The organism is Kribbella soli (assembly GCF_004331345.1).
In the GTDB taxonomy this organism is placed as follows: domain Bacteria; phylum Actinomycetota; class Actinomycetes; order Propionibacteriales; family Kribbellaceae; genus Kribbella; species Kribbella soli.
The window spans coordinates 908,424-966,094 of sequence record NZ_SJJZ01000002.1; the positions used below are offsets into that span (position 1 = coordinate 908,424).

Sequence of the window (57,671 nt, forward strand, 5' to 3'; positions counted from 1 at the left end):
AGAACCGAGCAGTTCGCCGCCGCGGCAGACGGTCGGCTGCCGCTGGTGATCCATGAGCAGTTGCCGCTGGACGACGCCGTACTGGCGCATCAGAAGATGGAGGACGGCGAGGTCTTCGGGCGGATCGTCCTGACGCCGGCCTAGTCCTCGGGTTCGTCGACGGTGGCCAAGGCGATCAGGTTCTCGGCGACCTGCGCGCAGCGCTCCTCGGCGCGGCCGCGTGCGGTGCCGGTGTAGCGCAGGCGGGCGGTGGCGGTGAGTGGTTCGGAGCGGACCTCGATCAACGAACCGCCGGGGCGCGGTTGCACCTTGACCGCCACCTGGACCCAACCGCCCAGCCCACTGCGCAGACGCACGACCAGCTCGCTGTCGGGCCGCCAACGCTCGACGACCGCGACGAGCAGCTGGCGGTTGTAGGCGTGCCGTGCGCGCGGCTCGCGGCCGTCGTCGCGCAGGATGACGCTTCCCACCTGTGGCCAGTTCGGGCCGGCGCGAAGTTCCGGCGGTACGGCGACCATCCAGTCCGCGAAGGTTGCCGCGTCACGGAGTACCGACATGACGGCATCGACGTCAACGGCACCGAACCGCCACGCCATCACCATCGAATCCGCTTCCCTGTCGGCGACACGTACTCACGCCCGTGTCTACCAGGAAGCACGGCCGACCGAGCCCTCCAGGCGCTGTCGCGGACGTCACATCGCCCTTACATTTCGGGCCGGCCAACCGGTAGGCAGGTACGCCGACAGCCGTCACGACCACATGCATGAACATCAGGCCCGCGACCGCGGTGCCCGATGTGTCCGGGATGAACTTGGTGGCCAGGAGCAACAGGTCCGGGATCATCGACAGCACGAGGACGGCGGGAACCAGGACGCGGAGAACGACTGCGGGGCGCGTGCGGCCGGAAGGACTCGTCCGCGCCGCGAGAACTTTCGGCTTCGACGTACGCCCCTTGCCGTCCCCCGGTCAGCCCCAACCTCAGCCCCGGATCCGGCCGGGATTTTGCTCCAACACGACCGGCAACTTTTCGGCGGCGGCCGGATTCCAATGCGGTACGACGGAGGCTGGGGTGCCTCCGCGTACAGGGGAGGACGATCCAGATGTTTCGTAAGACCGTAGGTCTGGCCTCGGCAGGCGTGCTCGCGTTGGGCCTCGGGGCGGCCATGGTGCCGTCGGCCCAGGCCAAGTCGACCGCACAGTCCGCGTCGGGCAGCACGACGGCAACCACCGCGGCGTGCGCGCTGCGGCTCGGGTCGGTGACGTCGACCGGCGCGTTCACCAGCCGGATGGTCAACGCCACCGCACCGATCACCATCGGCGGGGTCCGGGGGACGGCCGGGGTGTTCCCGGCGAACCAGGTCCAGCACATCAGCACGTTCACCGGCACGCCGCTCGGCAGCGGCGAGTCGCGGTCCGGTCTCACCGTCATGGGCGGCGCGCTGTACTCCAGCTCGTTCGTCGTCGACAGCCAGAGCCAGCTCGATCCGCACTACCCGCACAACAACCTCCGGATCGGCAGCGGCTGGTCCAACTACCGCTGGATCGAGCAGTCGGTCCTGCGCCCGGCGAACGCCGGGGATCCGTCCCGCACACTGCTGTACGGCCAGCGCACCGACGGTGTCACCCAGCGCTGGATCTCCGACGGCAGCGGCTGGCGCATCACCTCCGGTGTCGGCGGTCTGAGCACGGTCAAGGGGATCGCGCTGATCGGCCGCACCGCGACCTCGGAGACATTCCTCGCCAACACCAGGTCCGGCGCGCTGGTCACCGTCACCTGGCCGACGAAGTACCTGGCCGCACCGACCAGCAAGGTGGTCCGCGGCACGACCTGGCAGGGCTTCGAGCAGCTGATCGCGACCAAGTGCGGCGCGAGCGGCACGCTGTTGCTCGGCATCGACAAGGAAACCAAGTCCGGTTACCTGTACGCCGTTGGTCACGCCAACGGCACGAGCACCGTGATCAAGAGTCTGGGCAAGGTCCCGCTGACCTTCTCCGACCCGCAGTACTTCCGCATCGCCCCGAAGTACGACGTCCTGAACGGCGGCTAGCCAACTAGGCTAGGCAACCACCTGTACGTCGTTGGTCACGCCCTTGACCGCTTCCAACCGGGTCACCACGGCCTCGGCGCGGTCGCACTGATCGTGCGTCGCGGTGCCTCTCAACGTGACCCACCCGTCCACGACGTTCGCGTCGACGGACTCCGGTACGCCGTCCTCCAGCGCCAGCGCCTGGAGGACGGCGCCCCGCAGATCGGCGTCGTCCCGGGTCGCCGCGTCCAGCGCCGTCACCACCAGCTCGTTGTGGACGGCGGTGACGCCGTCGACCCGCAGTACGTCGTGCTCGGTCTGCTCCTTCTCCCGGTCGCTCCCGACCGTCCCGCGCAACGTCACGACACCGCCGTCGACCTCGGCCACGATCGCGACGCTGTCGACCGTCCGATCGAAGAAGATCGCCGTGTTGACCGCGCCCTGCAACTGCTCGTCACTCATCATCAGCCTCCGAGTGGTCACCTGCCTGGTCGTCGGCACGCTATTCCCGGCGTGACGGGCCCGGCCGTGGACGACCACAAAGTCTGTCGGCGCGAACAGATCGGCTTGTCCGCGCCGCCAGACCACGCTCGCGCGGATGCCACCAGGTCAGCGGAGAGTGTGTTGAGATGAGGCACCGAGGGAGGTTTCCTATGAGTGGCACCGAGTTGGCAGACCTTGCCGCGTGGGCGGAAGACCGGCTGCCTGAGCTGACCGAGGACGCCTGCGGCGCGATCCTCGCGCGGATCCCGTTCTACCGGGACGCCCAGGTCGTCCCGGTGGCCGAACTGCGCCGCTCCGTCGGGCACAACCTGCGGTTCCTGCTCGCCGCTCTGCGCGATCCGCACGCTCCGCTGGACCTGCGCGCTCCCAAGGACACCGGCAGGCGACGGGCGCAGCAGTCGGCGCCGCTGCCCGAGGTGCTGCAGGCGTACCGGGTCTGCTGGGCGACCGTCTGGGACGCACTCGTCGCACACTCACGGAGCAACCGGCAGCCGACCGCGGCCGACGCGCTGCTGTCCGGGGCGAGCCTGATCTGGCAACTCACCGACGAGCACGCGATAGCTGTCACCGAGTCGTACCGGGCAGCGACGGCCGAGATCCTGCTGGCCCGGCAGCAACGCCGTTCGGCGCTCGTGGAAGCCCTGTTGACCGGGCATCCGGGTCCGGAGGGCGGCCCGTGGGAGGCTGCCTCGCTGCTCGGCTTCCCACCCGACAGCCAATTGGTCGTGGTCGCCGCCGAGACCCGTGGCCTGGCCGAGGAGAGCCTGCCCGGTATCGAGAAGCAGCTTGCCGGCCGCGGCGTCGTCTCCGGCTGGCGGCTGACTCCGGCGCTGCAGCTCGGTCTGATCTCGCTGCCGGCCGAATCCGACGGCTCGGTCATGACGCTCCTGCAGAAATCGGCGACGGCGCGGACCGGCGTGAGTCCGCCGTACCGCTCGCTGTCCGAGACGCCGCGGGCGCTGCAGCTCGCCCGGACGGCGCTGGTCACGGTGCCGGCCGGACGCACCGAGGTACAGGTGTTCGACTCGAGTCCGCTCGCCGGGATGATGGCGATGGATCCGCGCGAGGGCCGCCGGATCGCGCATCAGGTGCTCGGCCCGGTGCTCGCACTGCCCGGCGACGATCGCGCCGTAGTGCTCGACACCTTGGACGCCGACCTCGACCACGGCGGTTCGGCCGAACAAGCCGGCGAGGTCCTGCACTGTCATCCGAACACGGTCCGCTATCGCCTGCGCCGCCTGCAGGAGCTGACCGGGCGATCGTTGTCAGACCCGCGGCAGGCCTCCGAGCTCGCAGCCGCGGCGTACGCCGTCCGGCTGTTGCCGCTCACGACACCCGCTGTCGGCGCCGACAACGTGACCGCCAGAACCGACCGGCAGGCGCAGACTCGTTCCTAGGATGCGACTCCAGGCGGAGGGAGCAGCACAGCATGAGCGAGACGGTGAACCCCGGCGGCGACGGACCGGAGACCGAGGCCGAGTGGTCGCAGAAGGACTATCACCACCCGTCCGCGGGCTGGGGCGCGGCGATGTCCGTGGCGCGGGTCCTCGGCACGGAGCACGCGGTGGTGTCCGGGCCGCGCGCGATGCTGAAGATGAACCACGAGAACGGCGGGTTCGACTGTCCCGGATGTGCCTGGCCGGACGCGGTCGACGGTCTGAAACTCGACCTGTGCGAGAACGGCGTCAAGCACGTCGTCTGGGAGATGACCCCGAAGCGCGCCGGCCGTGAGTTCTTCGCGCAGCACACCGTCACCGAGCTGGAGAGCTGGACCGACTTCGCGCTGGAGGACGTCGGCCGGCTGACCGAGCCGATGGTGTACGACGCCGCGACGGACCGCTACGTACCGCTCACCTGGCAGGCCGCCTTCGACCTGATCGCAGACCAGCTGCGCGCGCTCGACTCCCCCAACCAGGCGTCCTTCTACACATCCGGCCGCCTGAGCAACGAGGCGACGTTCCTGTACCAGCTGTTCGCACGCGAGTACGGGACCAACAACCTGCCGGACTGCTCGAACATGTGCCACGAGGCGTCCGGCCGCGCACTCCAGGCCGCCCTCGGAACCGGCAAGGGTACGGCGGACCTTCGCGACTGGGACAACGCCGAGGCGATCTTCGTCCTCGGGGTGAACGCCGCGTCGAACGCGCCCCGGATGCTGACCGCGCTGTCGGACGCGTACCGGCGCGGCGCGCAGATCGTGCACATCAACCCGCTCGTCGAGGCCGCGGCCGGGCGCACGATCGTGCCGCACGAGTTCGTCGACATGGCGCTGTTCAGGTCCACGCCGACGAGCACCCTGAACCTGCAGGTCCGGGTCGGCGGCGATCTCGCACTGCTGCGGGGCATCGCGAAAGCGGTCCTCGAGGAGGCGCGGACCGATCGCAAGGCCCTCGACGAGGTGTTCCTCGAGCGGTACACCGACGGGTTCGCGGCGTACCGGAAGATCTGCGAGGACACCGACTGGGCCGACCTCGAACGGCAGTCCGGCCTGACGGAGGCGGACATCCGCCGGGCCGCGACGATCTACTCGCAATCCCGGCGTACGTTGATCAGTTGGTGTCTCGGCGTGACGCAGCACGAGCACGGTGTGGACACCGTCCGCGAGCTCGTCAACCTGCTGCTGTTGCGCGGCAACATCGGCCGGGAAGGCGCGGGCCCGTCGCCGGTCCGCGGTCACAGCAACGTGCAGGGCAACCGCACCTGCGGTATCGACCACCGGCCGAGCGCGACGTTCCTCGATCGGCTCGCCACCGCCTGCGGGATCGATCCGCCGCGCGAACCCGGCCTCGACACGGTCCGCACGATCGCCGCGATGCGGGACGGATCGGTCAAGGTGTTCGTCGGAATGGGCGGCAACTTCGCGCTCGCCGCGCCCGACACGGCCGCGACCGGTGATGCCCTGCGCTCGTGCGAGCTCACCGTTCAGGTCAGTACGAAACTGAATCGCAGCCACCTCGTGCACGGCCGCCAGGCGCTCATCCTGCCGTGCCTCGGGCGGACCGAGCTCGACGTACAGGCCGCCGGCCCGCAGTCGGTGTCGGTCGAGGACTCGATGAGCATGGTCCATCTGTCGATCGGCCGCAAACGTCCCGCCTCGCCGGCACTGCTCTCCGAGCCCGCGATCATCGCCGGCATCGCCCAGGCGACACTGCCCGCGACACGGACGCCCTGGTCGGAGTACGTCGAGGACTACGACCGGATCCGCGACATCATGTCCAAGGCGCTCGACGGCTTCGAGGACTTCAACCGGCGGGTCCGCAACCGTCTCGGGTTCCGGCTGCGGCAACCCGCGCGCGAGCTCGTCTTCCTGACGCCCAGCGGTCGCGCCGAGTTCTCGACCGCCGATCTGCCGGACGTGGTGCCCACCGACGACGATGTCCTGATCCTGCAGACGATGCGCTCGCACGACCAGTGGAACACCACGATCTACTCCGACAACGACCGGTACCGCGGCGTCAAGAACCTCCGCACGCTGATCCTGATGAACGCCGCCGACATGAGTGCCCGCGGCATCGGGCAGGGCGATCTCGTCGACATCACCGCGACCGCCCGGGACGGCTCGACCCGGGTGCTCCGCGAGTACCGCGCCCTGCGGTACGACATGCCCCGCGGCAACGCCGCGGGGTACATGCCGGAGATGAACGTGCTCGTCGCCGCCACCGACTACAGCACCCAGAGCGACCAGCCCCTGATGAAGAACATCAGGGTCCGGGTCGCTCCGTCTCGTCAGGGATAGCGGGTCAGGGACCCGCACCGATCAATTGGTGTTCGTCCGTGCATCAGGCGTTGGTCACCGAACTCCCCTACCCTGAGATCGCTCCGTTCCGCCCACGGAAGGTCTTCGCATGCGCCTGGTGGCCCTAGGTCTCGCAGTTGCTCTGCTGGCTCCCGCCGCTCCCGCCCAAGCTGCTCCCGTCACTCCCGACCAGGCCACGTTCGATCCGGCGGGGTACGTCGACCCGTTGATCGGATCGGCCCGGGACGGGACGACCTGGCCGGGAGCGGTGCGGCCGTTCGGGATGATCTCGTGGAGCCCGACCAGCACCCGCGGCGACCAGACCAGCACCGGCGCCGCGAACGGTTACCAGTACGACGTCACGCGCGTACGCGGGTTCAGCCTGACCCACCTCAGCGGTGCCGGCTGCAACCCGGGCGCCGCAGGCGACATCCCGATCATGCCGTACGCCGGCACGGTCGACTCCTCGCCGACCGCCGACACGACCGACGCCAAGTACGCGACCAATTTCCGGCACGAGAACGAGAGAGCGCTCCCCGGCCGTTACACGGTGACGCTCGACTCCGGCGTGAAGACCGACCTCGCCGTGACCACCCGCGCGGGCGTCGGTGAGTTCACCTTCCCGGCCGATCAGGCCGCGAACCTGCTGTTCCGTACGTCGAACTCGCTCAACGGCAGCGAAGACGCCGAGATCACCATCGACCCGAACCACCGCAAGGTCACCGGGTCGGTGCTGACCGGCGCGTTCTGTGGGCGTCGCGCGAACGGTGGCGTGAACAACCGCAAGACGTACTACCGGCTGTACTTCACCGCGTCCTTCGACCAGCCGATCGTTGCCAACGGCACCTGGAAGGACAGCACGCTGGCTGCGGGCAGCACGCACACGACCGGCGGCGAGGGGTACGCCACCGGAGCGGACCGGGCCGGGCGCGGCTCCGGCGGGTACGTCACGTTCGCGCCGGGCTCCGAAGTACGGATGCGGCTCGGCATCTCCTACGTCAGCCTGGCCGGCGCCGAGCAGAACCTGCGCGCCGAGCTGAGGCCGAACGCCGCCACCGACAAGATCGCAGCCGACGGGTACGCCGACTGGCGACGCGAACTGAACGCGATCCGCGTCACCGGCGGGACCGACGCGCAACGAACCACGTTCTACACCGCGCTCTACCACACGCTCCTGCAGCCGAACATCTTCAACGACATCGATGGCCGTTATCTCGGTTCGGACCTGAAGATCCACCGGCTCGCGCGCGGCCAGAGAGCGCAGTACGGAACGTTCTCCGGCTGGGATCAGTACCGGGCTCACATCCAGTTGCTCGCGTTGCTCAAGCCCGACGTCGCGGGTGACTACGCGCAGTCCATGTACCAGTTCGCCCAGCAGAACAAGGGGATCTGGGACCGCTGGCTGCACAACAACGGCGCCACGCATGTGATGACCGGCGATCCTGCCGCGCCGACGCTCGCGACGTTCGTCGCGATGGGAGCCACGAACTTCGACGTCCGCGGCGCCTTCGACTCGCTGGTGCACCAGGCCCGGGTCCAGAACGCGGACGCGGAGAACGACGGTGGCTGCCCAGGGCAGTGCACCGGACAGCGGCCGGCGCTGAACACGTACCTCGCCAAGCACTACGCGCCGCAGGACGCCTGCCATTGCTGGGGCGGTGCTGCGGAAACGCTGGAGAACGCTCTTGCGGATTTCTCGCTCGCTCAGTGGGGCGCCCGGCTCGGCGCGGATGTGGCGGATCTGAAGGACCGGGGCAGTTGGTGGAAGAACACCTTCGACCCGGCCGTCGGGTACCAGCGGGCGCGGAAGGCGGACGGCACCTGGCAGGACGGGTTCAGCCCGTCGACGGATGTCGGATTCGCGCAAGGTACGACGTCGACGTACACCTGGATGGTGCCGCAGGACGTGTCCGGTCTCGCCACCTCGATGGGCGGACCGACGACCGCGGTGCAGCGGCTCGATGCGTTCTTCCACGACGCCGACGGCAACTGGGCGGTGAAAGGCGGCAGCCCGGTGCGGTACGACCCGACGAACGAGCCGGGTCTGCACACGCCGTGGCTCTACAACGGTCTCGGTGCGCCGTCGAAGACGCAGGCGACCACGCGGGAGATCGTCGACACCGTCTACGGCACCGGTCCGTCCGGGCTGCCGGGAAACGATGATCTCGGCACGCTCTCCGCGTGGTACATCTTCGCCGCGATCGGGCTCTTCCCGCAGACGCAGGGCCGGGCCGAGTTGCTGGTCGGTAGCCCGCTGTTTCCCAAGGTCGAGCTACACCGGAGCAACGGCGTACGGCTGACGGTCGAAGCACCGGAAACGTCGGACACGAACCAGTACGTCCAAGGGTTGTCGCTGAACGGCCGGGCGCGGGGCGAGTCCTGGCTGCCCGAGTCGTTCGTCACGCGCGGCGGGCGGATCACCGTCCAGATGGGTGCCGCGCCCTCGGAGTGGGGGACGCCGCCTGTGGACCACTGAAACGGCCGCCGACGGCGACAGTTATCCTGACCGGAGTGAACCCTTTGCCCAGAGGGCCGGTTGACTCTGACGTCGACCTGCGGGTCGACGGCCGGGCCCAGCGTGCATACGACCCGGTCATCCTCGGGGCCATCGCCGCCGGCGGTGCGATCGGCGCCGCCGCGAGGTACCTGGTCGGGCTCGGCTGGCCCACCCCGCCGGGCGGTTTCCCGGTGAGCACGCTGGTCATCAACGTGGTCGGCTGCGGACTGATCGGGATCCTGATGGTGCTGGTCACCGACGTCCTCACCCGGCAACGGCTCCTCCGCCCGTTTCTCGGCACCGGCGTGCTCGGTGGGTTCACCACGTTCTCGACGTACGCCGTCGACATCCAGCAGCTCGTCACTGGACGGCACGCCGGGATTGCGTTGCTCTACCTCGCCACGACCGTTCTCGGCGCGCTGCTCGCGGTCCGGGCCACGGTGAGCGCGACGCGCGCGCTGATCACCTGGAGGACCCGATGACGCGGCTGCTGCTCGTGATCGCGGGCGGCCTGATCGGAGCGCCGCTGCGGTACATCGCCGACCGCGCCGTTCAGGCCCGGCACGACTCGCTGTTTCCGTGGGGAACGTTCAGTGTGAACGTCGTGGGATCGCTGATCCTGGGTTTCCTGGTCGGCGCGTCCTCCGCTCTCCCGCACGACGTCCAGCTCCTCGTCGGCACCGGTTTCTGCGGGGCGCTCACGACGTACTCGACGTTCTCGTACGAGACGATCCGCCTCTACGAGGACCGCGCTCGTTTCCTCGCGGTCGCGAACGTCACCGCGAGCATCGTGGCGGGCCTCGGCAGCGTGTTCCTCGGCGCGGCCGTCAGCCAGGCGATCTGGAGCTGACCCAGATCAGCGATCGCGGACCGCGATCCCCGGATAGTCCAGCACCAGACCCGAAGCGTCGAACGTCAGCTCACACTCGAAGTCGAACGTCGCGGACTCGTAGTGGAACACGTGCCCTCGCTCGTCGGAGCTCGTGAGCGTGTAGCGCTGCTCGAGACGCACGACGGCCAGATCGTCGGCCTGTACGAAGGCAGCCGGCACGTCGAGCGTCGTACCGGGAACGAACGCGAGCCGGTGCACCGGGAGCGTGTTCGTGACCGCCGAGGACTCGAAGTCCACGTCCCGGCAGCCGTCGAGATCCGGCCGAGCTACACCGTTCACGGTCCAGCGATCGCCCGGGAAACGTGTCAACGCAACCTCATGATCACCGGAGATCGTCGCGTTCACCGCCTCCACGGACTCGGTCGACCAGTCCGCGCCGACGGTGATCTCGTACCCGACGTACCAGATCGAGTCGTCCTCGCGGGCCGACGTACGACCACGCAACCGGCCCGCGTCGGCGAACAGCACCTCGAATCCGACCCGAGCCCCGCTGTGCGTCCACGACGCAGCGGCAGGCAGCGCGCACAGTTCCATGTCCCGACCCTAACCAGCCGTGGAGAACTGTTCGAGGGGTGACACGGGGCGGTCGAATTCTTCGGGTGCGCCTATCGTTGGCCGGTAGGCGTTTCCGTGGAGGGGTGGATGCTGGACCGGTCGGAGTCCGCGCTGGGCATTGTGCTCCGGTCGCAGTTCTACCGTTCGGCGTTCCTGTCGTTGCTCATCGCCGGGGTCGGTCTCTCGGCAGCGACCCCGCAGCTCACGCTGTTCCTGGTGCGGGAACTCCACACCCCACTGCCTGTCGCCGGCCTGTACTACGTGACGAATCTGGCCGCGCCGATCGCCGGGTTCCTGGTCGGGCGATGGTCGGACCGGACCCAGGACCGGCTCCTGTGGTTCCGGATCTGCTCGGTCGTCGGCGCGGCCGGCTGGCTCGCGATGGCGGCGGCGACCGAGGTCTGGATGCCGTTCGTGATCAGCGCGCTGGCGTTGAGCGTGGCCGGCGGTTCGATGGCGCAGCTGTTCGCGGCCTGCCGTGACGAGTTGAGTCGGCATCCGACCCGGGCCGAGAACCGGGTCGTCGCGACCGTCCGGATGGCGTTCACCACCGGCTGGATCCTGGGCCCGGTGTTCGGCAGCTGGTTCGGCGGCGCCTTCGGGCTCCGTCCGTTGCTGGTGGCAACAGCGGCGTGCGTGTTCGCCGCGATGATTCCGCTCGGCCGGCAACGCGTCGAGCGGTACGACGATCCGCAGGGTGGCCCGCCCTCCGAGCGGCGCCGGATCGACCACATGATGCCGTTGCTGGTCTTCACCGCGGTCTGTGTTCTGGCGATGACCGGCGACACGATCAAGTTCGGTTACCTCCCGATCTACATGGCCGAGCAGTTGCACGTGTCGGACTCGATGCGTGGTGTCGTCATCGGCATCCAGCCGCTCCTCGAGTTGCTGCTGCTCCCGGTGGTCGCGCGACTGGCCGACCGGTTCGGCGCGATCCGCGCGATGACAGCAGGCGCCGTTCTCGGCCTGGCCGGCAACCTCGCCTACGCACTCAGTACGTCGGTCGTCGGCCTGTTCGTCGGCCAAGCGCTGACCGCCGGGTTGTGGGCGTGCGTCGGCGCGCTCGGCGTCTCGATCGCCCAACGGCTCTACCCCGAAGGCGTCGGGACCGCGTCCGGCATCTTCCTGAGCGCGATCCCGGTCGGCTCGGCGATCGGCGGCACCATCGGCGGTATCGGCGTCGCCGCGATCGGCCTGCCGCACGTCTTCTTCATCCCGGCGTGCCTGACCGCGCTGGCGATCGTCGCCTTCGTCGTATTCGGCAATCGTGAGAACAGCTAGCCGGCCGGCGATTCACACCAGATAGCGGTCCCCCGGGCGCACGATCCGCAGCCAGCAGCAGCCGTACGGCGCAAGGTCGAGCGAGATCGCTCCGTCGTCGACGGTCGCCGTGCCTTCGGCGAGCAGGTTCACCGCACGGTCTGCGGAGCCGGCACCTGACAGGGACAAGGTGACGGCGGCCGGCTCGGCCGCGAAGTTGTGCACGGCAACGATCGTGCCGCCTTCGTGATCGGAGCGGTGCGCGAACACCGACGGTGCGCCGGTCTCGAGGATCGTGCACGAGCCCCAGGACAGCTCGGGACACTCGCGGTACCGCCGGACCAGCAGCTTCATCCAGTTGAACAGCGAGTCGGGGTCACGTCGCTGGGCGGCGACATTCACCTTCTCCGGACCGAACTCTCCTTCGGCCAGTGGACTCGGCAGCCGGGACGGATCCGCCGTCGAGAAGCCCCCGTTGACGTCCGCGGTCCATTGCATCGGCGTTCGGACCGCATGCCGGTCCTCGGCGGCGAGGTTCTCCCCCAGGCCGATCTCCTCGCCGTAGAACAGCACCGGCGTACCCGGCAGCGAGAACAACAGGCTGTAGACCATCCGGAGCCGTGCCGGGTCGTTGCCCAGCATCGGCGGCAGCCGTCGCCGCAGTCCGCGACCGTAGAGCTGCATGTTCTTGTCCGGCCCGAACGCGTCGAACACTTCCTGCCGCTCGGCGTCGGACAGCTTGTCCAGCGTCAGCTCGTCGTGGTTGCGGACGAAGGTTCCCCACTGTCCCTCTTCGGGCGGATCCGGCCGCTCGCGCAACGCCTTCACCAGCTCGGCCGGCTCGTTGCGGGCCAGCGACAGGTAGAGCCGTTGCATCCCGATGAAGTCGAAACACATCGTCAGCTCGTCGCCGTCCTCGTCGCCGAAGAAGCGCCGTACGTCGGGATAGGGCAGATTGACCTCGCCGAGCAGGATCGACTGCCCGTGCCGACGCTCCAGGAACGCCCGGAGGTCCCGGAGGTAGTCGTGCGGATCCGGCAGGCGACCCGCGTCCTCGGCGCCGGAGGTGTCGAGCAGGAACGGCACCGCGTCCACCCGGAACCCGGACAGGCCCAGCTCCGACCAGAAGCCGACCACCCGCTCGATCTCCTCGCGGACCTCCGGGTTCGCGATGTCGAGATCCGGCTGGAACTTACGGAACCGGTGCAGGTAGTACTGACCCGCCTGCTCGTCGTACTGCCACAGGCTCGTCTCCTGGCCCGGGAAGACGATGCCCTTGTCCGCATCCGGCGGCGGCTCGTCCCGCCAGACGTACCAACCGCGGTACGGCGACTCGCGGGACGCCCGCGCGCTCCGGAACCACGGGTGCTGGTCCGAGGTGTGGTTGACGACGAGATCGGCGATCACCCGGATGCCGCGATCCCGGGCCAGCGTGATGAGCTCGACCAGGTCACCATGGGTCCCGAGCCGGCTGTCGACGCCGTAGAAGTCGGTGATGTCGTAGCCGTCGTCACGGTCCGGCGTCGGGTAGAACGGCATCAGCCACAGGCACGTCACCCCCAGCTCGGCCAGGTGATCGATCCGCTGGCACACGCCACGCAGGTCTCCGCACCCGTCGCCGTCGGTGTCGAAGAACGTCTCGACGTCCAAGCAGTAGATGACCGCGTTCTTCCACCAGACGTCCGCTGTTTCGGTCAGGCGCATGCTCCGGTCCTTTCCCGCGCGCCCGGCCGGTACCCGCCGATTTGCGCTCCTACACGCGGACCGACAGCGCAGCGACGAGCACCGACACGGCCACGCCGCCAAGGATGATCAAGGCAACGACCAGCAGCGTGCTCTCGGCGGATGGTTTGCCAGGGTCGGCGGCGTCGAGTTGGTCGAAGCGGTCGAGATGCGGGCCCCAGCCGAAGGAGCCCGACTGTGACTCACGGTCGGCGGTTCCTGGCAACGGGTGACCGCCGTATGTCGGCATCGATCCGTCGGGCAGTGCGGGCGGCGGAGGCTGGAGCCCCGCCTGTTCCTCATCAGGCACGTGTCCTCCACGACATCGGCCGTTCCTCACGGTCTCCCCACCGCGGCAGATGTCCGTTCCTACTGTAGTCATCTGACGTATAGGCGGAAGTGGTGATTTTCTGCCATCCTCGGTGTCGTTCCTTTCCGCCCTGAATTAAGTTTCGAAGGAGCGATCCCATGCCGGACCCCATGCCGGACTCTGGCCCGTCCAGACGTCCGTTCCGCCGGACCCTCGGCGTCGTGCTCGGAACCGCCGCCCTGATGATCACCTCGGCCGCGATGGCGTACGCCGCTCCGCCGCCGAGCCTGCCGCAGAACGCCGGAGGGTACGAGCAGTCGTTCTCGCCGGCGTACGACTACGACACCGACGGCTGCTACGCCACCCCCGCCATCGGAGCCGACGGCACGCTCAACCCCGGTCTCAACCCGACCGGCGACGTGAACGGCAACTGCCGTGACCAGTCCGACCTCGACAACTCCCAGACCTACTCCCGCGAGAAGTGCAACAACGGCTGGTGCGCGATCGTGTACGCCAGCTACTTCGAGAAGGACCAGGCGTTGCCGGGCAGCAGCCTCGGCGGCCACCGGCACGACTGGGAGCACGTCATTTCCTGGGTGAACCAGTCGACCAACCAGGTCGATTACGTGACCACGACGCAGCATTCGAGCCAGGTCACGTACACACGTTCACAGGTCCGGTTCGACGGGTCGCACCCGAAGGTCGTCTACCACAAGGACGGCGCGAGCACGCACTTCTTCCGGCTTGCCAACAGCAACGACGAACCGCCGGAGAACCACTACCACAACTGGCGCTACCCGCCGCTCGTCGGCTGGAACGGCTACCCCAGTACGTCGCTGCGCGACACCCTGATGACCGCGGACTTCGGGTCCGCGACGATCAAGATCACCGACAAGGACGACCGGTTCCGCAACCTGCTGAACGCGTCCAGGCCGTCCGGCATCCCCTTCGACCCCTGGGCCTGACGCTCTAGATCACGGAGGCGTGCGCGTTCAGTCCTGGGCGCGCACGCCGTCCGTCAGCGACTCCGCGATCAGGTCGATCATCGCGGCATGCCGATGGGTGGCAGTCTCGGCCTGCCCGAGCGCGACGGTGTCGAGGAACACCCGGCTGACCACAAGCTCCGCGGCCGCCTGCACCCGGTCCCGATCGGCCACCACGTCCTCGGCACCGGCCAGCACGCAGGCCACGGTCTCGGTCGCCTCCGCGAACAACTCGGCTGCCCGGGACGCGATCTCCGGTCTCCCCTGCGCCTCCCGGAACACGATGATCCGGGCCGCGCGGTCGTGCTCCAGCTCCTCGGCCATCGTCGCCACGATCGCGCGCAACCGCCGCCGTACCGTTCGTCCGCGTGCCGTGGACCGCAGCACCTCACTGGGAGCCGGGCGCTCCTGCACCACCGCGAGCAGCAGGTCCAGCTTGGTCGCGAAGTGGTAGAACACCAGCCCCGACGGTACGCCGGCCTCGGTCGCGATCCGGGCCGTCGACGTGGCGTCGTACCCGTGCTCGGCGAACAGCCGCTCGGCGGTCTCGATGATGAGCTGCCGTTTGGACGGTCGCGTGGCATGGCGCGTGTGCGCGGGAGCGGTCATGAGCCTGCCGGTTGGGCGGCAGGCCAGACGTCACCTTTCCGTTCAGCTGCGAGCACGGCGGCTCGCTTCAGGGATTTGAAGACATAGTCCGGCACCCGCATACCCTGCCGGTGCGCCCACATCAGTTCGTGCTCGGCCCGTCCGACCTGCCGCGCGTACTCGCGCAGTTCCGCCTCGCCACCGTCACTCATCTTCAGCGCCTCCATCACGTCCCCGAAGTCGGCTACCTGACGTTTGTTGTAGGCGCCGACCACTTCGAACGTACGCTTCCGCAGCCCGCGCGTCAGCCACTTCTGCCATCCTGACAACTGATCCCACAGCTGCTGCGCGGCCATCTGGTAGTACGCGAAGTGCCCGGGCTCCTGGCGGCGGATCGGGGCGACCACCGTTGCGGCGATGGCCCGCTCGCCCAGCCCGACCAGCCCGGCATGAAACTTGTTGTAGGCAATCACCGCGGACCGCTCGGTGGCCAGCCCGGTCAGGTAATAGAGCATCCGGCTGACGTCCTGCACGCCGGGCATCCGGCCGAGCGCCCCGAGGAACTTGAGGCTGAACGAGACGTCCGCGAGGTTCGGTTCGTGCGGGTCCACGCCGATCAGGTTCTGCAGCTTGTCGAGGATCTGCCCGTGGCGCGTCTCCTGCGGCATCCACACGTCCGCGTAGAAGTGCCGGTCGACCTCGGGCGGATCGGGCAGCAGGATGTTCAGTTCCAGCACGTTGCGTTCGACCTCGAGCTCGACCCGGGTCATGTAGGCCAGCACCGGACCGAACCGCTCGGCCAGCAGGCTGGGCTTCTTCATCGTGTAGTCGACGCTGCCGAGCGGGATCGGCGGGTGCTCCTCGCCCAGCCGATCGACATGCTCGGCAAGCCGGGAGTCTTCCCGCCGGCGGCCTCGCCGGCGCGAAACGGTCACATCGCTCAACCACATAGGCGGCACCTCATTCATCCGACAGGGATGCGCGCTCGATCCCCCCAGAGGTAAGCCTAACAAAGTAACTGACTGATCAGTCAGTCAGAGCTTGTGACCCCCGCAACAGAACAGCGGGCGGCGGCCCCTCGGGACCACCACCCGCTGCTTGCCCGGTCTACTTCGCGATCGTGTAGCGGATCGTGTCGTTGCGGAGTACGTCGCCGTTCACCTTGACGATGCGTACGACGTGTTGCGCGTTCTTCAGCCCGGTCGCGGAGAACACCGTCCGGTTCGTCACCCGGGTGTCGTTGTGCAGGTTCACCCGGCGTACCAGCTTGCCGTCGACGTACACGTCCGCGTCGCCCTGGTCCGGTGCGAGCGCCGTACACCATTCGACGCCGGTCCCGGTGAAGGTGAAGCTGACCGAGGCGCCGTCGGCCTTGGTGGCGTGGATGTCGTCGCGGTAGTCACCGCGGAACCGGACGTCGAGCGCCGTGTTCCCGACCGGCAGGTTCGCCAGGTAGGCCTTGCTGATCGTGAGCGCGTTTCCGTCGACCGTGTAGTCCGTGCCCTTCACCAGGTCCTGGCCGGCCTTCGCGATCCCATCCAGCTCGGCCGGGTCGCGCCCGAGCTGCACGCTGACATCGGCCGGCGCGTTCTTGTCGAACACCGCGGTGTCCGGGTTCAGCAGACTCTCCTGCCGGACATTCAGCTTGTCGAGCAGCATGAACTGACCGGACTTCTTCACGCCGCGGATCGTGTGACTGCCGTTCGGCAGATCCGAGACGCTGTAAACGACCTGCTGGGGTTTGTTGTGACCCTGCGCCGGATCGAGGTACGTGCTCACGGTCTGCTTGAACTCGCCGTCGATGTAGATGTCGACGTCACCTTGACCCGCGTCGGTCTCGGTCACGTAGTCGACACCCGTGCCGACGAAGCTGTACGAGAACGAGTCGCCGTTCCCCTCCGTCCATTGAACGTCGTCCTGGTAGTCGCCGAGACCACGACCGGAGCTGTAGTTCCAGTTGCCGCTGTAGACGATCTCCGGACTGTTGTTGTTGACCTCGACGGTCCGCGTCGGGAGGTCGGCCGCCTTCGCCGCGGACGAGTCCGTCACACCGACGGTCAGCGCCTGCGAAACAGCGGGTACCTCGTAGTTGTCGTTGCGCTGCCACGCGCCGTCGTACGAGACCCGGAGGTCGTCGTCGTTCACGCTGATCGAGGCGCCCTTCTGCGGCGTGACCTTCAGCAGCCGGACGCCGTGGATCGGGACGTCCTTCGCGGTGAAGCTCGACGCGAAGGTGCCGAGGTCCTTGCGGGCCCACAGGTCACGCACCTTGCCGGCGCCGTTCAGGCCGAGGTCGGCGAAGTTCACCGTCATGTCGGCGTCGGTCTGGCCGAGGTTGAACAGGGCAACGGTGTACGAGCTGTCCGAGTTCAGCGCGAACCACACCTGCCGGTTGGTCTTCATGGACAGCGGGTGCGCCGGACGGCCGGCCTGGTCGACCGCGATCACCTCGCGGTTGGTCAGCAGTTCGAGGCCGTACGAGTCCAGCCTGGTCATGTCGTTGCCGACGTACATCGGCGCCGCGGACACCGCCCAGAGCGTTGCCGCCGTACGACGTTCGTCCTTGGTCATACCGTCCATCTGGCCGTTGCCGACATCGAGCGAGTCGAGGTCGTTCCAGCCGCCCGGTCCCGCGTGCCGCCACCATTCGGCGAGCTTCGGGAACAGCCGGTTGATGTTCGGCCAGGCGGTCAGCGCCGTACCTGTGCAGTAGCACTCGACGTCCCAATCGATCCGCCAGCCGTTCGCGTACTGCTTCCAGTAGTCGGCGTAGTTGATGTCGAGCGCCCAGGACAGCTCGAACCAGATGTTGTTCCGCTTCAGGGCCTGCGACCAGGCCTTCACGTCGTCGCGGGCGTCCAGCGACAGGTCGCTGATCCCCGAGCCCGGGGTGACGCTGTCGAACTTGAGGAAGTCCAGGCCCCACGAGCCGAACAGGTCCGCGATCGAGTCGATGTACTTCTGCGCGCACGGCTTCGAGAAGTCGATGCGGTAGCCGATGCCCCAGTAGTCGCCCTTCTGCAGCGGCAACACCGGCAGGTCGCCGGTCGTGCACCCTGGAGCGCCGTAGATCGGCAGCTTCGCGTCGATGACGGCCTGGCTGATGCCCGGGATCGTGTAGAGGCCGACCTTCTGGCCGTTGGCGTGGATGTGGTCGATGACCGCCTGCAGGCCGTTCGGGTAGAGCTTCTTGCTCGGCGTCGGCCGGCCGTACTCGTCGATGCCGTCGTTCCAGCCGGCGTCGATGTTGATGTACTCGTACCCGTACGGCTGCAGCTTCGCGTGCATCGCGTCGGACTGGGCGATCAGCTGATCCGCCGTGATCCAGCTGCCGCCGTTCGGGTTGTACACCTGCATGCTGTAACTGCTCCAGCCCATGTAGGGCCGCGCGGCCTTGTCTCCCGCGGGACCTGGTAGCTCGGTCGCAGCGGTCGCGCTGGTGGTTGCTGGTGCTGCTGTCGACGTACTCAAACCTGCCGGCAGCAGCCCGGCGACTACGAGCCCCGCAAGTGCGGCCCGCAACACCCTGCTCCGAACGGATCTGGTCATGGCGGTGACCTCTTCCCAGAGAACTCAGGAGAAAACCGAATCGGATAGGATATTGGGTCTATTACTTAACCTTGTCAAGATTCTGTGCGAAAGTGGCACAGTGATGACGCGCCGCGAAGTCCGTCGACAGCTGCGGCGCCGGTGGCACCAAGGACAGCACCCGACCGGTGTGCCCTGAAGCGGGCCAGTACGTCGAGGGCGTCGAGGGGTTGCCTGTCTTCGCGAAGTTGACCCACGCGGCACGCATGGAGTCGGCCAGTGCGGTCTGTTCGGCGTTCAGCGGGACCGGGAAGGGAGCGTTCGGGAGGTCGAACAGATACCACATCTCCGAGCCGTGCGTGGCCACCGAGAGCAGGCCGGCCGGGGCGAAGAGGAACGGCGCGGTGTCGTCGTTGAACTCATAGCCGTACGTCGGAACTCGCCGTGCGGTCCACTTGTTCACCTGAGCCGCGCCGCACGCGAACGTCGCGTCGCCGACCAGTGTGCCGAACGCCTTGTCCGGAGTGGCGTACGACGCCAGCGGGTACTCCTTGGCGATCGCGGCGGCCTGTGCGGGCGCCACCCGCAGCGCGCCGGCGATGTTGCTCTCGTAGTTCGCCGCGGTGACCGGGCTGATGTAGGGGAGGTTGTACCCGCGGCTGACGACGCGGCCGCCGAGGGTGAAGAGCGCTTCTTCGTCGTGGTTGCTGCCGTTCAGGATCGTCACGTTGTTGAACCGGCCGGCGGCGAGCGCCGTACCGATCGATTCCTTCAGCACCGCTCCGTCGACCACGCCCGGGATGAGGGCGGTCGCCGTCGAGATGTTGTCGACCAGCGTCTGCACCGGGACCTTCCGCAGGCAGTCCGCCGACTGGTCCAGGCAGCCGACCCTGGTGGCGAACTCCTTGCCGAACGTCTCCGCCTTGGCGAGCGGTTCCTGCTCCAGCGCGAACGCGCCGCTCTCCACGATCGCCCGCTGGAACAAGCCCTTCGAGCTGCGCGATGTGACGTGCGCGAGCACCGACAGGCCACCCGCGGACTCACCCGCGATCGTGACGTTGTGCGGGTCGCCGCCGAACTGGCCGATGTTGCGCTGCACCCAGCGCAGCGCGGCCTGCTGGTCCATCAGCCCGTAATTGCCCGCCGGTCCCCCGGGCCGTGTTGCCAGCGCCGGGTGGGCCAGGAAGCCCAACGCGCCGAGGCGGTAGTTGATGGTCACGACTACCGCGCCGGCCTTCGTGAGCTTCGTGCCGTCGTAGTTGGAGCCGCTGTCTCCGACCAGGCCACCGCCGTGGATCCAGACGAGCACCGGGCGCTTGGTGGCGGTGTGCAGGGCCGGTGTCGAGACGTTGAGGTAGAGGCAGTCCTCGGACAGTTGGCCAGGCGTCACGACGCTTGGTGCCTGCGGACAGCCCGGTCCGTACGACGTTGCGTCGCGCACGCCCCGCCAACTGGCTGCGGGCTGCGGCGGCCGCCACCGGAGATTCCCGGTCGGCGCCGCGGCGAACGGCAGACCGCGGAAGGAGTAGGTGCCGTCGGCTCCCACACCACGGACAGCACCGTTGCCCGTAGCAACAACCGGGTTGGAGGTCGTGGCGTCGGCGGTGGGCAGGCCGCCTGAGCCGATTGCCAGGGTCGCGGCCGCAGTTGCCGCCACTGTCGCCGCTGCGGCGGCGAGCAGGAGGCGTGGTCGCCGGGAACGGGTGATTCTCACGATTGGGGTACCTCGTCTGAGTGAGTGGTTCGTTACCGCCACCACTCTTCAGCGCGCGAGCACCCATCGCCCCAGGGAGAGTCCCTGGTTTCAGGCGGCGTACTCCCCGGCGGCCTGCCACTCGGCGGGCCCGTCGGACCCGGCTTCGTACTCCTCCAGCGGCACCTCGTCGGCCTGCCAGGCGGCCACCACCGGCTCGACGATCTCCCAGCAGCGCTCGGCGACGTCACCGCGCACCGAGAGCAGCGGGTCGCCGCGCAGAATGCCGTTCAGCACCTCGCCGTACGGGAGCACCGACGACGACGGCAGCGTCGCGTCCAGGAAGACCTGACCCATCGTGTACGGGCCGTCGACGCCGAGCGCCGGGACGGACAGCGACAGCTCCCCCGGGTTCAGACCGATTCGCAGGGTCTCGCCGTCGCGTCCGCCGTGCAGGCCGGACGGCAGGTGCCGCAGCGGCTTGAACTTGATCACGATCTCCTTGCGCGCGGCGCCGAGCGCCTTGCCCGATCGCAGCGTGAACGGGACACCCGCCCAGCGGTTCGTGCCCACCTCGACCGTCACCTCGGCCAGCGTCTCGGTCTCCCGGGCCGGGTCCACGCCCGCTTCACCGGCGTACGACGGAACCACGCGACCGTCCGCGATGCCCGCGGTGTACCGGGCCCGCCGGCTCGCCTCGATCGCGGAGCCGCGGTACAGGCGCGTACTGCGCAGCGCTCGAGCCATCTCGCTGCGTACCTCGACCGCGTCCATCGTGGCCGGGGCGTCCATCGCGAGCAGGGCGAGAACGAGTAGCAGGTGACTCTGAATCATGTCAACCAGCGCGCCCGCGTTGTCGTAGTACTGCGCGCGACCCTCGAGGCCGAGCGTCTCGTCGTACACGATCTCGACGCTCTCGATGTGTTCGGCGTTCCAGACCGGCTCGAACAGCCGGTTGGCGAACCGCAGGCCGATCAGGTTCAGGACGGCGGTGCGGCCGAGGAAGTGGTCGACGCGGTGCACGTTCTCCTCGGGGACGAGCGAGGCGACCAGTTTGTTCAGCGCGGCCGCGGACGCGGCGTCGGTGCCGAACGGCTTCTCGAACGCCAGCTCGGTGCCCTCCGGGAGCTCGACCCGCTGCAGCGTCTCGACGATCGCGGTCGTCACGGCCGGCGGCAGCGAGAAGTACAGCACCGGTGCCGGGCCGGCGAGCTCGAGGAGCGCGCGCAGGTGCCCGGGATCCGTCGGGTCGCCTGCGACGTACTGCGTGGTCCCCAGGGTCTCGGCCGCAACGGGCCCGATCTCCCCATGGGACTCGAAGGCAGTCCGCACGCGGCCCGTCCACTCGTCCGCCGCGAGCGGCGTCCGGCCGGTGCCGATGATCCGCACAGCGGTGGCGCGCGTGCCGGCGAGCAGACTGCCCAGGCCGGGCAGCAGCAACCGGGAGCTCAGGTCGCCGCTGGCGCCGAAGATGACGACGGTACGTTGAATCAACACGTGGACACCCAACGCTGGGGACGGGAAGCGCATTCCCGCTAGCTTACGGGGGTGGACTCGGCGGACGGGTACGGCGTGTCCGGCAGGCCGAGGTTGCGCCAGACGAAACGCGGGACCCAGCCCAGGAAACCGCGCAGGTATGCCGAGCAGAACGCGATCGCGGGCTGGCTGTGCTCCCCCGGCGTGAACCAGACCCAGTCCTCCACGATCCGGAACGGCGCACCCGGGGTCGCCATCAGATACTCCATCTGACGCGGATGAATCACGTCGTACGCGAACTTGGTGTCCGCCGAGCTGACCGCGAACCGGTCGTTGAACGCCTCGCTCTCGAAGCTGATGCCGTTGCGGAAACCCTTCGGCCCGACGCTGAGCTGTGGCATCCGGGCCGGCAACTGGAAGCCGAGGATCGCCTCGGAGTGGTTGTTGACCACGGTCCGCGTCTGCGTGTTGCCGTTGCTGTCGGTGTACGACTCGGTGTGCGACGTCTTCCAGTGGTGCTTGAACGCGACGAACGGCGGCCCGTCACCGTCCCGCCCGCGGATCACCTCGTCGGTGCGGTGACCGTAACCGCCACCCTTGACCGGCGTGTACTGCAGCAGGTTGTCGTCGGCGCCGATCCAGTACCAGTCCGGGTGGTGGTAGAACCTCAGCCGCGGCTCCGGCTCCGGCTGGATCCAGTGGTCGAGCGGCGTCGCGTCGATCGCCGCCGCGATCGCGCCGAGCTGCTCGAGCCAGACACCGAGCTGATCGAGCTCCTTGCGAGGCGGATTCAGTACGACGATCTGGTCGCCGTCGACGCCGAGGTTCACGCCAGGTTGGCCCGCCGCCAGCGCGTTCAGCTGCACGCACAGCTCCGAGGTCATCACCTCGTGCGCGAACGCCGGGTCCATCGCGCCGACCTGCCACCCCGGCCCGAGCTGCGCCGGAGCGACCACGCCGTGCGCGAGAATGCCGTACCGCGGTGCCGTCTCGCCGCCCGTGATCCACAGCTCGGGGAGACGCCGCGACAACGTCACCATGCCGACCCAGCCCGACCAGTACGCCGACTTGTACTCGATCACCTGGAACGGCCGGCCGGTTGCGGTCATCCCGGTGATCTGGTCGTCGGGTTTGCGCACGAACCCGACCCCGAACGGCGGATTGCTCAGCCGAGCGACCGCGTCGAACGTCGGGCTGTTGACGAAGCTCCAGCCACGCTCTCGGATCGAACCGATGTACTGCTGCCGGCGGACGAGCGCGACGATCCCCCACACGATCGCAGCCACGACCAGCAGCAGCGCGATCACCATCAAGACGATCAAACCGCTCACATGTGCCTCCCCGATCCGGCTGCTTGCACACCGGACGATAACGCCGCGAGAGGATCAGGCCAGGGCACTCGGCAGGGGTTCGGCATGGATGATCTGGAGCCGGCTGACCGCTCGGGTGAGGACGACGTACAGGCGGTGCAGGCCGCGGGGCTCGGCGGCGACGATGTGGGCCGGCTCGGCGACCACGACCGCGTCGAACTCCAGGCCCTTGGCCAGCGTGGCAGGCACGCACACCAGGCGCACGGTGTCGATCTCGTCCTCGGTCTCCCCGATCAGCGCCACTTCGAGTCCGGCCGCCGCGATCGCGTCCCGCAGGGCCACGACCTGGTCGTCCGCCGCGATCAGCGCCACCGAACCTTCGCCCTCGAGTGCCGCCCGGCACTCGGCCACCACCTGGTCCGCGAAGGTGGACGCGTCGGCCGGGATGATGCTCAGCGCGTCAGCGACCGTCCGGACGCCGCTCGGGGTGCCGAGCGTCGGCGCGATCTCGGGTAGCAGCCTCGCCGCGAAGCTGATGATCTGCTCCGGCACCCGGAACCCGCGGTCGAGCTCGGCCACGACGCCGTCACCCTTGTCGAGATGCCCGAGCACGCGGTCCCAGGATCCGGCGGCCCACGGTGTCGTCGCCTGCGCGAGATCACCGAGCACCGTGGCCGATCCCGTGCGGCAGCGCCGGCCGAGCGCCCGCAGCTGCATCGCCGACAGATCCTGCGCCTCGTCCAGGACGAGGTGCCCGAGAGATCCGGTACGCCGCTCGATCAGGTCCTCGAGCTCGTCGAGCAGGACGTTGTCCGCGAACGACCACTTCGCCGACTTCCACGAGCGCGGCGGCTTCGGCCACAGCAACGCCGTACGCTCCTCGTCGGTCAGGTCCGGGGCCGCGGCGGTCAGGAAGTCCGCGTCCGAGAAGAGCCGGTGCAGGACCTGCTCGGGGGCGACTCGCGGCCAGACCGAGTCGAGGACGTCCTTCACCGGCTTCGAGCGTGCGACCGCGTTCTGCACGCGGTCGTCCGGCGACTCGGCGCGCTCCTCCATCCGGACCAGCACGACGTGCGCGATCCGTTGCGCGAGCGCGTTCCGCCCGGGCGCGTACCGGGTCGACTCGCGCAGGTCCGACACGATGTCGACCACCTCGTAGTCGTGCACCCGGTAACGCCGGGATCCCTTGCTGTACAGGACTCCCTCGGTCGGCGTACCGACGTACGACCACAACGCGCGGCGCAGTACGTCGGCCATCCGCGCGTCGCCCTTCAGCCGCTCGGCCTCCGTCGCGTCGGTGGCCGCGGTGGGGCGAGTGAGCAGCTCGTCGATCGTGATCTGCCGTACGTCGACCTCGCCCAGCGCGGGCAGGACCTTGCGGATGTACGACAGGAACGACCGGTTCGGTCCGACGATCACGACACCGCCGCGGCCGAGGCGTTCACGTTCGGTGTAGAGCAGGTACGCGACGCGGTGCAGACCGACCGCGGTCTTGCCGGTGCCGGGCGCGCCCTGGACGCAGACGCTCGGGTGCAGCGGCGCGCGGACCAGGTCGTCCTGTTCGGGCTGGATCGTGGCCACGATGTCGCGCATCGGGCCGGTGCGCGGCCGCTCGATCTCGGACCGCAGGAACTTGTCCGCCTGGTCCGACACGACGGCACCGGTCAGCGGTTCGTCCTCGAACCCGGTCAGGTCGGCGTGATCGGAGAACCCGTAGCGACGGCGCATCAGCACCCGGCGCCGATCGCTCGGGGTCGCCCGGTAGAACGGCACCGACACCGGCGCGCGCCAGTCGATCACCAGCGGTACGCCGGACCCGTCGTGGACATGCCGGCGGCCGATGTAGATCTGGTTGATGTCCTCGATCGTGCCGTGCTCGTAGTCGAGCCGGCCGAAGAACAGCGGTACGTCGGGCAGGTCGAGGAGCGCGTGCGTGCGCATCTCCTTGGCCCGCTGGTTGGCCTCGTTGGTGAAGCGTTCGTCGTTGTCCTCGCCGCCGATGATCTGGACGTCACGGTCCACGACCTCGGCGTACATCTTGCTGAGTGCAGTGCGGGCGGCGCCGAGAAAGGCGCGTTCGGACGCTAATTCAGGTTCGACCATCGGTGAGAGCCTCGAATCGTGAGCTGGGTCCCGCCCCGGAGCAGATCCATCCGGTTCGATTCGATCCCGAAAAGACAGACCGGGGACGTTACCACCGAGGTCGATGGGCAGCCACCGATTTACTTCAGCCAGTCGGGCGTGTGCTCGGCGTCCCGGGGGAACGCGGCCAGATCGGCCGGGTAGATCGTTGGGTCGACAGGGATCGACCACGCCGGTTCGTGGTCGTAGTCGAAGTCGGTCGCGAAGTGCCCGGTCGACGTCACCGTGACCTTGGCCGTCAGCCAGGCGCCCTTGCCGGGCTGGTACATCGCCCGCCGCAGCTCCTCGAAATGATCCTCGAGGCCTTCGGGCAGCGTCTCCAGTTGGGTCTCCCCCGACGGCAGCAGCACGGCGGCGTCCAGTTCGGCGTACGACGTCGTCGCCCGGTAGACCGCACTGACCTCACGCCACCCGGCCGGCAGGTCCGCGACCAGGGCGCGGGCAATCTTGTCGATTGCGCCGAGCTCGCTCATGCACGCTCCCGGGACGACACCGGCTTGGTCTCTCTGAAGATACGCCTGGGTGAGTGTTCGCCGTTGTGACGGTCGACGACGCTGCGGGAGGACGGCCGATCCGTCGTACCGTTCGCGTGCCGGACGTCGATGGCGGCGTGCACCTGGATGCCGGAGGCCCGCATCGCCTGCCAGGTCTGCTCCATCGCGCGCCAGTTGTTGCTCCCGGCGTGCGCCCGGTTCTGCTCCTGCGACTGCGCGGTGAGGTTGATCGCCTCGCCCGGACCGTCGAACACCGTCGCGAACAGGTGACCGCCGTCGTCGGTGGGTTGCCGATCGGGCTCGCCGGCCTCCCGTGCGCGGTCACGTTGCGGCGGTCGTCGTTCTCGTCGGTCGGCAGCCAGCCGAGCCAGCCCTCGGCGTGGGCCACCCGCCCGGCCTTGTCGGTCGCGTACAGGTACCGGTCGTCGACGACGTATACGGCCGACGGCTCGGGCTTCATCAGGTCGGCGTTCCAGCGGCCGACCCGCCCGGACTGTTCCTTGTGCACCGGCAGTCCGGCGTACTTGTCCGGCACCACCGGTACGTCGTCCGGGCCGTAACCGACCGCGCGGACGTCGGCCGGATCGGCGGGTTGCTCGATCCGGGCCGACGCCCGCGGTCTTTCTGGCATGTCGTTGTTCTACACGACTCTTCTGAACTTGTGGTGACCTGCGCGTGTCACCCGTCGTTCTCGGCGGCCGGGATCACCGCGCCCGGAACGTTCTGCGGGGCGAAGATCTGGGCCTCACCGGGGTACGGCAGGGACCAGTTGTGGGCCTCGTACCAGTTGTAGTGGTTCATCTGGGCCGGGTTCGCGAAGTCGGCCCTGGCGTTCGGGCCGGTGGTTCGCTGCTGGTCCTTCCACGCCGACCACTGCGCCGCCATCGATTCCATACCGGCCGGGACGGTCACCGCCGGCGCCGCCGCGACGGCCGGGTTCTGCGCCGCCGGCACGTCGAGACCGCAGGATGGTGGGGTCTTCAGGCCGTCGGTCAGCGCGACCCGGTTCGGCAATGCCGTGAACGGCGTGTAGTTCGGCTTGCTGGTGAACGCGCCGAACATCGGTGTGGCCGCGGTGTCCTTCTGGTTCATCGGCTTCATCCCGAGGATCTGCTCGATCGTCCGGATCATCGTGATCTGCGTGTAGTAGTGGCTGTCCACCGCACCGTGCTGCGCGTACGGGCTGATGATCTGGATCGGCGCCCGGTGACCGTCGATGTGGTCGAGACCGGCCTGCGAGTCGTCCTCGACGACGAAGATCGCCGAGTCCTTCCAGTACTTGCTGTGCGTGATCTGGTCGACGATCCGGCCGGTGGCCAGATCGTTGTCGGCAACCTGCGCCGGGCCGTTGGCCGGACCACCGGTGTGGTCGTTGGACAACCAGAACATGTTCAGGTTCGCCGGACCGTTCTTCAGGAAGTCCTTGCGCCAGATCTCGGTCTTGTAGATGTCCGGGACGCTGGTGTCGAACTGCGGGAAGCCCTGCACCGACACGTTGTTCAGGGACGGGATCGCCGACCCGATCGCGATCGGGTACTTGGTGTCCGCCCCGGTCGCGATGATGTTCTTCGTGTCGCAGAAGTAGTTCTGCCAGGTCCCGTCGGCCGGCTTCTGCTCGATCGACAGGAACTCGCCGAAGTTCTTCACCGACTTGCCGGCCGCCTGGACACCGGTCCAGAGGAAGCCGCTCTTCTGGTGGCCGAGGGCATCGTTCTCGGTGTCGTAGCTGCGCAGGTACTCACCGGCCGAGGACTCGGTGTACTCCGGGTTGTCGGCCTGCATCAACCAGTTGTGACCCTCGGCGGAGTTCGTGCCGATGTCATAGGTGTTGTCGTACAGCCCGAACTGCTTGGCCAGGGCGTGCTGGTTCGGCGTGACGTTCTCGCCGTACTGCGCCAGCGCCGGGTCGCCGTTGCCCTCCGGGATGTCGCCGTACAGCTGGTCGTAGGTCCGGTTCTCCTTGACGATCAGGAAGACGTGCTTGATCGTCGACGGGTCGCCGAGCTTCGCCGGAACCGGCACCGGCTTGCGACGGCCCTGGTCCGTGGCGACCTGCGCCGAGCCGTTCGTCCAGCCGTTCTGGTCGAAGACGGTCTTGGTGTACTTCTTGATCGCCTGGTCATCCGGCAACTGGAACTTGGTCAGGCTCGACGTGGTGTCGTGCGTGCTGTGCCCCGCCGCCGTCGTCTCGCGGCGGGCGTCGACGCCCCGGGTGTTGGACACCACGATGTCCTTGCCCACCTGCGCAAGCTCGGCCGGGAAGTAGTCCGTCGGCAGCAGGCCGACGTAGCTGACCGGCTCCAGCGGGTTCTTGTACTTGTAGACCGCAATCGCGTTCGCGCGACCGAGCGAGACCAGCAGGTGGCCGTCATCGGTCAGTGTGGCGCCGTCGGGCTCGTAGCCGACCGAGGCCTCCGGCCACGGCTGGGTCGCGATGGTCTGGGTGACCTTGTCCCACTGGGTGTTGATCACCGAGACCGTGTTGCTCGCGGTGTTCATGACGAACACGGCGCCGTTCTTCGCGTACAGCGCGGTCGGGTGCAGACCGACCGGGATGCCGGCCACCGCGGCGCTCGGGTTCTTCAGGTCGATCACGCTGACCGTACCGGTCGTGGTCACCGCGTTCTGGTTCGCCACGACGTCGGTGCCGTACGAGTTGATCGTGGTGTCGCCGGGCTTGGCGGTCCGGCCGCCCTCGTTGCTGACGTACAACTTGTCGCCGACCATGACCAGGTCGCGCGGCGCGTTGCCGGTCGCCCAACTCTGCTTGATCGCACCGGTCGCGGTGTCGATCGCGACGACCCGGTTCTGGCCGTTCACCGCGGAGTACACGGTGGAACTGTCGGCGGAGAACACGGCCTCCGCGGCCAGCGAGTGCTTGGCGCCGTCGGCCGGGATCGCGACGAACGTCGGGTTCGCCAGCGAGCCGTCGGAATTCACGGTGAACTTCCGGTAGCCGTCGGTCTGCCCCAGCCAGACCTGCGAGCCGTCCGGCGAGTACGTCGGACCCTCCTGGCCGACGTCGTTACCGGGGATCTTGAGATCCGCCACGGCGTTGTTGCCGATGTACTGCTGGACCTTCCAGTTCTTCAGGTCGATGATCGCCAGCGCCATCCCGCCGTCGGTCACGGAGGCCGCCAGGTGGCTGCCGTCCGGGCTGACCACGGACGACATGATCTTGCCCTTCTGGAGGACCAGACGGTCGCCGATCGGCTTGATGTACTGGTCGGACGAGATGACCTGGCCCTTGTCGGTGACCTGTCCGACCTGGTCGTGTCCGAAGCCGGTCGTCGAGGCGACCGCGGTGCCGGCCAGAGTCACCGCGAGCGCAGTGGCCCCCGCGGTCACCAGTGGTAGCCTGCGCCGGCGGGGACTTGGCGAGCCCTCTCCGTAAGACTGTGCCGTGTCACGCCTGCGGCGGCGTGTTACCTGCATGGGAGTTGTCCCTTCGGGTTGGGCTTCAGTTGGCAGGTAGCAGTTCGATGTTGCCGTCGAACTGCCACAGGGGGTTCGGTTCGTCCCCGGACGGGGTGCGGACCAGGAAGAAGCCGTTCACTTCCTTCGGTCCGTCCCCGTCGGACACGTACCGACCGAGTGGGTTGATGTCGAGTTGGTAGATCGCCGAGCCGGCCGCTTCCACCCCGGGGATGTGCCAGCTGACGACGCAGCGCCAGTCGTTGCCCGGCCCGCGCGCGGCGACCTGGTCGCCGCCCTTGGTGCACTCGGCCGCGCTCTGCAGCTGTTCCTCGGTCACGTCGGCCCGGTTCAGCTGCTTGGTCTGCAGCCGGTACAGGTGCGCGAACTCGACCGCGACTGCCCGCTGCACCTTGTCCTGGTCGATCCCCGACCCGAACCCGGTCACCGGAGCGACGGCCGCGGTAGTGACCCCGAGCAGGACGACGAGGGGCACCAGGCCGGCCGTCAACGCGAGGCGACCGGAGCCGTCGTGCGACGGGTTGGTGAAGTCACGGCGTACGAAGATGAAATACGCGAGGCCGGTCGCGACGAGGGCCCAGACCAGGCTGACGATCACGCCGATCAGCAGCGGGCCGAGCTGTGCCGGACTGGTGAAGAGGCCGTTCCAGCTGATGAACGCGTAGCCCGGGAGCGCGAGGCGGAAGGCGACCGGGACCGGCAGTTGCTGGACGATCTGCATCGCGAGGGCGACGACCGCCGGGAGCAGGAGGCCCATCGGCGAGCGGCCTAGCGCGACCGAGCCGAGCAGGCCGATCGCGGCCAGCGCGAGAGTCGGTGCGAGGGCGCACAGCCAGGCGAGGAACACAGTGCCGGCCGCGCTGCCCGGTGAGAGCAGGTGACCGTCGAGGCCGATCATTTGCCGGTTGCCGACGACCAGCAGGCCACTGATCGTGCTCGACACGACCAGGCCGATCACCAGGACCAGGATCACGGTCAGGCTGGACAGCGCCTTCGAGATGAAGATCCGGCGCGGCGAGCGGACCGCGACCAGCAGATGGCGCCAGGTGCCGAGGCGGTCCTCGGACGCGAACACGTCACCGGCGATCAGCGAGGTCAGCAACGGCAGCGCCCAGGAACCGGAGAAGCCCAAGAGAACAAGCGGACCGGCCCATCCGGTGGCGTGCATCCAGCGGCCGAACAACGTGTCGACCGGAAGCGACGCCTGTTGGCTGATGACGGCGACGAAGAGGGCGGGTGCCAGCCAGCACGCGACGATCAGTACGCGGACCCGCCACTGCGTGAGCAGCTTGACGAGCTCGAAGCGGTACCCGCGGATGATCGGCACCCGGCGGGCGACCGAGCTGTCACGGGTCTCGGGGGCAGCCACGGTGGCCGTCATCAGTTGGTCTCCTGCTGCTCGGTGAGGGCGATGAAGGCGGCCTCGAGTGGCGACACCACCGGTGCGAGTTCCCGTACGGCGATGTCGTCGCGGACCAGCCGCTTGACGAACTCGTCCAGCGCCGGCACGGATGCTGAGATCACCAGCAACTCGACACCTTCTTGTACGGCGTCCTCATCGCGGAGTCGGATGCCCTTGGTCTCGCGGGCGATTCGACGGGCTGCTGCCGGGTTCGAGGTGATGACGCGGTAGTCGAGTTCACTGTCCTCCGAGGCCAGCTTGCTGATCGGGCCCGAGAACGCGACGCGTCCGGTCGACAGGATCGTCACCTCGGAGCAGAGCGCCTCGACGTCGTCCATCCGGTGGCTCGACAACATCACCGCCGTACCGTCCGCGGCCAGCCGGGTGAGGACGCCGTACACGTGTTTCTTGCCGGCCGGGTCGAGGCCGTTGGACGGTTCGTCGAGGATCAGCAGCCGCGGTTTGGTGAGCAGCGCGGCGGCGAGGCCGAGGCGCTGGCGCATGCCGAGGGAGAAGCCGCGGACCCGGTCGTCGGCCACGTCGGTGAGGCCGACCTGGTCGATCGCGTCGTCGATGTTCATCGTGCCGTCACCGCGCAACTGGGCCAGCGCGGCCAGGTTCTGCCTCGCGGTCATCGACGGGTAGAGGCCGGGGCCGTCGACGAAGCCGGCGACACCTTCGGGGACGGCGAGGGCGCGGCCGACCGGCGTACCGAGGATCTCGAGTTCGCCGCGGTCGGGAACGGCGAGGCCGAGCAGCAGACCGAGGAGCGTGGTCTTGCCGGCTCCGTTCGGTCCCACCAGGCCGTGGATCTGGCCGGGTGCGACGTCGAGGTCGACGCTGTCGAGTGCGACGACCTCACCGAAGTACTTGGTGATGCCGCGGGCGCGGACAGAGGGCGGTGCGTCCATGGTTAATACATTAGAAAGCAATGTACTAAGAAGTGAAGACCGAAGGTTAACTATTGGCGAACTGGGGTGAACTGCTTTCAGCTGAGCTCTCAGCGACCTCTCAGTTGCACTACCGGTAAGCGCGGGCCTGGAGTTCGAAGAGCTCGGCGTACCGGCCGCCGGCGGCGAGCAGGTCTTCGTGGGTGCCGACCTCTTCGACACGGCCGCGGTGCATGACGACGATCAGGTCCGCCATCCGCACGGTCGAGAACCGGTGCGACACCAGGACGGTGATCCCGCCGGTCTCGGTCGCGGCGATCTTCGCAGCGGACGCGTACTGCTCGTAGAGCCGGTGCTCGGCCTCCGGGTCGAGGGCCGCGGTCGGCTCGTCGAGCAACAACAGCAACGGACGCTCGCGCATGAACGCGCGGGCCAGCGCGAGCCGCTGCCACTGCCCGCCGGACAGCTCGACCCCGTCGCTGAACTTCTTGCCCAGCTGGGAATCCAGCCCGCGCGGCAACCCGGCGATCACCGACTCGGCATCACCGCGCACGACCGCCGTCCGTACGGCGTCCTCGTCGTCGGCCCGCTCGATGTCGCCGATCCCGACGACCTCCCGCGCGGTGAACTCGAACTTTACGAAGTCCTGGAACCCCGCCGACAGCTGCGACCGCCAGGCGTCCGGCTGGATCGTCGCCAGGTTCGCGCCGTCGACCAGGATCTGGCCGGTCGTCGGGTCGTACATCCGGGCGAGCAGCTTGACCAGCGTCGTCTTGCCGGCGCCGTTCTCCCCCACCAGCGCGACCGCGGACCCGGCCGGGACGCTGAGGTTCAGATCGCTCAGGACCGCGGAATCCGAACCAGGGTAGGAGAATCCGACGTTCCGCAACTCGATGCCGGTGCTGATCCGCTCGGGCGCCGAGGTGACGCTGGAGCGCCACGAGTTCTGTTTCGCGTACTCGCGCAGCCAGTCGTACCGCCCGAAGCTGCGCACGACCTCACCGACCCAGTACACGTTCTGCGCGATACCGCCGGTCATCTGATCCACCTGCGGCGCCAGCAGCAGCACCAGTACGACGTCTCCCGCAGATGCCTGCCCGTTCCGCGCCCGCGCGACGACCCAGACAATCGCCGCGGCATACGCGAGACCGAAGGCGAGCCGCACCGAGCCGTCCACCTTCCCGCCCCAGCGCGCGGCCTCGACCCGACGGTCGAACCGCTGCGTCTGCAACGTGAAGATCCTGTCCAGCAAGACCTTTCCGAGCCCGAACACGCGCAGCTCCAGACCGGTCCGCGGATCCTTCGCCACCTCGATCAACCGGTCGACGAGCCGCTCCTGCGGCATCGACTCCTCCCACGCCTTGCTCTGCCGCGTGCTGCTCAGGTACGCCGACCAGATCCGCGCACCGCCCAGCAACGGAAGCACGAGCAGCAGCGGATGCACCGACCCGAGCAGCGTGAGCACGGTCGCGGTGTTCGTCACCGTGGCGAACGCCCACAACAACACCTCGGCGCCGACACCCATCCGCCACGCCTTCTCGCGCACCAACTCCAGCCGGTCCGCGACATCAGGCCGCTCGTGATGTGACAGACCTGGGATCCCTGTCGTCACATCGAGCAGGTCGGCGTGCACGCGGCCCGCCATCCGCTCCTGCGCGGTGTCCTGCAGTGGCCACCCGAGGCCGTCCGCGATGAACGACACCGCGAGGCCGCCGACGATGATGCCGATGCCCAGCGCGATCGTGCTCGACGTGTCCGACGCGATCCCGTCGACCAGCCGGCTCACGCCGTACGTCTGGGTCGGTGCGGTGATCGCGCGGGCCGCGACCAGCACGGTCGAGATGGCCATCAGCCCGGGCGCGGCCCGGAAGGACGTGGACAACCACAGCCACAGGATCCGCAGGCTACGCATCGACTACCTCCGGTCCCGTCACGTACCGCTCGGCCTGGAGCCGGAACATCCCGGCGTACTCGCCGTTCTGCGCCAGCAGCTCCTCGTGTGTGCCGTCCTCGACGATCCGGCCGTCGGACAGCACACAGATCCGGTCCGCGTTGCGCACCACGGAGAACCGGTGCGAGATGATCAGCGACGCCACTCCGGACGTCAGCTCCAGGTAGCGCTCGACCAACTCGGCCTCGGCCCGTACGTCGAGCGCCGCCGCCGGCTCGTCCAGCACCAGAACGCCTGCTCCCGCATGCACCGCGAACAACGCCCGAGCCAGCGCGACCCGCTGCCACTCTCCACCGGACAGGTCGACGCCACCGTCGAACGTCTTGTCCAGCACGGTGTCCCAGCCCTTCGGCAGCCGACGTACAACCTCGTCGATCCCGGACTCGCGCGCGACCCTGGCCAGCGTGAGCTCGTCACCCGCGCGCTCGACGGCGCCGAACACGACGTTGTCCGTCACCGACAACGGGAACCGCAGGAAGTCCTGCACGATCGCCGCCACCCGCCGCTGCCAGACAGCCAGGTCCAGGTCCGCGAGATCGACACCGTCGACGAGGATCCGCCCGCTCGTCGGCTTGTACGCGCCGCCGAGCAGCTTCACCAGCGTGGACTTGCCGGCACCGTTGACGCCGACCAGCGCGAGCGCTTCCCGCGCGCGGATGGTGAGGTCGAGGTCGCGCAGTACGGCGACGTCCGAGCCCGGGTAGTGGAAGCTCACCTTCTCGAACCGGATCTCGCGAGTCGGCATCGTCTCGATCCGATGCTTGGTGGTCACGGCCGGCTCCGGGTGCCGCTCGTCGATCGTTGCGCTGAGATCCCGCATCGCGCGGTACGCCGAGAGTCCGCGGCGAACCTGCGCCACGCCGTACCCGTTGTTCGCCTGACCGATCGCGAGGATCGCGGGCAGCGTGGTCGCGACCTGCGTGAGCGGGAGCGTGCCGTTGTAGGCGGCGCGACCGACGGCGAGGATCGCGATGCCGTTGGCGATCAGGTGGACACCGCCGATCAGCAACGACCACTTCGCGTTCCGCTTGCGGCGGGCCCAGACCGGGCGATAGCCGGCCGTCCACTCGCGGACATACCGCTCCACGAGCCAGTTGTGCAGACCGAACACGCGCAGCTCTTTCGGTGCGTCGCGCATGCCCAGGTCGAACAGGTAGTTCGCCCGGCGCTGCTCCTCGGTGTTGCCCCACCAGACGTCGACCTCGCGCTCGATCAGACGACCGCCGTACCACTCCAGCAGGATCGTGACCGCGACCAGCATCGCCGCCACCCACCACGCGAACATCACGCCGACGATCACCGCCGAGCCGACCAGCGTCACCCGGCTCGCGATCAACCACGGCAGCTGGCCCAGCCCCTGCGCGAGGTGGAAGCCGCCCTTGCCCTTTGCGCGCTCCTGCACATCCAGTACTTCGGAGTTCTCGAGGTGCTCGATCCGGCGCGGTTTGAGCAGCGGCTCGGTGATGCCGGTGCCGATCGCGCGGACCAGGCCGGCGTCCATCACCAGCGACGCGACCTGCTGCACCGCGGGCGTCAGGCTGTCGATGACAAAGACCGCGAGCAGGCCGCCCAGCAGCCAACTGAACTCGCCGATCGGCATCGCGTTCGGGCCACCGTCGATCACGCCTGGAACCGCCCCGACGACCCGGCCGGTCAGCAACGTGACCGCCATCCCCAGCAGCGAACCGAGGACGGCCAGACCCATCGTCAGAAGGGTGCCTCCAGGTGCAACCCGCACTCCGTATCGCAGCAGCGTCAGCACTCAACCGACCGTAGTCGCGACCACCGACAGAACGCACCCGAGTTTCCGGCCGTGACCGCAACCTGCGGGTATCAGCCGACGATGGGCTCCGCGTGCGCTTCGGCGTACCCGGCGGCAGCCAAGCGGTCGAGGGTGCGCTGCAGGACTGCGGTGTCTTCGAGAGTGCGCACGTCGGTGATCTTTCCCCACTTGATCCGCAGGAACTGGTGCACGACGTTCTCGTACGTCGAACCGTCCACGACGTTGACGTGCACGGTGACCGCCGTCGCGACCTGCGTGTTCCACGGCCAGCCGGTGACCAGCACGTCCTGCACCTCGAACTGCGTCCCGGGCAGCAGGCGGAAGCAGCGCTCCCACCACCGCCGTAACGCCTCGTGCGTACGCCGCTCGCCGCCGAGCGCGTGATCGCCGTAGAACCGGTACGTGAACGACGGCGCCATCCCGGCCACCATCGCCTCCCAGTTGCCCGCGCTGATCTGCGCGAACGCGTTCCGCACCTGCCGTCCCACTATCCGGTGGTAGATCCCCATGTGCCCACCGTAGCCATAGTGAGTTCAATGACGCAACTGACTACACTCGAGGGCATGCGGAACACCAGCTTCGCCTCGATGCACTGCTCGCTAGCCCAGTCCCTGGAGCTGATCGGCGACTGGTGGACGCCCTTGGTGCTGCGCGATCTCTACCTCGGCCTGAACCGCTTCGACCAGTTCGTCACGGACCTCGGCATCTCCCGCAACCTGCTCACCGACCGGCTCGCCACGCTCATCGACGGCGGCCTGGTACGACGTACGCCGTACCAGCAGAACCCGGTGCGCTACAGCTACGAGCTGACCGACGCGGGGCAGGAGCTCGTGCCGATCCTGATCGCACTCACCGCCTGGGGTGATCGGTGGGCGACTCCCCCGGCCGGCCAGCCGATGCGGTTCACCCACACGTCGTGCGGCAAGGTCACGACGGCGACGGTGTGCTGCTCGGAGTGTGGCGAGGCGCTGGCAGTGGATGACGTCGTACCCTCGCCCGGCCCTGGCGGCCGGACCGCTCCCGGTACGGCGTTGATCGCGAGCGTGCTGTCAGGACTCGAGCCGAAGGCGTAGCAGCTCGGCGAGCGGCATCGACTCGCCGTCGCGGGCGCCCTGACCGACGACGAGCGGCGGGTCGGACGGGAGCACCCGGACGCCTGCGACGCGGGACTTGAGGCTGGCGGGTACGCCGAGGATGTAGAAGTTCCCGTCGACGTCCACGGCGAGCGAGCGGTTGCGGCGCAGGTACCACCCGGTGAGATCGGTGCGGTAGCTGGCGTTCGAGCCGATGACCTGAGCACGCAACGGCTCAGGTTCGACGCCGCGCTCCTTCAATGTCTCGATGAAGCCGGCCAGTAGCTGTCGCGCCTGAGCGCTCTCGGCGGCCTTCTTGCGTTCGAGCGCGGCCGCATGCTCGACCGCAGCCTGTCGTCGCTCCTCCCGCCAGCTCGTCACCCCCTCACCCTACGGTCAGTCGACGCAGAGGCAGAACGGGTGTCCAGCGGGGTCGAGGAAGACGCGGAACGACGTACCGGGCTGGTGGTCGGGTTTGGTCGCGCCGAGCGCCAGTACTTCGGGCTCGGCCGCGTCGAGGTCCTCGACCATGACGTCGAGGTGCAGCTGCTGCGGAACGTCCTGACTCGGCCAGGAGGGCGCCTTGAAGTCCTTGACCTGCTGGAACGAGATGCAGTTGCGCCCGTCCTCCGGGCGGATGTCGGCCCAGCCGTCGCGGGCCTCGACCTTCCAGCCCAGCAACTCGCCGTAGAACTGGCTGAGGACGGCAGCGTCCGGGCAGTCCAGCACGAAACTCGGGTACTTAGCGATAGCCATGGCTCGCACCTTAGTAGCCATTGCGGACGGTTTACGTCCGGTTAACCGGCCGAGTTTCCGACGAGTGTCTGCCAGGCGCGATCGAGGCCGGCGGCGAGGCAGCCTGCCACCACGGTCTCCGTACCGAGCACACTCGCCTTCACCTCTGGCATCACCGGGGCAAGCTGATGCAGTTGCTTGGTCACGGCCTCGAGGAAGCCCGGCGCCTGCCCGATACCGCCGCCCAGCACGATCAGATCGGGATCCACAACGGTGATCACCGTGCACACCGCCTTGGCGACCAGCAACGCCTCCTCGGCGACGACCGCCGCCGCGAGCGCATCACCCCGGACCGCAGCCGCGAACACCTTCTCCGCTGTCGAGGCCCCACGGACACCCGCCCGACGCGCCGCCCGTACGACGGCAGCCGCCGACGCCGACGCATCGAACCCGCCCCGCTTCCGCGCGTCCCGCGGGTCACTGCCGCTGCCCTCGGTGAATGGCAGGTACCCGATCTCCCCTGCCACACCGTGCGACCCGTGCCGCAGCTTGCCGTCGAGCACCAGGCCCATCCCGATACCGGTGCCGACCGAGACGAACGCGAAGCTGTCGACGTCCCGACCGTGCCCGTGCGCCCGCTCTGCGATGGCCGCCGCGTCCACGTCGTTCTCGATCATGAGGGACGGGCCGAAACGCTCCCGCAGCGCAGCCAGTGTCGCCGGCGAATCCCAGCCGGACAGCCGGCCGGTCAGCGTCAGCGCGTCGAGCCGGGGATCGTAGACACCGGGACTGCCGAGCACGGTCTGGGTCAGTTGCGTGACCTCGATGCCGACCTCCGCGGCGAGTGTCGCTGTCAGATCGACCAGCTCCTGAATGCGGGCCATCGCGTCAACCGCCTTGGTCCGCACGCTCAACCGCGAGCGCACCGTCCCCGCGAGATCCGCGATTCCACCACGCAAGTACTCGCGCCCGACGTCGAGCCCGAGCACGAACCCCGCCTCGGGCCGCACCTCGTACAGATTGGCCGCAGGCCCGGGTACGCCGGTCCGCTGACCGGTGACGTGCACTAGACCGGTCCGCTCCAGCGAGCCCAGCGCCGCGGACACGGTCGGCTTCGACAGACCGGTGAGCCCGGCGAGCTCGGTGCGCGAGATCGGCCCTGACCGTCGGATGTGGTCGAGCAGCACCTTCTCGTTGATCTCGCGGATCAGCTGCGGGCGCGCAGCCGCAGCGCCTCCGGCAACAACGGTCACGCCGAACCCCCTCGCTCCCTGGCAACTTAACAATTCGGTCAACTCGGACAACTCGGCCAACAAGTTCTGGCGATCCCTTGTGGTGCCGCTGATAGTTAAGTTAGTTTCCTATCGATTCTATTGGTCGGCGCGAGGAGGTGCCACCCCGTGGTTTCGACACCCGTCGTCCTCGGGCTGGACTTCGGCGGCACGAAGATCGCCGTCGCGGTCGGGGACCTGTCCGGCCGCCGCCTGGGCGCGACGACCATCGAGAGCCGGGACGGCGCCGGTGCCGCGGAAGCGATGACCCGCGGGCTGACGACGGCGCGCGAACTCCTCACGGAGGTCGCGCCGGATCACGAACTGGCCGGTGTCGGCGCGGCGACCCTCGGCATCCCGTACGACGACCGCGTGGAACTGGCTCCGACCTTTCCCGGCTGGGGCGAACTGCCCTTCGGGCGGTTGATCCGGGACGCGTTTCCCGGCGTACCGGTGCGGCTGGCGACCGACGTCAAGGCGGCCGCGGCGGCCGAGCTGCGCTGGGGTGCGCTGACCGGTTGCGACCCGGGGCTCTACGTCAATCTCGGCACCGGTCTCGCGGTCGCGATCGTTGCCGGCGGCACCGTGATCACCGGCGCGCACGGCGCGTCCGGCGAGATCGGCTACAACCTGCGCTCCCCCGCCGACGCGTACGTCGCCGGCGAGGAGCGCACGATCCTGGAACACGTCGTCAGCGGCCAGGCGCTCGAGACCACCGGGACCGCCCGGCTCGGGCGACCGGTCACGGCCGCCGACGTCTTCACGATGGCGCGGACCCACCAGGACGCCGCCGTCCTCACCGACGAGTTCGTCCGGGAACTGGCGACGCACCTCGCCAACCTGGCCATCGCCGTCGATCCGTCCCGGATCGTCGTCGGCGGCGGGCTGGTCCGGTCCTGGGACCAGCTCGAACCCGGCCTGCGTCGCGCCCTCGACGCAGCCGTCCCGTTTCCACCGGAGCTCTCGGTGGCACGGTTCCCCACGGACGCACCGCTGATCGGGGCGCTCGCCCTCGGCGTCGAGGCCGCAGGAGTCGACCTCGGTGCCGAAGCATTCGCATGAGCAGGATTTCCAGTAGCGAAAGGCAGAAGACGATGAGGGGCATCACACGCATCGCCGTCGCCGCCCTGGCGGTCGGCGCACTGACCGCCGGATGCGGCGGCGGGGACAAGCCGATCGGGAAGGCGTCCTCGTCCGGCAGCCCGTCGTCCTCGACGAGCAGCGGCGGCGGCACCGGGCAGTACAAGAAGGGCGGCACCGTCACGATCGCCAACGTCGGCGGTCAGACCTGGCCGTGCCAGTTCAACCCGTTCAACCCGTCGGTCAACGGCGTGGCGTCCGGCTTCGTCTACGAACCGCTGACGTTCGTCAACGTACTGAAGGCCGGTGCGACCACGCCGATGCTTGCCACCGACTTCGCCTGGTCGCCGAAGAAGGACTCGATCGTCTTCACGATCCGCGACGGCGTGAAGTGGAGCGACGGGAAGCCGTTCAGCGCCGACGACGTCGTCTACACGTTCAACCTGATGAAGCAGCAGCCGGCGCTGGACCTCTACGCGCTGTGGACCGGCGCCGGACTGACGAGCGTCACCGCGGCCGGCAACAAGGTCACCCTGAAGTTCAAGGGCGCGGCCGAACCGTACTTCTTCAACTTCGCCAACCAGGTCGGCATCGTGCCGAAGCACATCTGGTCGACCGGCGAGGCGGCGACGAAGCCGGCCACCTGGGCGGACCCGAAACCGGTCGGCACCGGGCCGTTCACGGTCGAGTCCTGCTCGAGCAACAACATCTCGTACGCCGCCAACGGCTCCTACTGGCAGCCGGGCAAGCCGTACATCGAGAAGGTCCAGTACCCGGCGTACCTGGACAACAACCCGGCCAACCTCGACCTCGCCAGCGGCAAGGCGCAGTGGGGCGGCCAGTACATCCCGAACATCGACAAGTTCTACAAGTCCAAGGCGCCGGAGAACAACTACTGGTTCCCGCCGACCGCGAACGTCGCACTCGTGCCGAACAACGATCCGTCCCGCCCGGCGACCAGCAAGCTGGCGGTCCGGCAGGCGCTCGCGTACGCGCTCGACCGGGAGCAGATCTCGAAGATCGGAGAGAGCGGCTACCAGCCGGCCGCGAACCAGACCGGCGTCGTGACACCGACCTTCGACAAGTACTTCGACAAGGACGCCCTCACCGCGGCCGGGTACGACAAGCCGAACACGGACAAGGCCAAGCAACTGCTGCAGAGCGCCGGATACTCTGAGTCCAACCCGCTCAAGCTCAGCGTCATCACGGTCACCGGCTACACCGACTGGGACGCCTCGCTCGCGGTCGTGAAGCAGCAACTGGCCAAGATCGGCGTCGAGCTGAGTGTCCAGGACCTGCAGCAGCAGTCGTACAACCAGAAGCTCTACACCGGTGACTACGACCTGGCCTACTCCAGCCTGTCCGGTGGCCCCACGCCGTACTACGAGCTGCGCCAACTGCTGTACTCGAAGAACACCGCCCCGATCGGCAAGCAGGCCAACAGCAACTACTCGCGCTACAGCAACCCCGAGGTCGACAAGCTGTTCGACCAGTACGCCAGCGCGGATCCCGACACGCAGGTCAAGCTGATCAAGCAGATCTCGGGTTACATGATCAAGGACGTGCCGCTCATCCCGACCACCGAGTCGGTCGACTGGTACCAGTACAACACCAAGGACATCGAGGGCTGGCCGACACAGGACAACCCCTATGCCCAGCCGGCGCCGTACAACATCCCCGACGCCGGACAGGTCCTGGCCAACCTCTACTCGAAGTCCGCCCAGAACTAGCCGGCCCAGAAGTAAGTCCGCCCAGAAGTAGGGAGCTGCGAAGCGTGAGCACGAGGAGCTGGTGGGAGTGCGATACCTGATACGACGTCTCGGGTTCTTCGTGCTCACGCTGTGGGCGGCGATGACGCTGAACTTCTTCATCCCGCGGATGATGCCGGGCAGCCCCGAGGACGCACTGCGGCAACGGCTGAGCAAGGGCGGAGCGGTGGTGACGCCCGAGCAGTTGCGCACGGTGCTGGCGGAGTTCGGCTTCGATCCGGACAAGAACGTCGTGCTGCAGTACGTCGAGTACCTGAGGTCGATGGTCACCGGTCACTGGGGCGTGTCGATCGGCAGCAGCCTCGGCGTACCGGTGACCACGCTGATCGGTGACGCGTTGCCGTGGACGCTCGGGCTGGTCGGCATCTCGACCGTCCTCGCGTTCGTCCTCGGCACGCTGATCGGTACGGTCGCGGGCTGGCGGCGCGGCGGCCTGATCGACGGGATCGTGCCGCCGGTGTTCATCGTCACCTCGGCGCTGCCGTACTTCTGGGTGGCGCTGCTGCTGATCTCGTTGTTCGCGATCGGCAGCAATCCGATCCTGCCGAACGACTTCAACTACGACCAGGGCATGACCCCGGCGTTCACCGGTGAGTTCATCTTGAGCGTGATCAGGCACGGCATCCTGCCGGCCACCACGATCCTGATCACCGCGGTCGGCGGCTGGATCCTCACCATGCGGAACAACATGGTGACGACGCTGGCCGAGGACTACGTCCGGATGGCCCGCGCGAAGGGCATTCCGGGCCGCAAGATCATGTTCGGGTACGCCGGCCGGAACGCGTTCCTGCCGAACCTGTCCGGATTCGCGATGTCGCTCGGCTTCGTGATCTCCGGAACGATCCTGGTCGAGTACGTCTTCAACTACCCGGGTCTCGGCTACATGTTCTACAACGCCACGGTGAGCACCGACTATCCGTTGCTGCAGGCACTGTTCCTGCTGGTGACGCTGGCGGTGCTGATCTGTGTCCTGCTCTGCGACTTCGCGGTGTTCCTGCTCGACCCGCGAGCCCGGACGAAGGGGTAACCGATGAGCGCCATAGTTGCCGGCACCGCGGCGGGTACCCCGACTGCGACCCGCCGCCCGCGGGGCGGCCTGTTCCGGGCCGTACTCCGCAACCGCAAGGCCATGGTGGGAGCGGTCCTGCTGTTCCTGTTCATCCTGCTCGCCGCGTTCCCGCAGGTGTTCGTTCCGGCGGAGTTCCACGACCCGCAGGCGATCGGCGACCTGCCGCTGCAGGGGCCGTCCAGCACCCACTGGCTCGGTACGACGGGTCTCGGTCAGGACGTGTACGCCCAGCTGATCTACAGCACCCGGGAGTCGCTGGTGATCGCGATCGTCGCCGGACTCGGTGCGACGATCCTGTCGGTGATCATCGGCGTCTCGGCGGCGTACCTCGGCGGGTTCGCGGACGACGGGTTGTCGATGATGACGGACATCTTCCTGGTGCTCCCGACGTTCCCGCTGATCATCGTGCTGGCGACGTACGCCGGTAAGGGCAACCTGACCGTGATCATCATCGTGCTGATCCTGACCGGGTGGTCGTACGGGGCCAGACAGATGCGGGCGCAGGCGTTGTCGCTGCGGAACCGGGACTTCCTGGAGTCGGCACGGGTCCGTGGTGAGCGATCGTCGTACATCATCGTCGTCGAGGTGCTGCCGACGATGATCTCGCTGATCGTCGCGAACTTCCTCGGCGCGGCGCTGTACTCCGTGCTCACCGCCGCCGGCTTGCAGTTCCTCGGGCTCGGCGATCCCAGCTCACTGAGCTGGGGAACGATGCTCTACTGGGCGCAGAACCAGGGCGCCCTGGTGAACGGCCTGCCCGCGTGGGCGCTCTCACCGGGTCTCGCGGTCGCGTTGCTCGGTGTGTCGTTCGCCCTGCTCAACTACGCGTTCGACGAGATCAGCAACCCCGCGCTGCGGCCGGTTCGGAGGCGACGTGCCAAGTCTTGAGAGCCGGCCACTTCTCGAAGTCCGGGATCTGACCGTCGAGTACGACACCGGGGACCGCCCGGTCGTCGCGGTCGACCACGTGGATCTCGACGTACACGCCGGTGAGTTCGTCGGCGTGGTCGGCGAGTCGGGGTGCGGCAAGTCGACGCTGCTGTTCGCGATCGCGCAGCTGCTCAGCTCGCCGGCTGCGATCACCGGTGGCAGCGTGACGTTCCAGGGCCAGGACCTGGTGGCGATGAACGAGAAGAAGCTGTCCGCGTTGCGGTGGCGCGACTTCTCCGTCGTGATGCAGAGCGCGATGAACGCGCTCAACCCGGTGAAGAGCATCGGCGCGCAGTTCCGGGACACGATCATGGCGCACGACGAACCCGTCGCCGACGAGCGGCCGGCCGAGGTACTGCGGCTGGTCGGGATCGACCCGATCCACCTGAACAGCTACCCGCACCAGCTCAGCGGCGGCATGCGGCAGCGCGCGATGATCGCGATGGCGCTGCTGTTCACGCCCGACCTGATCATCATGGACGAGCCGACGTCCGCACTCGACGTGGTCGCGCAACGGTCGCTGATGGTGCAGATCAAGGAACTCCAGAAGCAGCTCGGCTTCGCGGTCATCTTCGTCACGCACGACATGTCGCTGGTCAGTCACTTCTCGGACAAGCTCGTGGTGATGTACGCCGGGCAGGTCGTCGAGTTCGGCGACACCCGGGCAGTCTTCGATCATCCCGAGCATCCGTACAGCGCCGGGCTGCTGGACGCGTTCCCGTCGATCCGCGGGCCCAAGGTGCCGTTGACGGGAATCCCGGGCAGCCCGCCGAACCTCGCCGATCCGCCGCCGGGCTGCCGGTTCCAGCCGCGCTGCCCGAAGGCGTTCGAGGACTGCCCGAAGATCGCGCCGGAGCTCTACCAGGTGGGCGCCGTCCAGGCACGCTGCCTGCTCCATGTCAAGGAACCCGTCCGGGAGCGCACATCATGACGACGGTGGACTCGATGGACACGAACCAGGCCGGCGTGACGGAGTCCGCCGCCGCGCCGTTGCTCGAGGCAAGGGAACTGACCCGGCACTTCCGGGTCGGGCGGGGATTCTCTCCGCAGATGCTGCACGCGGTCGACGAGGTGAACTTCTCGATCGGGCGGCAGGAGATCGTCGCGCTCGCCGGTGAGAGCGGAAGCGGCAAGAGCACGATCGCGCGGTTGCTCGCCGGCGTGTACAAACCGACCAGCGGCGAGATCTTCTACCAGGGCCGGGCGATGTCGACCTTCCGGTCCCGCAAGGACCAGCTCGCCTACCGGGGCGACGTACCGATGGTGTTCCAGGATCCGTTCTCGTCGCTGAACCCGGCATTCCGGGTGAAGCACGGCGTACTGCGTTCGCTGAAGCTGCATCGGCGGGACCTGACGACGAAGGCGCAACGCTTCGACGAGGCGGAGCGCGTCATCGAGGCCGTCGGCCTGTCGCCGGCCGGCGACGTCATGCAGCGGTACCCGTACGAGCTGAGTGGTGGCCAACGGCAACGGATCGGATTCGCGCAGGCGCTCGCGCACAAGCCGAAACTGATCCTCGCCGACGAGCCGGTGTCGATGCTGGACGTGTCGATCCGGATCGGGCTGCTGAACCTGATGGCCGAACTGCGGGAGTCGCAGGGTGTCTCGTTCCTCTACATCACCCACGACATCGCGAGCGCGCGGTACGTCGCCGACCGGTTGATGATCATGTACGCCGGGCACATCGTCGAGACCGGTCCGACCGAGTCGGTCCTGCAGAACCCGAAACACCCGTACACGGACCTGCTCCTCGGCGCCGTCCCCGACCCGCGGGCACCGCTGGCCGCCGGCCTCGAAAGCGACACCGGTGAACCGCCGAAGGTCATCGACCCCACACCCGGCTGCCGTTTCCGCTGGCGCTGCCCCCTCGCCGTGGACCGTTGCCACTCGGAGACACCGCTTCTCCGGGTCCTCGGCAAGAACCACGAGGCCGCCTGCCACGTCGCGGAGCCCGACAGCTGACGCAGATCCTCGTCCCCCACCTCGGCTTCGGAACCGGGGCCGTACCCAATCCGTTCTTCGGCATCACTGAATGAACCTAGGAGGGTTTCAGGCGTATACGGGGGCATTTCCCTCCAGGTTCACCGACGCGCGGGTTTACGTGAGGGTCAGCTGCAGGGTCTGGTCGGCTGCGAGCGTTGTCGGGCGGGTCAGGGTGACGACGGCGCGGTTGCCGGTGGCAACTACTCTGGCCGGGATTCGGTCACGGCCGAGGCGGACCTCGATCTGACGTGCCGGCTTGGTGGTTTCGAAGGAGAGGGTGTTGAGGGTCAGGCGGCCGTAGCGGACCTCGACCGAGGCGGACAAGCTGCCTGGCGTGCGGCGCTGGTGGTATGAGCCCCAGCCTTCGGCGGCGGTGAAGGCGCAGCGGAAGTCCTCGGGGTGGATGCGTGGCGCGAAGCCGAGGTGGCCGCGCGGTCCGTGGTATTCGTAGCCGCACGCGGAGAGGTAGACGCCGTAGCCCATCATCGCGCGGGCGTAGTGGTCGCTGGCCTCGATCTCGTTGTAGGGGTTGCGTTTCTCGGCCGAGTAGCGTTCGTACATCGCCCGTGTGACGGCGAGCGCCTCCGCGGTCATGCCCTCGGAGAACAAGTGCGCGGCGAACTGGTACTCCTGCCCGGTCCACACCTCGTTGAAGTACATCAGCCCGCGCGTCTCGGACGACCCGCCGTGCGGCCAGGTCGCCATGATCACGCCGCTCTCCCCCTCGGTCGTGTACACCCGCCCGACCCCGATCCCCGGCGGCCGGTACGTCCCCGGATCGGCCCGGAAGTTCGACTCGTACAACCGTCCCAGCGCCGTCCGCGCCTGATCGGCCGGGAACACCCGCGGCAGCCCGAGCTGGGCCGCGTACGTCTGCCCGTACATCTGGTCGATGAACAACCCGCGGTTGCTGTTCTCGGCCGTCGGATGCGCCGGGTCGACCTTCTGCACGTAATACCCGTACTCCTCGTTCCACAACTTCTCAGACAGGTACGCCGACCCGCGATCGGCGGTCGCCGCGTACCTAGCAGCGCTAGCGCTGTCGCCGACCTCACCCGCCATCGCAGCGGCGGCCCGGAGCGCGGCGACGTACAGCCCGCTGATCCACGGCACCTCGCCGTACCACTCGGTGTCGAGCGTGTTCCACTGGCTGCCGCGGAAGATCCCGTCCTCGTCCGGCCCGTCCCGGTGCGTGACCAGGAACTCGACGGCCGTCCGTACCCGTGGCCAGACCCGGCGCAGGAACGTCGAGTCCTTGCTCATCTGGTGTTCGCGGTAGATCCGCAGGATCGTCCCGGTCTGCCCGTCGGCGAACGAGGTCGACGCGTCACCGGCCTCGCCGCGGTTGCCGATCTCGCCGCTCGGCCGGAACGCGATGCCGAGGTCGACGCGTTCCCGGGTGTCGCGTTCCAGGTCGGGGAAGAGCCGGCCGATCGCCTGCGCGTAGTTCCAGACGTGCTCGCAGGTGCCGGCGCAGCAGTACGTCCCCTCCCAGGCGTAGAAACGCCCGTCGTCCCAGCGATAGCACGTACTCGTCGCGATCGTGGACGCCGTCGCGAGGGTCCGTTCGAGGAACCAGTGCGGCAGCGACGAGTCGTCGTACCAGGTCTTCACCCAGAGCTTGGTGTCGCGCTCGAGACGGTCCGCGTGCTGGCCGACGTACTCGACGACCTGGCGCGCCGACGAGAAGCGGGTCGCGTAGTGCCGGCGGAACGTCGAGGCGCCGACGAGCTCGGCGAACAACTCGCGCTCGGGGTTCGGGAAGAACCAGCCGTACGCGAACCGGATCGTCCGCGACTCCCGCGGGCGCAATGTCACCGTGACGGCGACGGTCCCGGCCTGTGGCCCGTCCGAGTCGCCCGGACCGGTCGCCGAGTCGAAGAGTGCCTCGACCGAGGACCAGTCCGCGATCGACGGCCGCGCGACTCCGCCCGGCGTCAACGCTGCCAGTGCGAACGTGCCGCCGTCGGGACGTTCCGCCACCGGCTGCCGACGGATCGGCCGGTCGCTGAACAGGATCCGGTCCACGTTCACGTGACCCCAGCCGCCGGTGTTGTTGTCGACGATCTGGATCTGCGCCGTCTTCCCCGCAAACGCACCCACGTCCATCGAGACCGCGGTGAGCGGCTCGATGTCGGTCCCTGTCGCCGAAGCCACCACCTGTCCGTCGACCACGACGTTCAGACAGGTCTCGCCCTTGTGGTGCCCGCCGCCGACCCACGCCGTGACGAACCGGCGCTCGATAACGAAGGCCCGGCTGGTCAGCGAGCCCGTGTACCCGTCCGGGTCGCCGGTGCCACGGAAGTTGTACGACGTGACGAACCGCCCGCTCACGTTCAACTCGGTCCGCACCCCGAACGGCCGCCGGAACCCGTCCGGCGTCTCGGCGGCGGTCACCGGGCCCGCGCCGAAGGCGTCACCCGTCACGGTCCATCCGTCGTACGTCGGCTTGTCCCAGGTCTCGAACACGATGTCCGGCCGATCCGTGAACACGATCGCGTCGCAGCTCAGGTGCCCCCACGCGCCCGTACTCGCGTCGACGATCTCGATCCGTGCCGTCCGCCCCCGATAGGCAGCCAGATCCAGCATCTGCGCGACCAACGGCTCGCTCTCGTCACCCGTCGCCGACGCCACGACCTGCCCGTCGACGAGTACGTTCACGCACGTCTCGCCGGGATGACGGCCGCCGCTCACGCCGACCGCGACGTACCGGCGCTCGACGGTGAACTCCCGGCTCGTCAGCTTCCCGGTCGCCCCGTCGTTCGCGCCACCACGGAAGTCGTACGACGTGACGAACCGCGTCCCCGACACGTTCAGATCGCCGAACCGCTTCATCAGATTCGGTACGTCGAGGGGTCGCACCGGGCCCGCTCCGAACGCGTCACCGGTGACCGTCCACCCGTCGTACGTGTCCTTCTCCCAGTCCTCGAAGAGAAGGTCGCCCTGCTCCGCGGCCGTGTCGTCGATCGCCCCGAACTGGATCCCGCCGGTGAAGGCCCGCGCCTGCAGCGTGGTGGGCTGCCGGAGGCGGCTGTCGATGCAGACCGGGTTCTCGGCGTACCCGAGCAGCGTCGCGCGGACCGAGGCCGACGACGTGTTCCGCAGCGTGAACGACATGATCGTGGCGGGCAGCGTCGAGTCGAGCGTGGCCAGCGGGACGAACGGCGAGAAGGCCTCCAACTCCACCGACACCGGGCTGTCCGCGTCGCTGTACGCAACCCGGCCGATCGGGTACGAGCCGGTGAACCGGACGTCCTTGAAGCCGGCTGCGTCGACCGTCCGCGTCGTCGTCCGGCCGCGGGTGGTCGTTCGGAGCGCGAAGCCCTGGCCGAACTGCGACGCGCCCGGCTGGTCGGCGGACAGCGGGTCGGCGTAGTTGTGCCCGGAGAAGTCCGCGCCGCCGAGCGGGAACGAGGTCGGGTTGAAGATGTCCCAGGCCCACAGGCGCCCGTCGCCGGCCAGGTACACCTGTCCCGTCGTACCGCCGCCGACCGGCATCCCGATCCTGGGCAGCGCGGCACCGGTGTACGTCGTCGGCGTACCGCGATCGAACAGCACCGCCGGATCGTGCTTCGGCGGCGCCGCCAGCGCTGCCAGCGCCTGGCCCGGGACGGCCATCGCGCCGACCGCGGCGGCGCTCAGGGAGATGAAGGTACGGCGGCTCAGGTGCGCCCTGGGACAGTCACCAGCACAGGATCGATTCGCACAACCGGGCGGCAGATCAGGCGTGGTCATTCGGTTCTCCTAACCGGGCGGAGCGGGAGAAATCGATTTCCGACACCGTAGCCAGCCCCCGGGCAGAGGTCAACGGGTCCCGCCTGGCGGGATACTGTTCGACGCATATCGAACAACGTCGTAGGGTGGGTGCCATGCCCCTTGAGCACCGCCGGTCGGTCGTCGCGCTCGCGCTGATCGCCTCGTTCATGGTCTTCGTCGACAGCACGATCGTGAACGTCACCCTCGCCCAGCTGGCGACCCACCTGCACGCGTCCCGCGCCGAGCTCGAGTGGTCGCTGAACGCCTACACCTTGTCGTTCGCCGCGCTGATGCTCGGCGCCGGAGCGATCGCCGACACCCTCGGCGCGAAGCGCGCGTTCCTCACCGGACTGCTCGTCTTCACGCTGTCGTCGGCGGTCTGCGCGGTGGCCGGTTCGATGCTGATGCTGAACCTCGCCCGGCTCGTCCAGGGCGCGGGTTCGGCTCTGTTGCTTCCCAGCGCACTCGTCCTCGCGACCGCGTCCGCGACCGACGAGCACGCACGCCACCGCCTGGTCAGCTGGTGGGCCGCGGCGGGCGGTGCCGGGATGGCGGCCGGTCCGCTGCTCGGCGGCGGTCTCGTCGCGCTCGCGAACTGGCGAGCCGTCTTCGCGGTCAACGTGGTGATCGGCATCCCGGCCGCGATCTGGGCACTGCGCTCGATGCCGGCTGTCGTACGACGTACCCGGCGACTCGACTTCGCCGGGATGGGTGCGGCGACCGCGTTCATCGGTGGGCTGGTATTCGCGTTGATCGAGGCGCCGACGCGCGGCTGGCTGGATCCCGCTGTGCTCGGCGCGGCCGCCCTGACCGTCGCCGGCCTCGTCGCCTTCATCGTGGTCGAGCGTTCCGTCCGGGCACCGCTGCTCCCACTCAAGCTGTACGCCGAACGCGGATTCGCGACCGCGGCGCTGCAGGGCACGCTGCTCAATTTCGCCTTCTACGGCGTGCTGTTCTCGATGAGCCTGCTGCTCCAGCAAGGGCGCCACCTCAGCGCGCTGGTCACCGGGTTGCTGTTCCTGCCGTTGACCGGCCTGATCTCGATCGCCAACCTCGGCTCCGCGCCGCTGACCCGCCGCCTCGGCCGACCGGCGGTCCTCGCGATCGGCCAGGCGGTCCTGACGCTAGCGCTGCTAGCGCTCGCCTGGGCCAGTACGTCGTCCGCGGTCTGGCCGATGGTGCTCGCGCTGATCCCGATCGGGTTCAGCTCCGGTCTGCTCGTCCCGACGATGACCGCCCAGTCCATCGCCGCGGTCGAACCCGACCTTCACGGTGCGGCCTCGGCCGCGTTCAACACGTCCCGCCAGATCGGCGGAGCGATCGGCGTCGCGACGTTCGGCCCGCTCCTCGGCACCGCCCACAACCTCGCCAGCGGCTTCGTCACCTGCGCGATCGTCGCTGCCGGCGCGAGCATCGCGGGCCTCTGCGTCACCGCCTTCGGCCGCCGTACCCCGGTCCTCGTACCCTCGGCGGCATGCGATTCGTGATCCGCGACGGGTACGCGCGCTACCAGGGGCCTGTCGCCGGTGGTACGCGGCACAGGCACGCCGCGTTCCAGCTCGCGATCGGCCCGGAGGTCGCGATGGTCGACGACGCCGGCGTGTGCCACCGCGGCCCGGCCCTCGTCGTACCGCCGATGACCTGGCACCGGCTGCTTGCCGCGGACGAGCTGCTGACCTACTTCATCGAGCCGCAGTGTGCGTTCGCGGATCGGCTGCGTGAGTACGACGGGATCGCGGTGGTAAAGGCGGTCGACGGCTTGCAGGATCTCGACGCTGCGGCGGCGCGGGCGTCGGCCGGGTTCGATCCGCGACTGGTCGAGGCGATGGGGCTCACGCCGACCGAGGTGCTGCCTGCTCTCAGAGCGGGCGGTACGCCGTGAGCAGCGAGATCGACCCGGTGACGGTCGGCACCACCTCGACCTCGCACACGTCCTCGAATCCGGCCGCGGCGATCAGCGACGGGAGGATCCCGTCCGCGTTCGGCTGCGTGTCGGCCTTCCCGTCGGCCAGTTGCACGATCCGGAACCCGAGGCGCATCGCCCAGGTCCGCTGCAGCCCGTAGTCCGCGATCACCAGCCGCCCACCAGGCCGCAGTACGTCGTACATCGCGGCCAGGATCGCCCGCTTGACCGGGAGCGGGCACTGGTGCAGCACGAGGCTCGACACGACAACATCCACAACCCCCGCTCCGACGACGTCGACCAACTCGTCCCCCAGTCCGAGCCGCCACTCGACGCCCACGGAGTCGGGAGCTTTGCGCTGCGCGCGGGCGAGGATCTCCGGGTCCGGATCGACGCCGACCACCCACGCGGCGGGCTCCGCCTGGTGCAGCATCAGCGCGAGCGTGCCCGTACCGCAGCCGACGTCCATGACCAGATCGCCCGGGCGTACAGCGGCTGAGCGCACCACCATCGCCCGCCACACCTTCTCGCGGACCAGAGCCGCCACCACGTCGAAGAAACGGCTCGGCAGGAAGCGGCCCAGGGCCGGGGTGAACGCTGTTTCGGTCATGCAGGTAGCTTTCCTGGGGCAGAGGTGGCCTGGCTTGAAGAAATCGCTTGTCCCCGTTGCAACCGAACCGGGGGCCGGACGCAACGAATCGGGTGGCTCGGAGCGTTCTGATTCTGGAGAGGGGGGCGGGTGGCTGCACAGTCGAAGGGGCAGTCGAAGAAACGGCTGGGGACGACGGTTGCGCTGACGCTTGCCTGCGTCCTGGTCTGCGGCGTCGCCTTCGCCGGGGCCGTCTTCGTCCTGATGCCAGGCGCCCGCGACCGCAGTACGACGCCCTCGGCCAGCGGATCGACGACGCCGTCGATCCCCAGCTCGCGACCCATGCCGAGTCCGAGCGTCCCCGACTCGACCTCGAGTGAGGAGCCGCTGCCGGGCGTCGACACCCCGGCCACTCCCCCGCCGTCGACCCCGGTCGCGAACACCGGCACGTACGAATGCCCCGGATTCAGCGGCATCGAGTCGAACGTCCCGCTGTCGATGCTGATGAGCGACACGTTCTCCTGGGGCACCGACCCGCCGTACAAGGTCGGCAACGGGAGCGGCGACATCAACTGGCGCTCCGACCCGTACCGCAAGCCGAGCTGGTACATGTGGCTGCATTCACTGCGCTGGCTGGGCAACGGCATCACCGCCGGGCAGCGCGGTGATCGCAAGGCGCTGACGCACGTGATGGCGATCATCCACGACTGGGTCAAGGACAACCCGTACACGTGGAAGGGCGATGTCGGCGCGTGGGAGGCCACGATGCACCGCACCAACGTGCTGCTGTGCGCTCGCCAGGCCGTCCTCACCGGGCTGAAGGTCAGGTCGCTGCCCACGCAGTACGCCTGGCTCGACAAGGCGCTCGTCGACCATGCGCAGTTCATGATCGTGAACTGGAGCGGGCCGTCGAACCACGGGACGGACGAAAGCATCGCGCTGTTCGGCGTCGGGTGCACGCTGAAGCGGCAGGAGCTTAAGACGCTGGCCGTGGACCGGCTGTCGCAGGCGATCACGAAGGCGATCGACACGCAGGGCTCGACGAACGAGCAGTCGGTCGGGTACGCGATGTTCAACTACCTGCTGTGGGGTCGCGCGACGACCGCCCTGCAGCGGTGCGGATCGAACCCCGGACCGGTGATCGCCCAACGGCGGGCGGCCCTGTCGGAATGGCTGGCGCTCGCGACCAAGTCCACGGGTGAGCTGCAGCAGGTCGGTGACGCCGTACGGCAGAAGCCGACCGGTGCGACCGGTACCGCGCTCGACTACGTCGCCTCGCTCGGGAAGCGCGGGACGAGACCGTCGAAACGGGTCGCGGTCTTCGACGCCGGCTACGTCTTCGGCCGGACCGGGTGGGGCGAGACACGGCAGTTCGCGCAGGAGTCGACGTACAGCATCCGGTACGGCGCGGCGCGGACACTGCACGGTCATGACGACCACATGTCGCTCACCTACTCGTCGCACGGCCGGGACGTGCTGATCGACCCGGGGCACTCCGGGTACCAGCTCGACAAATGGCAGGCGTGGTCGAAGAGCCAGGCCGCGCACAACGTGATGACCATCCCGTCGGCCGACACCGTGAGCGTGGTGACGCAGCTGGTCCGCGCGTCGATCACGCCGACCTGGGAGTCGTACTCGCTCGCTGATTCACCGGCGCCGGGCGTGAGCCGGAAGCGCGACGTACTCGTGCTCAAGGATCCCGACCTGATCATCACGCTCGACCGCGGCCAGGCGACCGACCCCCAGCGGTACGAAACGCTCTGGCACCTCGCACCGGACCAGAAGGTGACAGTCCAGTCCCCCACGGCAGCAGTTGCCACCCCAGCTGCGAAGACCGGCGACAAGTCCAAGACCTACCTGCTGCAGATCCCTTACCAGCAACAGGTCCCCGCCGACGGCATCACCGTCGTCCAGGGCCAGCAGGACCCGGTCCAGGGCTGGTACTACCCCGACATCTTCCATCGCCAGCCGGCCCCCGTGGTCAAGTTCGGCCGCAACGGGACGAACGCGACGATCCTGTCCGCGATCGTCCCGGCAGGCTCGACCGAAACCGTCACCTACAAGACCCGAACCGTCAGCGGCATGTTCTTCGTCGACCTGACCGTCGGCACCCGGAAGGCGACCGTCCGGGTCCAGCAGGACGGCCGCCTCACCCGCATCAGCTGATCACTGTTCGGCACCCGGTCACAACCGTCGCACCTGCCTTGTCTCTTCTGTTGATTCGATTCTTCGGGAGGTTATGGATGAGTAGGCATCCGGCGGTGCGGGACCACTGCTTGAGTTTGGTGCGCAGCGTGGATCGGCCGACTGGCGGGGCGCGGTACGGGCGGATGTTTCCGGACCTGGAGCCCTTGGGGACGGATCCGCACGTGCTGATGCGGGCGGGTGCCGACGGTGGGATCTGTGACGCCGCGGCGGCGCTCGACCTCGGGAACGACGGGGACGACGCGGAGCAGGCGGCCGGCTGGCCGTTCTTCGGGCAGTTGCTGGCGCACGACACCACCGCGGACCGGTCGCCGATCGCGGCAGGAGTCAGCACCGACGCGTTGCGGAACGCCCGCTCGCCGCGGCTCAACCTCGAGATGCTGTACGCCGACGGACCGATCGGTGCGCCGTACCTGTTCGATCTGCACGACCCCGCCAAGTTCCTGCTCGGCGCCGGCGGGTACGACGTACCGCGGAATCCACAGGGCGTGGCGCTGATCGGCGACCCGCGCAACGACGTCCACCTGTTCTCGCTGAGCCTGCACGTGGCGTTCCTGCAGGCGCACAACCGGATCGTCGACAGTCTGCGGACGGGCGGCGTGCCTGAGGAGGATGTGTTCGAGCAGGCGCGCGTCATGCTGACGTGGCACTACCAGTGGATCGTCGTCCACGACTTCCTGCCGAGACTCGTCGGGCGGCGGTTGGTGGACGAGGTGCTCGAGGACGGCGGGAAGTGGTTCGCGCCAGAGTCCCTGCAGGCGTTCATCCCGCTGGAGTTCGCGGATGCGGCGTACCGCTACGGGCACGGTCAGATCCGGCACACGTACCGATTGGTCGAGGGTGGTCCCGAGTTGCCGTTGTTCCCCGATCTGGTCGGGTTCGGGCCGGTGCGGCAACGGCTCGATCTCACGCAGGTGTTCGACGTACCAGGACATCCACCGGCGCAGCGGGCCAAGCGCCTCGACGGCCGGCTCGCCGCAAGCCTGATCGGCCTGCCGGAGCAGGTCACCGGCGCTGTCGACCAGACCGCGTACAAGTCCCTCGCGGTCCGCGATCTGCTGCGCGGCGACACGACCGGTCTGCCGAGTGGCGAGGAGGTCGCCAAGCTACTCGGCGCACCGCCGCTCGCCGAAGGCACCTGGCCTGGCGGTACGCCGCTGTGGTTCTACATCCTGAAGGAGTCCGAGTACCTCGGTGACGGTGACCGCCTCGGGCCGGTCGGCGGGCGGATCGTCGCCGAAGTACTGATCGGGCTGCTCCGAGCCGACCCGGCCAGCTACCTCAGTCTCGAACCGGACTGGCAGCCGAACCTGCCGGCCGCCGGCGAGAGGTTCGGCCTGACCGACCTGCTCATCCCGGCCGGCTCGCGCTGAGCGTCCGCGCCTTCGCCTCGCTGGCGAACGCCTCGCGGGGGCTCTGGACGGAGGCCAGCGAGACGATGTCGCGGCCGTAGAAGAGGGACACCAGCCAGATCGCCAGCACCCGCATCTTCCGGTCCCAGGTCGGAACCGCGAGCACGTGGTACCCGCGGTGCATCAACCAGGCCGGCAGACCCTTGATGACGATCCGCTTGTACTGGAAGATGCCGTTCCCGAGGCCGAGCGTCGCGATCACACCCAGGCTGCTGTGCACGTAGTTCTTCGGCTCCCGCCCGCGCAGCGACCGCAGCAGGTTCTTCGCCAGCAACTTCCCTTGCCGTACGGCGTTCTGCGCGTTCGGCACCGTGTACGCACCCTTGGTGGGCGCCGCCAGGTCGGGCACGGCCGCGTCGTCGCCGGCCGCCCAGGCGTCCGGGATCACCTCGCTCTCGGTGCCGATCCGCAGATCCGCCCGCACCTGGACCAGTCCGCGCTCGTTGTGCGGCAGGTCGGTGTGGTTGCGCAGCAGCCGGGTCGCGGCGTTGCCCGCGGTCCACACGATCAGTTCCGAGTCGAACTCCGTCCCGTCCGAGAGCACCACGTGCCCGTCGTCGGCCGACTGCATCGAGGTGTTCAGGTGCACGACCGCGCCGCGCTTCTCGAGCATCTTCACCACCCACTCGCCGGGCCGGTCGCTCACCTCCGGCAGGATCCGCCCGGTCGCCTCGACCAGGTGGAACGCGAGATCGTCCTCGGACAGCTCCGGGTACTTCTTCAGCAACGCCCGCGCCAGAGACAGCAGCTCGGCGAACCCTTCGACGCCGGAGAACCCGCCGCCCACGAACGTGACCGTCAGCAGCTTGCGCCGCTGCGGCCCCGGTTCCAGCCCGGCCGCCTCGTCGAACGCGGTGAACAACCGGTCCCGGATCGCCACGGCTTCCTCGACGTGCTTCATCCCGATCGCCCGATCGGCCACCCCCGGTACGTCGAACGTCCGCGTCACCGCACCGGCGGTCACCGCGATCACGTCGTACGTCAGCTGGTAGTCCGGGCCGTCGGCCGGGTGGATCGTCACCGTCTTGTCCGCGTGCGAGATGCCGGTGACCATGCCGGCCACGACCCGCGTGTGCCGCAGGTTCCGGCGCAGCGACACCGCCGCGTGCCGGGCCTCCACGGAACCGGCGACCACCTCGGGCAGGAACGGCTGGTACGTCATGTACGGCCGCGGGTCGACGACGACCACCTCGGCCTCGCCGCGCCGCAGCTTCTTCTCCAGCCTCCACGCCGTGTAGAAACCGGCGTACCCGCCGCCCACCACCAAGATCCTGCGCACTGCACTCTCCGTCCGTCGACTTCTCGAAGGTAAGACACCCCGCCCGGGCCGGATGTGACATTGCTAGTGGCGGAGCTGTTTCCGGGACGTGATGCCCAGCTTGGCGAAGACTTTCCGCAGATGCCACTCGACAGTGTGCTGACTGAGGAACATCTGCGCACCGATCTCGGCGTTGGTCAGCCCGGCACCGGCCAGGTCGGCGATGTGCGCCTCCTGTGCGGTCAACGAGTCGCGGCCGGAGCTGTCTGCCGTACGACGCTCGTCGAGCACCTCGCCCGTCGCCGCGAGCTCCCGCCCGGCACGCTCCGCGAACGCGCCCGCACCGGCCGCCGAGAACAGCTTGTACGCCATCCGCAGCTGCCCGCGCGCGTCCTGACGACGGCCTTCCCGACGCAGCCATTCGCCGTACACCAGATGCGTCCGCGCCAGATCCATCCGCATCCGCGTCCGGCTCAACCGCTCGACCGCTTCCTGGTACGCCGTCTCCGCCGCGCCACCCGTCGCACGCAAACCGGTCGCCCGCGCCAGGACCCCGAGCCCCCAGTTAGACCCACTGGCCACCGCCTGTTCCCGTAAGCGGTCGTAGGCCTCGTCTGCGGCCTCCGGACGTCCGACGCGGGCCGCCGCCTCGATCAGCTCGGGCAACGCCCAGTTCGCCGCACCGAGCTCCGTCGGATAGGCCGTGGCCTCCAACCCCGCCTGCAACGCCACCGGGTACTGCGTGAGTCCGTTCCACAGGAGGGCGTTCGTCATGTGCGCGAAGGTGACCGCGCCGCCCTCGCCGCGGGAGGAGGAGTCCTCGAGGCTGGTGGCGATCAGCGACGCTGCGTCCGGCCGCCCACGCCAGGCCGCCAGGCAGATCTCGCCGTAGGCCGCCAGCCCGGCACCAGTCGCGTCGTGGATGGTCCGGCTCTCGGCCAGCAACGCCGAGGCGTTGGCCAACTCACCTGCGTACAGGGCCAGCATGACGCGATGGTGGAGAACGAGCGGCAACTGGTTCAGATCGCCCAGCTCGCGGGCGATCCGCAGGTGCCGTGCCGTCAGCAGGTCCCAGCTCTCCTCGTCCCACAGGTTCACCGCCAGGACGGCCGACAGCCACATCCAAGTCAGATCCTCGGGATCCGTCGTCCCGTTCTCCGCGGAGAACGCGCTCATCGCGGTCCGCGCGGGAGCGACCACCGCGGGGAACCCGTCGGCGAACAGGGTCGTCACGGCGTCGTAGAGCAGGTCGCGCTTGCGTGGTTGCTCCAGCCGGGGCACGGCCTTGGCGGCGCGGGCGACATACGTGATCCCTGTGTCCTGGCCGAAGCGGCCGGCGAACTGGGCGGCGGCGAGAGCATCCAGGTAGGTGTCGCGGGCGAGAGCGAGGTCGAGCGGTTCGAGTCGCCGGGCAGCGTCGAGCAGCAGCGGCGGAGCTTCCAGGCTGTGGCCGGAGGCGA

Annotated in this window: 48 protein-coding genes (2 of these 48 cut by a window edge); 21 read left to right on the top strand and 27 right to left on the bottom strand. The window is 68.5% G+C overall.

The annotated features are described in order from the left end of the window. Window positions 1-144: the end of a zinc-binding dehydrogenase gene (locus tag E0H45_RS18550; protein ID WP_131338887.1), read on the top strand. 822 nt of this gene lie to the left of the window's left edge; only the last 144 of its 966 coding nucleotides appear in the window; the start codon falls outside the window, past its left edge; it ends in the stop codon at window positions 142-144. Here the strand turns inward: E0H45_RS18550 and E0H45_RS18555 are convergent. Beyond that, window positions 141-557 carry a hypothetical protein gene (locus tag E0H45_RS18555; protein WP_131338889.1) on the bottom strand — a complete coding sequence of 139 codons (417 nt, stop codon included), beginning with the start codon at window positions 555-557 and terminating at the stop codon, window positions 141-143. The two genes, E0H45_RS18550 and E0H45_RS18555, sit on opposite strands and share 4 nt — an antisense overlap. Window positions 558-1,100: 543 nt before the next feature. On the opposite strand from E0H45_RS18555, the gene E0H45_RS18560 reads away from it, so the two are divergent. After that, a complete protein-coding gene (locus E0H45_RS18560; RefSeq protein ID WP_131338891.1) occupies window positions 1,101-2,048 on the top strand; it encodes a hypothetical protein in 948 nt (315 codons plus the stop codon). 9 nt (window positions 2,049-2,057) lie between these two features. Here E0H45_RS18560 and E0H45_RS18565 read toward each other — a convergent pair whose 3' ends face one another. Continuing rightward, window positions 2,058-2,510, bottom strand: a complete 453-nt coding sequence (locus E0H45_RS18565; protein WP_131338893.1) for a BON domain-containing protein — start codon at window positions 2,508-2,510, stop codon at window positions 2,058-2,060. A gap of 170 nt (window positions 2,511-2,680) precedes the next feature. On the opposite strand from E0H45_RS18565, the gene E0H45_RS18570 reads away from it, so the two are divergent. The 5 genes from E0H45_RS18570 to crcB all read left to right on the top strand — a co-directional run bounded on the left by E0H45_RS18570 (window position 2,681) and on the right by crcB (window position 9,614). Further along, window positions 2,681-3,928 (top strand): PucR family transcriptional regulator, encoded by a 1,248-nt coding sequence (locus E0H45_RS18570; protein ID WP_131338895.1) that lies wholly within the window; start codon window positions 2,681-2,683, stop codon window positions 3,926-3,928. A gap of 32 nt (window positions 3,929-3,960) precedes the next feature. Then, window positions 3,961-6,267 carry an FdhF/YdeP family oxidoreductase gene (locus E0H45_RS18575; RefSeq protein WP_131338897.1) on the top strand — a complete coding sequence of 769 codons (2,307 nt, stop codon included), beginning with the start codon at window positions 3,961-3,963 and terminating at the stop codon, window positions 6,265-6,267. A 109-nt stretch (window positions 6,268-6,376) separates the two neighbouring features. Then, on the top strand, window positions 6,377-8,743 hold the full coding sequence (locus E0H45_RS18580) for a GH92 family glycosyl hydrolase (protein ID WP_131338899.1): 2,367 nt from the start codon (window positions 6,377-6,379) through the stop codon (window positions 8,741-8,743). A gap of 35 nt (window positions 8,744-8,778) precedes the next feature. Then, on the top strand, window positions 8,779-9,246 hold the full coding sequence (locus E0H45_RS18585; RefSeq protein ID WP_202872386.1) for a fluoride efflux transporter FluC: 468 nt from the start codon (window positions 8,779-8,781) through the stop codon (window positions 9,244-9,246). Then, entirely contained in the window at window positions 9,243-9,614 is a 372-nt protein-coding gene (crcB, locus tag E0H45_RS18590; protein WP_131338901.1) for a fluoride efflux transporter CrcB, read from the top strand. The genes E0H45_RS18585 and crcB overlap by 4 nt, the downstream gene beginning before the upstream one ends. A gap of 6 nt (window positions 9,615-9,620) precedes the next feature. Here the strand turns inward: crcB and E0H45_RS18595 are convergent, their stop codons facing one another. Next, a complete protein-coding gene (locus E0H45_RS18595; protein WP_131338903.1) occupies window positions 9,621-10,190 on the bottom strand; it encodes a putative glycolipid-binding domain-containing protein in 570 nt (189 codons plus the stop codon). Window positions 10,191-10,298: 108 nt separating this feature from the next. Between E0H45_RS18595 and E0H45_RS18600 the strand changes: the two genes are divergently transcribed. Next, a complete protein-coding gene (locus tag E0H45_RS18600; RefSeq protein WP_131338905.1) occupies window positions 10,299-11,492 on the top strand; it encodes an MFS transporter in 1,194 nt (397 codons plus the stop codon). Between the two features lie 12 nt (window positions 11,493-11,504). Here the strand turns inward: E0H45_RS18600 and E0H45_RS18605 are convergent, their stop codons facing one another. Both E0H45_RS18605 and E0H45_RS18610 read right to left on the bottom strand, forming a co-directional pair. Continuing rightward, entirely contained in the window at window positions 11,505-13,175 is a 1,671-nt protein-coding gene (locus E0H45_RS18605) for an alpha-amylase family protein (RefSeq protein WP_131338907.1), read from the bottom strand. A 49-nt stretch (window positions 13,176-13,224) separates the two neighbouring features. Beyond that, window positions 13,225-13,503 carry a hypothetical protein gene (locus E0H45_RS18610; protein WP_131338909.1) on the bottom strand — a complete coding sequence of 93 codons (279 nt, stop codon included), beginning with the start codon at window positions 13,501-13,503 and terminating at the stop codon, window positions 13,225-13,227. Window positions 13,504-13,661: 158 nt separating this feature from the next. On the opposite strand from E0H45_RS18610, the gene E0H45_RS18615 reads away from it, so the two are divergent. Beyond that, entirely contained in the window at window positions 13,662-14,468 is an 807-nt protein-coding gene (locus E0H45_RS18615; RefSeq protein ID WP_131338911.1) for an NPP1 family protein, read from the top strand. Between the two features lie 27 nt (window positions 14,469-14,495). Here E0H45_RS18615 and E0H45_RS18620 read toward each other — a convergent pair whose 3' ends face one another. The 9 genes from E0H45_RS18620 to E0H45_RS18660 form a co-directional block, all read right to left on the bottom strand. After that, window positions 14,496-15,095, bottom strand: a complete 600-nt coding sequence (locus E0H45_RS18620; RefSeq protein WP_131338913.1) for a TetR/AcrR family transcriptional regulator — start codon at window positions 15,093-15,095, stop codon at window positions 14,496-14,498. After that, window positions 15,092-16,024 (bottom strand): GTP-binding protein LepA, encoded by a 933-nt coding sequence (locus E0H45_RS18625; protein WP_131338915.1) that lies wholly within the window; start codon window positions 16,022-16,024, stop codon window positions 15,092-15,094. The genes E0H45_RS18620 and E0H45_RS18625 overlap by 4 nt, the downstream gene beginning before the upstream one ends. A 157-nt stretch (window positions 16,025-16,181) precedes the next feature. Beyond that, window positions 16,182-18,623, bottom strand: a complete 2,442-nt coding sequence (locus E0H45_RS18630; RefSeq protein ID WP_131338917.1) for a X2-like carbohydrate binding domain-containing protein — start codon at window positions 18,621-18,623, stop codon at window positions 16,182-16,184. A 61-nt stretch (window positions 18,624-18,684) separates the two neighbouring features. Then, on the bottom strand, window positions 18,685-20,316 hold the full coding sequence (locus tag E0H45_RS18635; protein WP_165546510.1) for a carboxylesterase/lipase family protein: 1,632 nt from the start codon (window positions 20,314-20,316) through the stop codon (window positions 18,685-18,687). 90 nt (window positions 20,317-20,406) lie between these two features. Next, complete coding sequence (locus E0H45_RS18640) at window positions 20,407-21,792, bottom strand: glucose-6-phosphate dehydrogenase (RefSeq protein ID WP_202872387.1); 1,386 nt, start codon at window positions 21,790-21,792, stop codon at window positions 20,407-20,409. 38 nt (window positions 21,793-21,830) lie between these two features. Further along, entirely contained in the window at window positions 21,831-23,102 is a 1,272-nt protein-coding gene (locus E0H45_RS18645) for a hypothetical protein (RefSeq protein ID WP_238155080.1), read from the bottom strand. A 54-nt stretch (window positions 23,103-23,156) separates the two neighbouring features. Further along, window positions 23,157-25,184, bottom strand: a complete 2,028-nt coding sequence (locus E0H45_RS18650) for a HelD family protein (RefSeq protein ID WP_131338923.1) — start codon at window positions 25,182-25,184, stop codon at window positions 23,157-23,159. Window positions 25,185-25,303: 119 nt separating this feature from the next. Continuing rightward, entirely contained in the window at window positions 25,304-25,696 is a 393-nt protein-coding gene (locus E0H45_RS18655; RefSeq protein ID WP_131338925.1) for an antitoxin YezG family protein, read from the bottom strand. Further along, the gene (locus E0H45_RS18660; protein WP_337590415.1) at window positions 25,693-26,088 is read right to left on the bottom strand and encodes a DNA/RNA non-specific endonuclease; all 396 of its coding nucleotides are present in this window, start codon (window positions 26,086-26,088) and stop codon (window positions 25,693-25,695) included. Before E0H45_RS18660 ends, E0H45_RS18655 begins: the two co-directional genes overlap by 4 nt. Here E0H45_RS18660 and E0H45_RS43265 point away from each other — a divergent pair. After that, on the top strand, window positions 25,984-26,277 hold the full coding sequence (locus E0H45_RS43265; protein WP_238155081.1) for a hypothetical protein: 294 nt from the start codon (window positions 25,984-25,986) through the stop codon (window positions 26,275-26,277). The genes E0H45_RS18660 and E0H45_RS43265 overlap by 105 nt on opposite strands. A gap of 118 nt (window positions 26,278-26,395) precedes the next feature. On the opposite strand, the gene E0H45_RS18665 is transcribed toward E0H45_RS43265, so the two are convergent. From E0H45_RS18665 to E0H45_RS18690, 6 genes are all read right to left on the bottom strand, one after another. Further along, complete coding sequence (locus E0H45_RS18665; RefSeq protein WP_238155082.1) at window positions 26,396-29,065, bottom strand: alkaline phosphatase family protein; 2,670 nt, start codon at window positions 29,063-29,065, stop codon at window positions 26,396-26,398. 112 nt (window positions 29,066-29,177) lie between these two features. Further along, the gene (locus E0H45_RS18670; protein ID WP_131338931.1) at window positions 29,178-30,533 is read right to left on the bottom strand and encodes an ABC transporter permease; all 1,356 of its coding nucleotides are present in this window, start codon (window positions 30,531-30,533) and stop codon (window positions 29,178-29,180) included. After that, on the bottom strand, window positions 30,533-31,465 hold the full coding sequence (locus E0H45_RS18675; protein WP_131338933.1) for an ABC transporter ATP-binding protein: 933 nt from the start codon (window positions 31,463-31,465) through the stop codon (window positions 30,533-30,535). The genes E0H45_RS18670 and E0H45_RS18675 overlap by 1 nt, the downstream gene beginning before the upstream one ends. Window positions 31,466-31,574: 109 nt before the next feature. Beyond that, window positions 31,575-33,356 (bottom strand): ABC transporter ATP-binding protein, encoded by a 1,782-nt coding sequence (locus E0H45_RS18680; RefSeq protein ID WP_131338935.1) that lies wholly within the window; start codon window positions 33,354-33,356, stop codon window positions 31,575-31,577. Further along, a complete protein-coding gene (locus E0H45_RS18685; protein WP_131338937.1) occupies window positions 33,349-35,100 on the bottom strand; it encodes an ABC transporter ATP-binding protein in 1,752 nt (583 codons plus the stop codon). Before E0H45_RS18685 ends, E0H45_RS18680 begins: the two co-directional genes overlap by 8 nt. A 128-nt stretch (window positions 35,101-35,228) precedes the next feature. Then, on the bottom strand, window positions 35,229-35,687 hold the full coding sequence (locus E0H45_RS18690) for a nuclear transport factor 2 family protein (protein ID WP_238155083.1): 459 nt from the start codon (window positions 35,685-35,687) through the stop codon (window positions 35,229-35,231). Between the two features lie 27 nt (window positions 35,688-35,714). Here E0H45_RS18690 and E0H45_RS18695 point away from each other — a divergent pair, with 27 nt between their 5' ends. Further along, window positions 35,715-36,251: a winged helix-turn-helix transcriptional regulator gene (locus tag E0H45_RS18695; protein WP_238155084.1), complete on the top strand. Its 537-nt coding sequence runs from the start codon at window positions 35,715-35,717 to the stop codon at window positions 36,249-36,251. Here E0H45_RS18695 and E0H45_RS18700 read toward each other — a convergent pair. From E0H45_RS18700 to E0H45_RS18710, 3 genes are read right to left on the bottom strand one after another with little or no spacing between them, the layout of a single operon-like run. Next, a complete protein-coding gene (locus E0H45_RS18700) occupies window positions 36,228-36,632 on the bottom strand; it encodes a hypothetical protein (protein WP_131338939.1) in 405 nt (134 codons plus the stop codon). The two genes, E0H45_RS18695 and E0H45_RS18700, sit on opposite strands and share 24 nt — an antisense overlap. A gap of 15 nt (window positions 36,633-36,647) precedes the next feature. Beyond that, window positions 36,648-37,007 (bottom strand): VOC family protein, encoded by a 360-nt coding sequence (locus E0H45_RS18705; RefSeq protein ID WP_131338941.1) that lies wholly within the window; start codon window positions 37,005-37,007, stop codon window positions 36,648-36,650. A 41-nt stretch (window positions 37,008-37,048) separates the two neighbouring features. Continuing rightward, on the bottom strand, window positions 37,049-38,239 hold the full coding sequence (locus tag E0H45_RS18710; RefSeq protein ID WP_131338943.1) for an ROK family transcriptional regulator: 1,191 nt from the start codon (window positions 38,237-38,239) through the stop codon (window positions 37,049-37,051). Between the two features lie 147 nt (window positions 38,240-38,386). Between E0H45_RS18710 and E0H45_RS18715 the strand changes: the two genes are divergently transcribed. From E0H45_RS18715 to E0H45_RS18740, 6 genes are all read left to right on the top strand, one after another. Further along, a complete protein-coding gene (locus E0H45_RS18715; RefSeq protein WP_131338945.1) occupies window positions 38,387-39,319 on the top strand; it encodes an ROK family protein in 933 nt (310 codons plus the stop codon). A gap of 32 nt (window positions 39,320-39,351) precedes the next feature. Continuing rightward, a complete protein-coding gene (locus E0H45_RS18720; RefSeq protein WP_131338946.1) occupies window positions 39,352-41,067 on the top strand; it encodes an ABC transporter substrate-binding protein in 1,716 nt (571 codons plus the stop codon). A 61-nt stretch (window positions 41,068-41,128) separates the two neighbouring features. Beyond that, window positions 41,129-42,133, top strand: coding sequence for an ABC transporter permease (locus E0H45_RS18725; RefSeq protein WP_238155085.1), 1,005 nt, complete (start codon window positions 41,129-41,131; stop codon window positions 42,131-42,133). A 3-nt stretch (window positions 42,134-42,136) separates the two neighbouring features. Then, complete coding sequence (locus E0H45_RS18730; RefSeq protein WP_131338948.1) at window positions 42,137-43,063, top strand: ABC transporter permease; 927 nt, start codon at window positions 42,137-42,139, stop codon at window positions 43,061-43,063. After that, window positions 43,050-44,036, top strand: a complete 987-nt coding sequence (locus E0H45_RS18735) for an ABC transporter ATP-binding protein (RefSeq protein ID WP_131338949.1) — start codon at window positions 43,050-43,052, stop codon at window positions 44,034-44,036. The genes E0H45_RS18730 and E0H45_RS18735 overlap by 14 nt, the downstream gene beginning before the upstream one ends. Continuing rightward, window positions 44,033-45,067, top strand: a complete 1,035-nt coding sequence (locus tag E0H45_RS18740) for an ABC transporter ATP-binding protein (RefSeq protein WP_238155086.1) — start codon at window positions 44,033-44,035, stop codon at window positions 45,065-45,067. The genes E0H45_RS18735 and E0H45_RS18740 overlap by 4 nt, the downstream gene beginning before the upstream one ends. Window positions 45,068-45,202: 135 nt before the next feature. Here the strand turns inward: E0H45_RS18740 and E0H45_RS18745 are convergent, their stop codons facing one another. Beyond that, a complete protein-coding gene (locus tag E0H45_RS18745; RefSeq protein ID WP_131338950.1) occupies window positions 45,203-48,823 on the bottom strand; it encodes a GH116 family glycosyl hydrolase in 3,621 nt (1,206 codons plus the stop codon). A 134-nt stretch (window positions 48,824-48,957) separates the two neighbouring features. On the opposite strand from E0H45_RS18745, the gene E0H45_RS18750 reads away from it, so the two are divergent. Next, window positions 48,958-50,331: an MFS transporter gene (locus tag E0H45_RS18750; protein WP_131338952.1), complete on the top strand. Its 1,374-nt coding sequence runs from the start codon at window positions 48,958-48,960 to the stop codon at window positions 50,329-50,331. Then, window positions 50,319-50,726, top strand: a complete 408-nt coding sequence (locus tag E0H45_RS18755; protein ID WP_131338954.1) for a hypothetical protein — start codon at window positions 50,319-50,321, stop codon at window positions 50,724-50,726. The genes E0H45_RS18750 and E0H45_RS18755 overlap by 13 nt, the downstream gene beginning before the upstream one ends. Here the strand turns inward: E0H45_RS18755 and E0H45_RS18760 are convergent. Further along, on the bottom strand, window positions 50,704-51,357 hold the full coding sequence (locus tag E0H45_RS18760) for a class I SAM-dependent methyltransferase (RefSeq protein WP_131338956.1): 654 nt from the start codon (window positions 51,355-51,357) through the stop codon (window positions 50,704-50,706). The genes E0H45_RS18755 and E0H45_RS18760 overlap by 23 nt on opposite strands. A gap of 129 nt (window positions 51,358-51,486) precedes the next feature. Between E0H45_RS18760 and E0H45_RS18765 the strand changes: the two genes are divergently transcribed. Beyond that, complete coding sequence (locus E0H45_RS18765; RefSeq protein WP_238155087.1) at window positions 51,487-53,502, top strand: heparinase II/III domain-containing protein; 2,016 nt, start codon at window positions 51,487-51,489, stop codon at window positions 53,500-53,502. A 128-nt stretch (window positions 53,503-53,630) separates the two neighbouring features. Continuing rightward, entirely contained in the window at window positions 53,631-54,914 is a 1,284-nt protein-coding gene (locus tag E0H45_RS18770) for a peroxidase family protein (RefSeq protein ID WP_202872388.1), read from the top strand. Here E0H45_RS18770 and E0H45_RS18775 read toward each other — a convergent pair. Together E0H45_RS18775 and E0H45_RS18780 are read right to left on the bottom strand one after the other, a co-directional pair. Continuing rightward, the gene (locus E0H45_RS18775; protein WP_131338960.1) at window positions 54,892-56,232 is read right to left on the bottom strand and encodes an NAD(P)/FAD-dependent oxidoreductase; all 1,341 of its coding nucleotides are present in this window, start codon (window positions 56,230-56,232) and stop codon (window positions 54,892-54,894) included. The genes E0H45_RS18770 and E0H45_RS18775 overlap by 23 nt on opposite strands. 63 nt (window positions 56,233-56,295) lie before the next feature. After that, a protein-coding gene (locus tag E0H45_RS18780) for an ATP-binding protein (RefSeq protein ID WP_131338962.1) crosses the window boundary here: on the bottom strand, window positions 56,296-57,671 show its 3' portion. The gene runs 1,363 nt beyond the window's last position; 1,376 of the gene's 2,739 nt are visible here — the last part of the coding sequence; its start codon lies off the right edge, out of view; the stop codon is at window positions 56,296-56,298.

Excerpts from the sequence above, each read along its gene's own strand:
- E0H45_RS18555 (WP_131338889.1), bottom strand. The coding sequence starts at position 557 with ATGTCGGTACTCCGTGACGCGGCAACCTTCGCGGACTGGATGGTCGCC.
- E0H45_RS18560 (WP_131338891.1), top strand. The coding sequence starts at position 1,101 with ATGTTTCGTAAGACCGTAGGTCTGGCCTCGGCAGGCGTGCTCGCGTTG.
- E0H45_RS18570 (WP_131338895.1), top strand. The coding sequence starts at position 2,681 with ATGAGTGGCACCGAGTTGGCAGACCTTGCCGCGTGGGCGGAAGACCGG.
- E0H45_RS18575 (WP_131338897.1), top strand. The coding sequence starts at position 3,961 with ATGAGCGAGACGGTGAACCCCGGCGGCGACGGACCGGAGACCGAGGCC.
- E0H45_RS18580 (WP_131338899.1), top strand. The coding sequence starts at position 6,377 with ATGCGCCTGGTGGCCCTAGGTCTCGCAGTTGCTCTGCTGGCTCCCGCC.
- crcB (WP_131338901.1), top strand. The coding sequence starts at position 9,243 with ATGACGCGGCTGCTGCTCGTGATCGCGGGCGGCCTGATCGGAGCGCCG.
- E0H45_RS18595 (WP_131338903.1), bottom strand. The coding sequence starts at position 10,190 with ATGGAACTGTGCGCGCTGCCTGCCGCTGCGTCGTGGACGCACAGCGGG.
- E0H45_RS18600 (WP_131338905.1), top strand. The coding sequence starts at position 10,299 with ATGCTGGACCGGTCGGAGTCCGCGCTGGGCATTGTGCTCCGGTCGCAG.
- E0H45_RS18605 (WP_131338907.1), bottom strand. The coding sequence starts at position 13,175 with ATGCGCCTGACCGAAACAGCGGACGTCTGGTGGAAGAACGCGGTCATC.
- E0H45_RS18615 (WP_131338911.1), top strand. The coding sequence starts at position 13,662 with ATGCCGGACCCCATGCCGGACTCTGGCCCGTCCAGACGTCCGTTCCGC.
- E0H45_RS18620 (WP_131338913.1), bottom strand. The coding sequence starts at position 15,095 with ATGACCGCTCCCGCGCACACGCGCCATGCCACGCGACCGTCCAAACGG.
- E0H45_RS18625 (WP_131338915.1), bottom strand. The coding sequence starts at position 16,024 with ATGTGGTTGAGCGATGTGACCGTTTCGCGCCGGCGAGGCCGCCGGCGG.
- E0H45_RS18630 (WP_131338917.1), bottom strand. The coding sequence starts at position 18,623 with ATGACCAGATCCGTTCGGAGCAGGGTGTTGCGGGCCGCACTTGCGGGG.
- E0H45_RS18650 (WP_131338923.1), bottom strand. The coding sequence starts at position 25,184 with ATGGTCGAACCTGAATTAGCGTCCGAACGCGCCTTTCTCGGCGCCGCC.
- E0H45_RS18655 (WP_131338925.1), bottom strand. The coding sequence starts at position 25,696 with ATGAGCGAGCTCGGCGCAATCGACAAGATTGCCCGCGCCCTGGTCGCG.
- E0H45_RS18670 (WP_131338931.1), bottom strand. The coding sequence starts at position 30,533 with ATGACGGCCACCGTGGCTGCCCCCGAGACCCGTGACAGCTCGGTCGCC.
- E0H45_RS18675 (WP_131338933.1), bottom strand. The coding sequence starts at position 31,465 with ATGGACGCACCGCCCTCTGTCCGCGCCCGCGGCATCACCAAGTACTTC.
- E0H45_RS18680 (WP_131338935.1), bottom strand. The coding sequence starts at position 33,356 with ATGCGTAGCCTGCGGATCCTGTGGCTGTGGTTGTCCACGTCCTTCCGG.
- E0H45_RS18685 (WP_131338937.1), bottom strand. The coding sequence starts at position 35,100 with ATGGGTCTGGCCGTCCTCGGTTCGCTGCTGGGGATGGCGGTCACGTTG.
- E0H45_RS18690 (WP_238155083.1), bottom strand. The coding sequence starts at position 35,687 with ATGGGGATCTACCACCGGATAGTGGGACGGCAGGTGCGGAACGCGTTC.
- E0H45_RS18695 (WP_238155084.1), top strand. The coding sequence starts at position 35,715 with ATGACGCAACTGACTACACTCGAGGGCATGCGGAACACCAGCTTCGCC.
- E0H45_RS18705 (WP_131338941.1), bottom strand. The coding sequence starts at position 37,007 with ATGGCTATCGCTAAGTACCCGAGTTTCGTGCTGGACTGCCCGGACGCT.
- E0H45_RS18720 (WP_131338946.1), top strand. The coding sequence starts at position 39,352 with ATGAGGGGCATCACACGCATCGCCGTCGCCGCCCTGGCGGTCGGCGCA.
- E0H45_RS18730 (WP_131338948.1), top strand. The coding sequence starts at position 42,137 with ATGAGCGCCATAGTTGCCGGCACCGCGGCGGGTACCCCGACTGCGACC.
- E0H45_RS18740 (WP_238155086.1), top strand. The coding sequence starts at position 44,033 with ATGACGACGGTGGACTCGATGGACACGAACCAGGCCGGCGTGACGGAG.
- E0H45_RS18745 (WP_131338950.1), bottom strand. The coding sequence starts at position 48,823 with ATGACCACGCCTGATCTGCCGCCCGGTTGTGCGAATCGATCCTGTGCT.
- E0H45_RS18750 (WP_131338952.1), top strand. The coding sequence starts at position 48,958 with ATGCCCCTTGAGCACCGCCGGTCGGTCGTCGCGCTCGCGCTGATCGCC.
- E0H45_RS18755 (WP_131338954.1), top strand. The coding sequence starts at position 50,319 with ATGCGATTCGTGATCCGCGACGGGTACGCGCGCTACCAGGGGCCTGTC.
- E0H45_RS18760 (WP_131338956.1), bottom strand. The coding sequence starts at position 51,357 with ATGACCGAAACAGCGTTCACCCCGGCCCTGGGCCGCTTCCTGCCGAGC.